The sequence below is a fragment of the Actinomadura montaniterrae genome, assembly GCF_008923365.1.
GTDB lineage: Bacteria > Actinomycetota > Actinomycetes > Streptosporangiales > Streptosporangiaceae > Spirillospora > Spirillospora montaniterrae.
The window spans coordinates 1-41,972 of the sequence record NZ_WBMR01000071.1 but is presented as its reverse complement, the minus strand read 5'-3'; the positions used below and the strand labels follow the sequence as shown (position 1 = coordinate 41,972).

Here is a 41,972-nt window from a genome sequence, read left to right as displayed (position 1 = left end):
CCACCCGCCGACCGCGGGGGTCTGCGCGACCACCGCCGCGAGGCCGGGCTCGCGCGCCGCGACGCGCAGCAGGTGGCCGCCCGACAGCGAGAACCCCCACGCGGCGACCGCGCGGGGGTCCACGCCGGGCAGCGACCGCGCGCGGGCGATCGCGGCCCGCCAGTCCGCCAGCTGCTCCCCCACCCGCGCGACCTGGCGCGGCTGCCCGCCGCTCTCGCCCAGGTGCCGGTAGTCGAAGGCCAGGACGCCGAACCCGGCCCGCGCGAACCGCTCCGCGAACCGGTCGGTGCCCGGCTCCTTGGTCACCCCGAACCCGCCGGCCATGACCACGCAGGAGCCGTTCGCGCTCGGGTAGTGCCAGGCGGCGCACCGCGCGCCGCCGCTGTCGAACCGGATCTTCTCGCGCCGCACGGACGTCTGCATGACTGCCTCCGGAGGGACGGGTTCGCTCCCCACAAGTGAACCACGTGGTTCGCAAACCCGTCCATCGCCCCCCCGGCAGGGCGTTCAGGTGACCGCGACCAGCAGTTCCTCCCCGCTGGAGGTCCGCAGGCCGTCCGCCCGGCCGGCGAAGTAGCGCTCGTTCAGCATCGCCGCCGACACGTGCCGCGCCCGCTCGAACCCGGCCTCCAGCGCCATCGCCGTGATCTCCCGTGGCGCGAAGAAGCTGATGAACGGCGTCCCCGACGAGCGGGCGCCCTCCTCGGCGGCCCGCCGCGCCGGGCGCTCGGCCGCATCGATCAGCTCCAGCGGCGGCTGGAACGTCATGACCAGCGTCGAGCCGGGGGCCAGCGACGACAGCAGCCGCAGCGTCGCCGCGTTCGCCTCCCTGGTCAGGTACATCGACACCCCCGCCGAGGCCACCACCGCCGGCGCGCCCGGGTCGAACCCGGCCGCGACCAGCCGCTCCCACCACGACTCCGCCTCGAAGTCGACCGGGACCAGGCGCAGCCTGTCCGGGACCCCGTACCCGAGCTCGGCCAGCCTGCGGCGCTTCCACTCCTGCGGGCCCGGCCGGTCCACCTCGAACACCCGCAGGCGGGCGGCCGCCTCCGGGCGGCGCTGGACGAAGGTGTCCAGCCCGGCGCCCAGGACGACGTACTGGCCGACGCCCCGGGCCGCCTCCTCGGCGACCAGGTCCTCGACGAAACGGGCCCGGGCCACGATCCCCGCCCGGTACAGGGAGGTGCCGTCCGGATCCATGTCCGGCCGCCGGCGCCAGCCGTCACCGGGCGCGACTAGCCGCAGCCCGACCTCGTCCTCGATCACGTGCGGCGGCGCATCCACCTGGACGTGCAGGGCTCGCCACAGCGCGACCCGCACCGCCGTCTGCTCCGGCTCCGCCTTCTCCTCGGCGCTCACACCGGCCCCCTCGCTCACTTGCCCGGGGCCTGCAGCGTCCACAGCCGCCCGTCGGGGTCCCGGACGGTCATCTCCCGCGTCCCGTAGTGCGTGTCCTCGAACGGCGACACCACCTCCACGCCCGCGCCGGGACGGAACGCCTCCGCGTCCGGCACCCGCAGCACCATCCGCGCCTGCGGCTCCCGGTCCTCGGGGACCTCGGCGATGAAGACGTAGGGGCCGTCGCCGTTGCGGAACTGACCCGAGCTGTGATCGGTCTCGAACTCCAGCTCGAACCCCAGCGACCGGAAGAACCCGGCCGCCTTCCCCCAGTTGTGCGTCTCCAGGAACACGGCCTCGAAGCCCTCGGTGCTCATGTCAGTCCTCCTCCTCGCCGGCCCGCCGCCCGCCGCCGTTCTCGTCGAGGTAGGCGCGCAGCGCCTCCGCGACCAGCGCCGACAGCGACAGCTCCGCCTCGATGGCGCGATGCTTGACCTGCTTGATCAGCCCGATCGGCAGGTACACGTTGAACTGCTTGACGTCCTCGTCGCCCACGGCGAGCATGCTAGCACTCTAGCTTGCTCGCCGCTCGATCGCGCCTTCCGCAGAGCCGCGGGTGCCGCGGCGTCCGTCAGGAGCTGACGGCCTTCTTGTACAGACGGGTCGCCAGCGGGACGAACACCACCAGCAGGACCGCGATCCAGAGCAGCGACGCCGCCACGGCGTGCCGGATGGGCCAGACGTCCGCGGTCTTCAGCGCGGAGCTGGTGTTGCCGAACAGCTCGCGCGCCGCCTGCGTGAAGGTCGAGACGGGGTTCCACTCGGCGACGACGCGCAGCGGCGCGGGCAGCCCGGAGCTGTCGAGGAAGGCGTTGGACACGAACACCAGCGGGAAGGAGACCATCGTGGCGATGTTGTTGAAGCTCTCCGGCGTCCGCAGGGCCAGCGCCACGGTCGCGGTGACCCACGAGAACGCGTAGGCGAACAGCATCAGCAGCCCGAACCCGAGCGCCGCCTCGGCGGGCGAGGTGTGCACCCGCCAGCCGACGGCCAGCCCGACCGCGGCCATCACGACCAGCCCGGCCAGGTTCATCAGCAGGTCGCTGACCGTCTGCCCGATCAGCACCGCCGACGGCGCCATCGGCAGCGAGCGGAACCGGTCGAAGATGCCTTTCCGCAGGTCCAGGGTGAGGGTGTACCCGGTGATCTGCGCGCTCATGATCACCGCCTGGACGAAGATGCCGGGCAGCAGGAACTCCCGGTACGGCATCCCCGGCACGTGGATGGCGCTGCCGAAGACGTAGGCGAACAGCAGCACCAGCACGACCGGGAGCATGACCACGCCGCCGAGCATGTCCGGCGACCGGCGGATCTTCAGGGCGTTGCGCTTGGCGATGGTCCAGCCGTCGGCGACGGGCATGATGACCGCGTTCATCGAAGGGCCTCCTCAGCCTGCCCGGTCCGCCCGGTCTGCCGGGCCTGCTCGCCGGCACCGGACGCCCGGTGCCCGGTCAGCGTGAGATAGACGTCGTCGAGGGTCGGGCGCCGCAGCCCGGCGTCCCGCACCCGGACGCCGTCCTCGGCGAGGCGGCCGAGGACGCGGCGCAGCGCCTCGGGGCCGTCGGTGACCGGCACGGTGATCCGCAGGGACTCCGGCGCGGTCCGCATCGCGCCGACGGCGACCCAGGCGAGCGCCTGCCGGGCCGGCTCCAGCTCGTCGGCGCCGGTCACGGTCAGCTCGATGCGGTTGCCGCCGACCCGATCCTTGAGCTCGTCGGGGGTGCCGCGGGCGATGGCGCGCCCGTGGTCGACCACCATGACCTGGTCGGCGAGCCGGTCCGCCTCCTCCATGTACTGGGTGGTCAGCAGCAGCGTGCCGCCTCCCGCGACGAGGTCGGAGACGGTGTCCCACAGCGCGGCGCGGGCACGGGGGTCAAGGCCGGTGCTCGGCTCGTCCAGGAACAGCACCGGCGGGTCGGCGACCAGCGCGCCCGCCAGGTCTATGCGGCGGCGCATGCCGCCGGAGTAGCCCTTCACCGGACGGTCCGCGGCGTCGGCCAGGCCGAACCGCTCCAGCAGCTCGCGGGCGCGGGCCTTGCTGCGCTTGGCGCCCAGGTGGTACAGGCGTCCGACCATCTCCAGGTTCTCGGCGCCGGTCAGGTGCTCGTCGACGGCGGCGTACTGGCCGGACAGCCCGATGTGGGCGCGCAGCCGCCGGGCGTCCTCGACCACGTCGTGGCCGGCGACGGTGGCGCGGCCGCCGTCGGGCCGCAGCAGCGTGGTCAGCACCCGCACCGCGGTGGTCTTGCCGGCGCCGTTCGGGCCGAGCAGGGCGAGCACCGTCCCCCGCGGGACCGTGAAGCTCAGCCCGTCCAGGGCCGTCACCCCGCCGTATCTCTTGACGAGCCCTTCGGCGGTGATCGCGTCGCTCATGAGGGGTCTCCTTGCTGGTCTTCGGGGGGTCAGGACCGGTGGACGTCGATGTCGCCCCAGTTGGTGTGCGCGTGCACCTCCACGACCGCGTCGGCGGTGTCGGGGCCGTCCGCCGCGGTCAGCGTGTTGCGCACGACGCCGTTCTTGGAGTGCAGGTCCAGCCAGGCGGCGGTGCCCTCGGCGATCCCGACGCCGACCTTGCCGTGGCCGGTCTCCAGCCGGACGGTGCCGCTCACCGCCTCGCCGATCCGGATCCGGCCGTGCGCGGTCCTGGCGGTGAGGCCGGCCAGCGTGCGGCCGACGGTGACGTCGCCGGTGCCGGTCTTCACCTGCAGGTCCCCGGCCGCCTCGCCGAGCGTGACCGCACCGGTGGAGGCCTTCACGGTGCCGGTGCCGTCGACGGCGCCGATCCGGATCGCGCCGGTCGAGGTGACCGCCTCGACCGGGCCGGTCACCCGGTCCACGGTGATGTCGCCGGTGGAGGTCTTGGCCTCCAGCGGCCCCGTCTCCTCCAGGCGCACGTCCCCGATCGAGGTACGCAGGACGGTCTCGCCGAGCGTCCCGGTGGCGACGATCTCCGCGGCGACCTTGGCCTCCAGGCGGGATCCGGCGGGCAGATCGACGGTCACCTCGATCGAGCCGCGCCAGGGCAGCACGTATGCCAGCGCCTTGGGCTTGGGCCCCTTGACCAGCAGCCGCCCGCCGGAGAACTCCACGGTCGTCCGCTCGGCGGCCTGCACGCTCGCCTCGGTGGACGGGTCGCTCGGGCGCACCTCCACCACGGTGTCGGCGCGGTCGCTCGCGTTGATCCGGATCCGGCCGCTGTAGATGTCGATGTCGGCGGTGATCGGCTCGGGGGTGTCGAAAGCAGGCATGGCGGAGCCCTCCTCATGGGTCCGGTCCGGCATCCCGGCCTGGCGCCGGGCGATGAGAGAAGAAGTCGATGGGAGAAGAGGTGGGGCCGAGGGCGCTAACGCACCCAGCCGGTGTAGCTGCGCCCGCTCTGGGGCTGCTGCGCCCGGTCGGCGGGACGGCCGCCCGCGCCGGGCTCGAACGCGGCGGACACGGCGCGGACCAGCCAGGCGTTGACCGAGATCCCCTGCCGGCCGGCCGCCTCCTCCACGCGCAGCTTGAGGTGCTCGGGCAGCCGCAGCGTCATCCGCGCCGTGCCGCCCTCCTCCCCGGACGCCGGGACGGCCTCCGGAACCCCTGCCGCCGTCGGAGCCGGCGCGCCGGCGGGGCTCTCCGGCGACGGCACCGGCGGCGGGGTCACCACGAACGCCGGGTCGCCCCCGCGCAGCCGCACGTCGACCGAGCCCGGCGCGAGATCGCGGGTGATCTCGTCCGCCGCGGCCGACAGCGCCTCCAGGAGCGCGAGCCGCGCGGCCGATTCGAGCGCGCCGGTGAGCCGCTCGGCCAGCGCCCGCGCCTCCGGCCCTCCCGCTTCGGCGGCGACGGCGAGCTGACGGCGCAGGTTCTCGACGTACGGCATCAAGTCCATGCCACAACTATGACGCCATATTGACGTCAGGTCAAGTCAAAGTGACGTCACTTCGCTCGAATTGACGCCACCGATGACATCACCTGCTGCTCAGCCCTTGCCGAAGTGCACTGCGGGGAAGGCGCCCGCCACCCGGAGAGCCGCGGCGAACCCGCCGGCCAGCTCGGTGAGACGCGCGGTCGCGACCGGACCGAGGTGCTCGTAGGGGGCGGCGTCAAGGCGGTCGGTGAGCATCTCCGCCTCCGCGCGCAGGGCCGCGCCGGACTCGGTGAGGTCTCCCGCCCCGTCCAGCAGCCCGCGCTCGCACAGCCGGTCCCGGGCGGCGGCCCACTGCTCCGCCGACCATCCGCGCGTCCGCATGAACAGCGCCGACGTCGGGGCCGTGCCGGTCGCGTTGTGCAGGACCAGCGCCTCGATCCCCGGTAGGCCGGCGACCGCCAGGGCGGCCAGGTGGCCGTCGCCCCGGTGCTCACGCAGCAGCGTCGCGGCATGCCACAGCACCAAATGCGGTTCTTCGGGCACGGGCAGGTCGGCGTTGGCGGAGTACAGAGGCCGCGCCTCCCGATGGCCCGCCTCGGCCGCGCGCAGCGCCAGCTCCGCCGCCTCGGCCATCTCCTTGGAGACGAGGGCGTCCCGGCCGAGCAGGCGCCGCAGCGTGCGGTCCGCGCCGCGCAACCGGGCCGCGAGCACCGCCCCCGGAGCGGCGACGTCCCACGCGGCGGGGATGTGGCGCCGGACATGCTCGTGGTTGAAGTTGTAGAACGTCGCGGTGACGGTGCCCGCGTCGGCCGTTCCGAGCGGGGCCGCGCGGCCCGCGTAGTACGCCATCGGCCCGCGTTCGAGCCCGAGCGCCGAGTACTCGTCCTGAGGTTCCGGCGCGAAGTACACGCAAGCGTGCAGGGGGCTGACGGCGGCGTGGCAGCGGCGGCCCGCGCCGCCCTCGAGGGAGGTCATGTCGTGGCTTTCGTGTCGATGAACAGTTGGGGGCGTGGGGTCGGCGGGTGTCAGGTTCACTTCGCGGGCCGGGCGTCGTCGTCCTCGTCCTCGTCGGCGAGCACGGCCGCGGTCAGGGTGAGGTGCAGCGTGAGGACCTCGGCCGCGGCGTCGGCGTCGCGGGCCAGCGCCGTCTCCTCCAGCCGGCGGTGCTCGGCGACGGCGTCCCGGTCGGGGTTGTGGTACGCCGACCAGCGCCGGGCCAGCTCGCTGGCGGTCCACAGCCGGTCGAAGGTGTCCATCAGGACGGGGTTGCCGCAGCCGTCCAGCAGGGTGCGGTGGAAGACCCGGTGGGCCTCGGACCACTCCTCGGTGTAGTACTCGCCCTCGTCCGGCAGGTAGGGCGGGGTGCGGGCCAGGCGGTGATGGGCGGCGCGTACCCGGGCCTCCCAGTCGACGTCGCCGCGCTCGATGGACATGCGCAGCATGACCGGTTCGACGGCCCGGCGGGCCTCGGCGATCTCCTGCCAGCGGCGGTCGGAGTACGCCGGGACGGCGAAGCCGCGGTTGGGCAGCCGGTCGGCGAGGCCCTCGCCGACCAGCCGCACCAGCGCCTCGCGCACCACGGCCAGGCTCACGCCCTGCTGCTTGGCGAGGTCGTGCGGTTTGAGGGCGTCGCCGGGGGCGTGCTCGCCCCGCATGATCGCGTTTCGGAGGCGCGCGTGGACCTGCTCGGAGAGCATCTGCTTCCCCGATCCGCTCTCCGGCGGGGACGGGGTGTGGGCTGTCTGGGGCATGCCGCTAGCATAGACGACGATCGGACAAATAATCGATTTTCCGTGTTACTGTCGATTTGTGGGTGAGACCGGGGACCGTCGGCGCCGCACGACGACGCCACGGCCGCCGTCATCCGCCACCCGCAGGCACAACCTGAAAGGGAAGACTCGATGAGCGCCAACGACCCCTTCGCCCGCCTCCCCGAGGCGGCCGCCTTCTCCGTGACCAGCAGCACCGTCGGCGACGGCGCGGCCTGGCCGGCGGAGCAGATGTCCTCCGGCGTCCCCGGCGGCCGGGACGTCTCCCCGCACCTGTCGTGGAGCGGTGCGCCGGAAGGCACCCGCAGCTACGCCGTCACCGTCTACGATCCCGACGCCCCCACCGGGTCCGGGTTCTGGCACTGGGCCGTCGCCGACATCCCCGCCGCCGTCACCGAACTGCCCGAAGGCGCCGGCGACGACACCGGTTCCGGCCTGCCCGACGGCGCGTTCCAGCTGCCCAACGACGCCCGCGCGGCCCGCTACATCGGCGCCGCCCCGCCGCCCGGGCACGGCCCGCACCGCTACTTCGTCGTGGTGCACGCCTTGGACGTCGACTCCATCGGCGTCCCGGAAGACGCGACCCCGGCCCTGCTCGGCTTCACCATGAGCGGCCACATCCTCGGCCGCGCGGTGCTGACCGCCACCGCCGAGACCGCCGCCTGACCAGCACGGATGTCCCCGGCCTTCGATCGTGGGCCGGGGACATCCGCGGCCTCAGGCGACGGTGGGTTCGTGGCGCGTGAACATGGCGATCAGGCCGTGCGGCGCACTGTCGCCGAACATGAGCTCGTGGAGACGGCCCGCGTCGGCGGCCTCCGCGGCGCTGCGCGGGAAGAGCGCCTGCTCGTACGCGGTGAGCGCGGCCTCGACGTCGCCGGGGTGCGCGGCGATCGCCTTGCCGAGCTCGGCGCCGTCGTGCATGGCCAGGTTGGCGCCCTCGCCGGACGGGACCATGAGGTGGGCCGCGTCGCCGACCAGCGTCGCTCCGGGCACGCGGTCCCACCGGTGAGCGTCGGGCAGGGCGTAGAGCGGGCGCAGCACCGGCGCGGTGTCGCCATCGGTGATCAACGCGGTGAGCTCGGGTGCCCAGCCGTCGAACTCGCGCGCGATCCGCGCGGCGGCCGCGGCGGGATCGGTGAAGTCGATGCCGGCGAACCAGTCCCGCGGCTTGCGGAGCGCCACGTAGGTGTGGAGGGTATCGCCGCTCTCCCGGTGGGCCTGGATCCCCTTCCCGGGCGCGAGCGCGAACATCGCCCCGCCGCCGACCGCTTTCGCGGCTGCGGGGTGCCGGGTGTCGGCGTCGAACAGGTACGTCTCGACGAACGACGTGCCGCTGTACTCGGGTACGGCGCCCGACAGCAGCGGCCGGACCCGCGACCACGCCCCGTCCGCGCCGACCAGCAGGTTCGTGACGACGGTGGCGCCGTCGGCGAAGGCCACCTCGTGGCGGCCGTCACCGAGGGTCCGGACGCCGGAGACCTTGCGGCCCCAGCGGACGGTCCCGGCCGGGAGCGCGTCCAGCAGGAGCTTCCGCAGTTCGCCGCGCTGGACCTCGGGTCGGCCGCCGGTGCCGTCGTCGGGTTCGTCGAGCAGGACGGTCCCGTCCGGAGCCAGGGCGCGCGACGCCTCACGGCCCTCCAGGACGAGGCCGCGGAACTCCTCGATCAGGCCCGCCGCCTGAAGCGCCGGCTGGCCGTTGTGCTCATGGATGTCGAGCAGCCCGCCCTGCGCGCGCGCCGTCGGGGACGGCTCCGCCTCATAGACCGTGGACGGTATCCCGTGGACGTGCAGGACGCGGGCGAGCGTGAGGCCGCCGAGCCCGGCGCCAATGATCGTGACATGCGTCGTCATGGTGATCTCCTTCGCTTGCGAGGCCGGTGCGGCCCCTCTGGTACGCCGTTCCAATGGAACAACGCTCCATGATGGAACGATGTTCCAGGCATGGCAGGATGGCGGTATGGCAACGCGGACAGGCCGGTCACAGCGGCGCACGGACGCGCTCTCCCGCGAGCGCATCGTCGAGGCGGCCGTCGAACTGCTCGACACCTCCGGCGAGAGCGGGCTGACGTTCCGGGCCCTGACCGAGCGCCTCGCCACCGGCCCCGGAGCGATCTACTGGCACGTGGCGAACAAGACCGAGCTCCTCGACGCCGCCACCGACGCCGTCGTCGCCGCCGCTCTGGCCGTCCGGCCCTCCGAGTCCCCGGGCTCGCCGCAGGACGAGGTCCGCGCCGTCGCGCTCGGCCTGTTCGAGGCGACCGAGGAGCACCCCTGGCTCGCCGCGCAGCTCGCCACGCAGCTCTCCCGCAACCCGTCCGGCACGGTGGCGCCGCGGATCTTCGAGAGCCTCGGCCGGCAGGTCCGCGCGCTGGGCGTGCCCGAAGGCCACTGGTTCACGGCGACCTCGGCGCTGATGCACTACGTCCTGGGCGCCGCCGGCCAGAACGCCGCGAACACCGGAAGCGCCCGTGCCCTCGGCCCCGGCACCGGCCGCGCCGAGTTCCTCGACGCCGTATCGACGGCCTGGGAAGGTCTCGACCCCGGCGACTACCCGTTCACCCGAGCCGTCGCCGGCCAAGTGCGCGACCACGACGACCGCGAGCAGTTCCTCGCCGGGATCGACCTGGTCCTCACCGGCATCACCGCCCTCAGCCCACCCCGCGAGGCCTCACCCGCCGAAAAGCCGTCGCGGCGCGGTGGTGCGGGTCGTTACCCTCCGCCGGATGAGTGAGGATCTTCTGGCCGCCTATGACGAGCATCTGCGCGGGACGGGCGTTCCCGCGCAGGGCGCGTGGATCGAGCAGGACGGGCCGCTGCTGCGGGTCGTCGGGGAGCACCGCGGATTCGTCACCGGCCCGCGCGACCTGTCCGGGCACGATGTCGACGCTCTCATCGCCGCGCAGACCGCCTTCTTCGGCGCCCGCGGCGAGGCCGTGGAATGGAAGGCCCGCGGCCACGACCTCCCCAGCGACCTTCCCGACCGGCTGCGGGCCGCCGGATTCGTCGCCGAGCCCACCGAGACGGTCGTGATCGCCCGCATCGCCGACCTGCCGGCCGCGGCGCCCGCACCCGAGGGCGTGGTGATCAGACGGGTGGGCGGCGAGGCGATCCCCGCCATCGTGGAGATGGAGTCGCAGGTGTGGGGGCGCGACTGCGGCTTCATCGGCGACCATCTGGCCGGCGGCCTGGCCACCGCCGCCGACCGGCTGGCGATCTTCACGGCCGAGGCCGCCGGCCGGGTCGTCGCGGCCGGCTGGGCGGCGCTCCGCGAGGACGGGGTGTTCGCGTCCCTGTGGGGCGGGTCCACGCTGAAGGAGTGGCGAGGCCGCGGGATCTACCGGGCGCTCGTGGCCGTCCGGGCGCGCCTGGCCGCCGAACTCGGCTACCGGTACCTGCAGGTCGACGCCTCCGACGACAGCCGCCCCATCCTGGAGCGCCTCGGCTTCACCGCCGTCACCACCACGACCCCCCACGTCTGGTCCCCACCGGCCTGATCACGCCGAAGGCATCTCGCTGACCTGCGGTGATTAGCGGCCGACGGCCTCGGGGAGGCTGCGGTACGGGAGGGGTGCCGGTGGGGAGGTCTCGCGCGCGTTCGTGGCCGCGGTCGATCCGCGGCAGGGACACGATGATCGCCGCGGTCGTGTCCGCGCTCGTCCTCACGGTGCTCGCCGTCGGCATCGACCTGCTCGTCCGGTCCAACGAGCACGACGTCGCGTTCGCGCGGACCGAGCTCGCCGCGCGGCGGATCAGCGCCGCGGTGCGGCAGCGGACGCTGCCCAGCCCGATCCCCCCGGGCGCCGGCGGCGTCCGGTACCTCCAGGTGGTCGGCGCCGACAGGCGGATCCTCAACGCCAGCCCGGCCGCCGCCGGCCGGCCGCCGCTCAGCGCCGTCGTGCCGCCCCCCGCCGACCGGGTCCGCGAGTTCTCCCGGTGCCCGGCGTCCGGCGGGGGCTGCCTGACGATCGTCGCCATCCGCGTCACCCCTACCGCGGACTCCTCGGTCGTCTATGCCGGACGCCCCCTCCCGACGATCCTGTCCAGCCCGATCCTGGAGCTGATCCTCGCCGGGTGCGTGGTCGCGCTGACCGCCCTGGCGTCCTGGACGACCTGGCAGGTCGTCGGCCGCACGCTGCGTCCCGTCGACGACATCCGCACGCAACTCGCCGAGATCACCGTCAGCGACCTGTCCCACCGCGTCCCCGAGCCGCCCGGCGACGACGAGGTCGCGCGCCTCGCCCGGACCGCCAACGCCACCCTCGACCGGCTGGAGCGGTCCGTCCGCGTCCAGCACCAGTTCGCCTCCGACGCCGCGCACGAGCTGCGGACCCCCATCGCGGGGCTGCGCGTCAACCTCGAGGACCTCGCCATGCACCCGCAGGACACCGACGTCGAAACCGCCGCCCAGGCGGCGCTCCGCTCCGCGGACCGGCTGGAGGGCATCGTCGCCGACCTGCTGCTGCTCGCGCAGATCGGCACCGGAGCCGACCTGGCCGAACCGCTCGACCTCACCGCCCTGGTCGAGAGCGGGATACGGGACCACCAGGCGCCCTCCGCGCAGAACCACGCCATCCCGATCCGGCCGCGCCTCACCCCCCGGGTCCGGGTCCAGGGCGTGCCCGCGCACCTGCAGCGCCTCCTGGACGGCCTGCTCGACAACGCCCAGCGCCACGCCACCGAGGCCGTCGAGGTCGAGCTCGTCTCCGACCACGACCACGCGGCCCTCACCGTGGCCGACGACGGCCCCGGAATCCCGCCCGAGGACCGCGAGCGCGTCTTCGAACGCTTCACCCGCGTCGACACCGCGCGCAGCCGCGACGCCGGCGGAACCGGCCTGGGCCTCGCCATCGCCCGCGAGATCGCCTCCGCGCACCGCGGCACCCTCACCATCGACGACAGCCCGTCCGGCGCGCGCTTCACCCTCCGCCTCCCCCTCCTCGCTCCCCCATCCGACGGCTCCCCCGGAACCCGCTAGGGCCGGCGGTCACGGTCGCAGCATCTGCCGCACCCGGGCGGCCTCGCGGGTGAGGTGGTCGCGTTCCGGGACGCTGGCCGCCGCGCGGGAGGCCTCGGCGTACAGCTCGGCGGCCTGCTCAAGGTCACCGGCGCGTTCGAGCAGGTACGCCCTCGCTGCGGCGTAGCGGGGCAGGCCGGGGCTCACCTCGGCCAGGGCCGCCAGGCCGGCCCGCGGCCCGTCGGCCTCCCCGACCGCCACCGCGCGGTTGAGCCGCACCACCGGGCTGCCGGTGAGGCGCAGCAGCTCGTCGTACCACTCCACGATCTGCACCCAGTCCGTCTCGCAGGCCGCCTGGGCGTCGGCGTGCAGGGCGGCGATCGCGGCCTGCGCCTGGTATTCGCCCAGCCGGTCCCGGGCCAGCGCGGCCTGCAGGATCGTCACCCCCTCGGCGATCAGGCCGGTGTCCCAGCGCGACCGGTCCTGCTCGGCGAGCGGCACCAGGCGGCCTCCCGGGCCGGTGCGGGACGCGCGGCGCGCATGATGCAGCAGCATGAGCGCGAGCAGCCCCGCGACCTCGGGCTCGTCGGTCAAGGCGGCGAGCCGGCGGGTGAGGCGGATCGCCTCGGCCGCCAGGTCGACGTCCCCGCCGTACCCCTCGTTGAACACCAGATACAGCACCCGCAGCACGGTGGCGAGGTCACCGGCCTGGTCGAACCGGACGGACGAGACGGTCCGCTTGGCCCTGCTGATGCGCTGGGCCATGGTCGCCTCGGGCACCAGGTAGGCCTGCGCGATCTGCCGCGTGGTCAGCCCGCCGACCGCGCGCAGCGTGAGCGCGACGGCCGAGGCCGGCGTCAATGACGGGTGCGCGCACAGGAAGTACAGCTGGAGCGTGTCGTCCACCGCACGGCCCGGACCGGGCGGCGGCTCCTCCTCGACGCGCATCTCGCGGTCGCGGCGGGAGGCGTCGGCGCGCGCGGCGTCGAGGAACTTGCGCCACGCCACCGTGACCAGCCAGCCCTTTGGGTCGCGCGGCGGATCGTCCGGCCACGCGCGCAGGGCCTCGACCAGGGCTTCCTGCACGGCGTCCTCAGCCGCCGCGAAGTCCGCTCCGCGGCGGCCGAGGACCCCGATCACCGCCGGGGTGAGGGTCCTCAGCAGGGCCTCGTCCACCATGCTCATTCCGTGATGGTCGGCGGCGCGGTCAGGAGCGGGCGCACCTCGAGCCACTCGTGGATCGGCTTCCCGCCCGCCCCCGGAGCCGCGGACAGCTCACCGGCCAGCTCCAGCGCCCGCTCGTAGGTGTCGACGTCGACGATCATCCACCCGGCGATCAGGTCCTTGGTCTCCGCGAACGGCCCGTCGGTGACCGGCGGCCGCCCCTCGCCGTCATAGCGGACGAACGTGCCCTCCGGGGAGAGCGCCTGGCCGTCGACGAACTCGCCGCTGGCCTCGAGCCGCGCGGCGAAGTCCTGCATGAACTGCATGTGCGCCGAGATCTCCTCCGGCGTCCACTGGTCCATCGGCACGTCGTTGACCGGTGCCGGCGCGCCCCGGTAGTGCTTGAGCAACAGGTACTTGGCCATCGTGTTCTCCTCGGTGCGGTCCGGCCATTGTGGCCGTGGTTCACTGCGGGGACGGAGCCGCACGCGCGTTCTCGACATCCCACCGAGACCTTTTCTGACGGGCTCCGGCTCGCTCGCTCCGCGTGTCCCGGGGGCGCCCGGGGGCGCCTCCATGTCGCCGGAGGCGCCCCCGGGCGAGGTGCATCTCGCGCGGAGGCCGCAGAGGGAACGCGCCTGCCGCAACTACATCCCCGCTAGTCCGCGGGCATCACGGTGAACCTGAACCCCGAACTCGTCGGACGGCGCAGTGGAGTGTCGCACTTGATCCGGCGCAGCACCTCGTTCCTGCTGAGGCCGAGCCTTTGCGCGATGAGCCGGTCCGGGCGCACCGGGACCGGATCCTCGAAGGCGACCTCCACCTGGACCGGCCACGCCTCGTCCAGCGATGCCGGCGGGGCGTCCAGGCGCCAGGCGCCCGTCCAGTCCAGGGTGAAGCGGCTGCGACGGGCGAGCAGCGGATCCAGCAGCCTGGACGCCACCAGACCCGGATCGTTGACGCGGTAGCCGCGGAGCTCGGCCGGATCGAGGGATCTCACCGGGACGCGCTCATGCACGGTGAGCTTGCTCGTCCGGCCGCAGGACACGCAGCGGACCAGCAGCCACACGTCCAGCAGCTTGCCGTTGGCGTTGACGCGGAACCTGCCGTCGCCGGTGGTGGCGGACTCCGAACGGCAGTCCGCGCACCGCAGCGACAGCAGAGGCAGCCTGGTCCGGCGGACGACCCAGGGCAGCACGGTATGAGGTTGTGAAGACATGATCTCTCTGGACCTGACACGAGGCCGATTGCGCGCGGCCTCGGACGCTGTACGGCCGGGCGCACCAGGGCAGCCCGGCAGAGCCGACGACGATGCGTCGGCTACAGGTGAGCGAAGAAGGTGTCAGGTCTAAAGAGCAGGCGGCGTCACGCGGTTCTGTCCTCTGTCCTCACTGCGATGGGGCCGCGGGCAACCTATGGGAACGCCGAAGGAAGATTCAATGGGTTTTCCGTTCGACGCTCTTTGAAGCTCACCTGGCCCCAGTCGGGCGCAGCGTCATAGCGCCGATCACAGGCCCAGGTGGATGAGCGTCACCTCGGCTCAGTGTCTCGGGGATCGGTGCTGGTCGTACCGGTGGCGGAGGAGCCGTCGGTCCGCTCCGGGACGGCCGCGTCGGTTCGGACGTGCTCGGCGCGGATGGCGCGTTCGAGATGTGCGGCGGCCGCCTTTTGGGCGGCGTCGCGTTCGGCGGTGAGGGCGTCGACCTGCGCCTGCAGCCGCGTGGTCTCGACGAGCAGGTCCTCGCGGGCGGCGTCGCGTTCACCGGCGGCGCGCTCGACGGCCTCCCGCGCACGGACGTCGGCGGCGTGGGCCGCGTCCTCGGCGGTGGTGAGCGCGGCCCGCAGCCTTGCGAGTTCGTCGTGGGCGGCGGTCAGCTCGGCGGTGGTCTCGGTGAGACGGGCTTGGACTTCGCTGAGTCGGGTCTGGGCTTCGGTGAGTCGGCCGGTCTGCTGGTCGAGCCGAGTGCGGGTGTCCTGATGCTCCTGGCGGGCCGCGTCCAGGGCCCGCTGCATCTCGTCGCGGGTCTGCTCGGCGCGGCGGCCGGCTCGCTCCGCCTCGTCACGGGCCTGCGCGAGGTCGCGTTCGGTGGCCTGCAACCGCGCGTGCGCGGTGTCGTACTGCTCCTGCAGGGTGCGCGCGGCCTCCTCGGCGGACTGGCGCGCCGCGGTCTCGGCCTGGGCGGTGGCGCGCGCGGCGGCGGCGACCTGTTCGGCGGCGAGTGCGCGTTCCTCGGCGCGCTCTTGTGCCTGTCCGGCGGCGGACGCGGCGGCGCGGGCGGCGTCATGGCCCTGTTCGGCGCGGCGCCGCGCGTCCTCCGCGGCACGCGCGCTCTCTTCGGCCTGTGCCGCCTGCTGCTCCAGGGCGGTGTTGCGGTCGACGACGGTGGCGATGATCTCCTCGATGCGGTCGGCGGCCTGGGCCTCCCGGTCCGCACGGGCGCGGGCGTCGGCCGCGGCCTGGGTGAGCACCGCGCGCAGCGCCGCGAGGGGCTCCTTGACCGCGGCCGCCGAGAGGCTGCGGCCGGCGGCGTGCGCCTCGGCCTGGCAGTCCTTGAGCGTCCGGCCGTCGGCGTCGCGCTCGACCGGGCAGTACTCCGGCCGCCGCCCCCGGGTCTTGGGCGGCCGCGGCAGCGGGGTGTCGCAGTGCTTGCACCGGCCCCACGGTGCGGACGGATCCGCCCCGGGCGGCAGCCTCCGCCCCTGCCTGTCCCCCTGCTCTTCCGGGTCCGTCGTCCGCGCCGTCTCGGTATGGCGCGCCCCGGTCGGCGGCCTGCTCGCGGGCACAGCCGGGCCGGGACGGGCGGGGATCTCACGCTCAGCCATGCCGATCATGCTTCCACAAACCTCGGAGCGAGAAATGAAAACACGCTGACGGATTTCTGTGACAAGAAATCAGTCAAGCGCATAATCCGGGTTATGCGCTATGCTGCCGAGGTGATCAACACGCACCGCTCCGCGCCGCCGCAGGCACCCTCGGAGCACCACCCCGTCCCACCGGCGGACGAGGACGAGCGACACAGGCCGGCCGGGCTCGGCCGTCGGGGCGGCTTCGGGGCCCGGTCCGGCGCGCCCAGTTCGGTCGCCTGCTCGCGGCGCAAAGAGCGGTCGTGACCTCGAACGATGCGGCGAACGACGCCGTGAACGGCAGCCCGACCAGCGCCGTTGCCGAGGAGGCTGCGGTCACCGCAGTGCAGCGGGCCGCGTCCGGGCCGACCGTGCCCGTCTCCAGCGAGCGTTCGGAGGAGACCGGGGAACCTCTGGAGGGCGTTGTGCTGGCCCCCGCCGATCCGGAGTCCACCGGCGCAGCGACGCGGGGAACACAGGGATCGCCCGGTTCAGGCGTAGCGGCGGACGCCGCTCCCCCGGTGGTGGCGGACGCCAGGAGCCTGGCACACCCCGCCGCCCCGCTGGCCGCCGACGCGCTGGCCAAACTGGACGCCGACCTCGGGCAGGTGCAGGTCGCCCGGATCGGCGGGCGGCGGATCTACCGGCGCCGGATCGAGCTGCTGGCCGAGGCGTGCACACCGCGGACGTTCGCGCTGGTGCTGGACTGGCTGAGCAGCACCCGCCGCGGCTCGGCCGCCACCAAGCGCACCTACGCCGACGACCTGCGCCGCGTCTGGGCGCCGCTGGCCCGCGAACTCGGTCACGAGGCGTTCTCCGTCGGCTGCCTCACCCGCGAGCATGTCCGGATGTGGCGGCTGCGGCAGGAGGCCGCGGGTGTCGCGTCGCGCAGCATCGGCCGCTACGTCGCGTGCCTGTCGTCGCTGCACGTCTACGCGGCCGGGCGGATGGACCCGCCTCCGGTCAATCCGGTCACGCAGGACGATCGGCCGCGCGTCACCGCCGAGCGCACCGCGGGCTCCACCCCGGTGCTGGAGGTGGACCAGGTCCGCGCGGTGGCCGCGTGCGCGTCCGGCGAGCTGGATCTGCTGGTGGTGCTCCTGCTGTACAGCCTGGCCGGCCGTGTCACCGAGTTGTGCGCGGCCGATGTGACCGACCTCGTCCGGGACGGCGACCGCGCCGCCCTCATCGTCACCCGCAAGGGCGGCAAGCGCCGGACGATGCCGTTGCCGCACCGCTGCGCGGACCTGCTGCGCCGGCACGTCGGCACCCGCACGCGCGGGCCGCTGCTGTTGGACGCCAAGGGCGATCGCCTGGACCGGCATGACGTCGACCGCATCACCACCCGGCTCGGCCGGGCCGCCGGCGTGCTGCCCGGCCGGGACCTCACCCCGCATGTCTGGCGCGCGTCCCGCATCACGCACATGCTCGACGCCGGGGTCCCGCTCGCCGAAGTGCAGGAGTTCGCCGACCACGTCGACCCCGCCACCACCGTCGGCTACTGGGAACGCCGCACCAAGCACCAGCGCGCCACCGCTCACGCCGACCAGGCCGCCGGAATCTTCGACGACCTGTTCCCGCCGGACGCCCCTCCGGGCCGGTAGCCCGAAACGCCCCGCCCGCTACCGCCTGCGGGCGTGGCCGAGGTAGGTGACGATCGGCTTGCCGTCCGGCTCGAGGACGAAGCGGGTCATCCCCGGGATCGCCTCGTCGTCGATCCTTCCCTTGCGGCGTGCGACGGTGGCCCGGACCAGGTCGAGGACGTTGGCGGGCTTGAAGGAGCAGACGTCCTCGTTCCGCAGGCCGTGTGCGGCGAGCGTGGCCGCGACCTCCTCCGGTGGGCGCAGCCGCGCGGCGCTGTAGCGGCCGCGCGGCGCTGTAGCGGCCGCGCGGCATGATGCGGGTCTGCGGCAGCGCCTGGAAGGCGCCCAGGTAGATCAGCCGGGACACCGGCGTCCGGTTGACGGTGTCGTAGAACAGGACGCCATCGGGCCGCAGGAGCCTGGCCGCATGCGCGACGACCCGGTCGAGGTCGCCGGTGATCTCGAAGGTGTCGGTGTGGAAGACGACGTCGAAGGACGCGCCGGCCAGCCCGGGATCCTCGGCGGGCGCGGTCGCGTACTCGACGGCCTCTCCGCCGTCCGCCTCCTGCGCCATCGCGGTCGCTTCGGGGGACGGGTCCAGCGCGACGACGTTCAGGCCGAGTCCCGCCAGCCCTCGGGCGAGCAGGCCTCGCCCGCTGCCGACGACCAGTGCGGACCGTCCGGCCGGCTCGATCCCGAGCCGGCGGAGCGTGAAGCTCACGTACTCCAGCCGCACGCCTTGGAACGTGAGGGCCCGGATGTGGCGTCCGTCGATCGCGCCGGGCGCCCGCGAGTCTAGTTCGATGGTCGGTCCCATGCCACCCCTCCTGAGTTCCCTTAGGAGACCCACATTAGTCTCCTAAGGGAACTCGAGTAGGCTCGGGGGGTGACCAGGACCCCGCTCGCCGACGTCGCGTGCTCGATCGCACGCGCCACCGACCTGTTCGCGGACGCGTGGACGGCGCTCATCATGCGGGACGTCCTGGTCGGCGTCACCCGCTTCGACGACCTGGCCCGCGACCTGGGCGTCTCGCGCAAGGTCCTTTCCGCCCGGCTCGCCCGGCTGGTGGAGGAGGGCGTGCTGGTCCGCGAGCGCTACCAGGACCGTCCGCCTCGGGAGCACTACCTGGCAACGGAGAAGGGCAAGGAGCTGTATCCCGTCCTGCTCGCCCTGATGCGATGGGGCGACCGCTGGTACGGGGAGTCCGGTCCGCCCGTGCGCATCCACCACCTGGAGTGCGGCCACGACACCGAAGCCGTCACCACGTGCGTCCATTGCGGACACGAGCTCACCGCCGACAACACCACCCAACTCCCCGGCCCCGGTGGCTGCATCGGCCCCGGAACCCAGGTCATCGGCCCGCTGATCGCTCGCCGCGCCCCCTCGCCCTGACGCATCCGCATCGACGTCAAGGTGTCCGGAGCGCCACGGCGGCGCGGGACGCCTGCGCGACCACGCCGGCGATGCTCGAGGTGATGAACGAGCCGCCGCCGGCCAGGTCGCCGACCACGTTCACGCGCGGGTCGGTGGGAACCACGCCGCCGGACCGGTGGAGGGTGGCCAGACCGGCGCCCTCCAGCGATCGGACCAGAGGCCAAGCCGCGCCCGGGACCGCGTGCGCGGGCGCGTTCACGGCGTTGACGACGGCGTGCGCAGTGTGTTGGCCCCCGGCGTCCCGCACCCGGAACCGCCCGTTCACCGGCTCGACCGCAGTGACGCCGGAGGAGACGGTGAGCTGGCCGGAGTCCAGGAGCCGCATCAGGATGGACGCGTTCACCGGAACCATGGGCGAGGCGACGCTCGTGGCCGTGCGGTGATGGCGCCGCAGCCATGCGCGGTCGGGCTCGCGCAGCAGGCGCCAGGCGTACGGGCCGACGGTGTGCGCCGTCTCCTGCAACACGCGGCGGCCGATCCGGCGGTCGTCGACCGCGGCGATCTGCTGCCGGAGGCGCCGGACCGGGTCGTCCGTCCGAGTGCTGCGGAGCAACGCGGCGAGTTCGTCGAAGTCCTCTCCCGCGTCGGCCAGTTCCTTGCGCAGCAGGCCGACGAGGTCGTCGAGCGCGAGGGATCCCTGGGCGTCGTGGAGCCTCGCCACCTGCTCGACGGTCACGTGCACGGGACGCCGACCGTCCGGGCGCTGCCAGACGTACGGGAGCACCCCGCTGCGCGACAGCAGCGTGATCCGTCCCGGGTACCGGCGCGCGGCGAGCGCCACGACGACATCGACGGCCGTCAGGCCGCTGCCGATGACCGCCACATCGTCGCCGGCGGCGATGTGGTCGAGCGTGTCGGCGAGCGGATAGGGATCGGCGGTGAAGCCCGCTTCGCCGGCAAGCCCGTACGCGTCCGGGGGCGCTCCCCCGCCCAGGCACAGCGCCACGCGGTCGGCTTCGTGCTCCTGCCCGTCGTCGGTACGCAGGACCAGACGCGTACCGGACCGGGCGGTGGCCTCGGTCACCCGCGCGGCCACGACGCGCACCGGCCAACCCTGTTCTCCCAGAGCCGCCACGGCCTTCTCCGCCGAGTGGACCAGGTACTCGCCGTAGACGGCGCGCGGGACCAGCGGTTGGCCGAGGAGCGGGTCGATGTGGTCGGCACCGCGCTTACCGAGCCAGGTTGCGAAATGGCCGAAGTCGCCACCCCGGACCGACATGAGCGCGGGTGGCGTGTTGACCAGAACCGCTTCCAGGTCCGGGACGTACGGTCGTCCCCGCCACAGGTGCGGCGACGGCTCGAAGACCGTGATGGTGCCGGTCCCGCCCAGTGCGGCGGTGCCCTCGGTGGCGGCGAGCGCGTCCAGCAGGCCGACGGCCGCCGCGCCTCCCCCGACGATCGCGATGTCCATGTTCTCCCTCTCCGGTGGTCGTGTGCCACCGACCCTGCCGGTCCTCGCCGGCGCGCCCCATCCCCGCTTCCCGGGGGATCGGCGACGCACGGCCCCCTCAAACGAGGGGGTCCATGCCGTGGCGCCGCAGGGCAGGCTGGGCTGTGGAACCTGCGAAGACCCGGGCAGGCGGCGGGCGGGCCGATCACTTGAGGAGACGTGCATGACCGATCGACATCGACCGGTGCTGGCAGCCGCCGGACAGGCCGCCGACGCTCTGGACCTGTTCGGCCGCGTCTCCGCCCGGCTGCGGCGGTTGGTGCCGTTCCACTCGGCCGTGTGGACCGCCGCCGACCCGGAGACCGGCCTGATCACCGCACCGATGCTGGTGGAGAACATGGGCTCCGGCGAGGGCTGCGCCGCCTACTGGCGGAGCGAGCTGCTGGAGGAGAACGTCCTGCCGTTCCGCGACCTTGCCCGCGCCTCCGTACCGGCGGCGGGGCTGCGCGCGGCCACAGGCGATCTGCCCGCCCGCAGCGCCCGGTTCCGGCGCCTGCTGCTCGGCCAGGGCGTACACGACGAGCTGCGCGCCGTGCTCCGAATCGGCGACCGGCCGTGGGGCCTGGTGAGCCTGTTCCGCACCACCGATGCCTTCCGTCCGCACGAGACCGAACTCGTCGCCGGCCTGTCCCGTCCGCTGGCCGAGCGGCTGCGGACGTTCGCCCGTCCGCCCGCGCCCGCGCGCGGCACCGATTCCCCGGCGTCCGGCCTGATCCTCTTCGACGGGGCCGGTGAAGCCATATCGGCCAACGACGAGGCGCGACACCACCTCGCGCGGCTGCCGGAAGGGCCGTCGTTCCCGACACCGCTGGGGCTGGAGCTGCCGATCTGGGTGATCGGCACGGTGCTCCAGGCACGCGCCGTCGCCGACGGCTGGGACCGAGGCAGCGCCCGCACGCGCATCCGGACCACCGACGGCCGCTGGCTGACCTGCCACGCCTCGGGCCTCACCAGACCCGGCGGCCGGCCCGGCCCGGTGGCCCTCGTCATCGAGCCCGCCACACCCGCCGACCTGGCGGTCCTGGTCGCCGAGGCGTACGGCCTGACCTCGCGGGAGCTCCAGATCACCCAGCTCACCGCGCGCGGGATGAGCACCGCCGAGATCGCCGCGGCGCTGTTCATCTCGCCGCACACCGTCCGCGACCACCTCAAGACGATCTTCACCAAGGCCGGTGTCTCGAGCCGGGGCGCGCTGGTCGCCCGCCTGTTCACCGACCACTACTGGCCCGCGCTGTCAGAACCGGCGTCCTCCCTCCGAACCTGATCCTGCCGCAGCGTCCCCGGCGCCGGGCCAGTCAGCCGTCCTGCTCTCCAGCCCTTTCACGGCCCGCGGCTCCCGTGTTCCTCGTTGCGCATGGACAGGTAGTGGCTCAGCTGGACGGACGCGTCGAGCATGGCGAGGCCTTGCGCGGTGAGCTTGCGCTGCCAGCCGTCCAGGGCGGCGGCCAGGGCGCTCGTGCCGCCGGCTTGCCGGACCTGCTGGACAACGGTGCGGATGTGGCTCAGCGGGTAGCCCCCGCGTCTGAGGAGATGGGTGAGCTCGGCGTCGCGGATGTCGCCGGCGTGGAAGACGCGGTAGCCGGTGGCCCGGTCCCGGGCGGGTGTGAGGATGCCGGCCGCCTCCCAGTTGCGCAGGGTCGCGGGCGTGATGTCGAGCCGGTGCGCGAGCTCGCCGATGGTGCGGCTCTCCGCGCGGCCTGCCGGGCCCGGGCCGGCGCCGGAGTCCGCGATCAGGTGGTCGACCGCGTCGCGCACCGCGCCGAGGGTGTCCCGGTCGCGGAGCAGCCGGGTGTGGCCGCGGTCGATGGTCTGGAGGGCGCCGTCGAGGTCGTCGCCGTGGACGGCGTTCATGATCCGGCCCGCGGCCGCGTGCCCGTAGGCGGGGACGAGCGCGAGGTAGGCGCGCAGCGCCGCCGCGTGCGCCTCGGTGTAGATCCGGTATCCGGTCGGCGTGCGCTCGGCGGGCGGGAGGAACCCGTCCTGCTCGTAGTTGCGGACCGCCTGGGTCGAGAGGCCGTGCTCGCGGGCGAGGTCAGCTGGTCGCAGGGTCATCACCGATTTGAGACTTTACAGAGCCTGCCGGGCGCTAATGCGGCCTAAGTTTCAACCGACTTTTCAAAGTTACGATTGTGGCACATGACCCAGGACATCTGCGGGTTCGTACCCGCGTCATGCGAACTGCTCGGGCTCGGTGAGCCGACGCATCTGGAACCGGCCTTCGGACGGGTCCGCAACGAACTGTTCTCCCGGCTGGTCGAGCGCGGCTTCCGGTCGATCGCCCTCGAGACCGACCGGGTGGCCGCGCTCGCCGTGGACGACTTCGTCCAGCACGGCACCGGAAGCCTCGACGCCGCGATGCGCGAGGGCTTCTCGCACGGCTTCGGGGACCTGGACGCCAACAGGCGGCTGGTCGCCTGGATGCGCGAGTACAACCGGGACCGTCCCGCGGCGGAGCGTGTCGCCTTCCATGGCTTCGACGCGGCGACGGAGACGACCAGCGCGCCCAGCCCGCGGTCCTACCTCGAGCACGCCCGCGACTACCTGGCGCTCGATCTCGACATCGCGGGCCTGGCCGGCGAGGACGGGCGGTGGAGCCGCATGGAGGCGGTCATGGACCCGGCCATGTCGGTCGGGGAGACGCCTGAGGCGGTGCGGCTGCGGTCGATCGCCGACGACATGCTCACCGCGCTGTACGCCCGCGCACCGGAGCTGATCGCGGCGACGTCACGCGCCGAGTGGTACCAGGCGAAGACGCACCTCACCGCCGGCCTCGGCCTGCTGCGGTATCACAAGCAGGCGGCCCAGCGCCTCGAACAGGCGGCACGCGTTTCCCTCCTGGGAGGCACCCGGGACGCGCTGATGGCGCAGAACCTGCTCGACATCCGCGGCATCGAGGCCAGGCGAGGACCGACGCTCGTCTTCTCTCATAACCGCCATCTGCAGCGGAACATCTGCGTCATTCCCATGGGGAACCTGGATCTCGCCTGGATCGGCGTGGGCGCCATTCTCGCGTCCTTGGTGGACGAGCAGTACGCCTTCATCGCCGGCAGCCTGGGCCGCAGCGAGATCATCGGCCTCCGGGAACCGGACCCGGACACCTACGAGGGCTCCCTGCAGAGCCGCGTCGGCACGTGGGGCCTGGTGGAGGCCGCCTCCATCGCCGCCGCCGGCACCCGCGCCGACGCCGCCCGGCAGCAGGCGTACTTCCCCCTCGACCAGGAGACCGTCGACGGAGCGGACGCCGTCCTGCACATCACCGACGCCTCGGCGGCCGCCCGGAACCCGTAGAAGGGCCGGCACGGGGAACGGCGATAGGTTCTTGGGTGTGAACGACACCCCGGACGGCGCCCCGGACGCCTCGGACGACGCCTTGGACGTGGACGCCTTCACCACCGCGATCGAGAGCTTCAACCGGTTCTACATCCGGATTCCGATGCTGGAGAAGCTGCCGTTCACGACGCTGTCGGTGCTGGACACGCTCGCGGCCGGCGGGCCGATGCGGATGACCGACCTGACGAGGACCGAGCAGGTGAGCCAGCCCGGCATCACCCAGCTGGTGTCCCGGCTGGAGCGCGACGGGCTGGTGGCGCGCCGTCCCGACCCGGACGACGGGCGCGCCGTCCTGGTCCACATCACCGAGGCGGGCCTCCGGATCATGCGGTCGCGCCGCGAGGACCGGACGCGGCATCTGGCGCCGCTGGTCGACCGGCTGACCGGCGAGCAGCGGCGGGCGCTCGCGGACGCGCTGCCCGTGCTGGCCCGCCTCGCCGAGCTCGGCCGCGCCGAGACCGGGAGCGGCGCGGGCAGGCCCGGGGTGGGCGGACGCTAGCCGGAAGACTTCGCCTTGGGGCGGGCGCGCAGGTGGGCGCGCTCGCCCTGGCTGCCGAACAGGACGAGGAACTCGACCGGGTCTGCGTCGACGGCGCCGAACCAGTGCGGCAGCCGCGTGTCGAACTCGGCGGCCTCGCCGGGCGACAGGACGAGGTCGTGCTCGCCGAGGAGGATCCGCAGCCGTCCGTTGAGGACGTAGAGCCATTCGTAGCCCTCGTGGGTCTGCGGCGTGGGCTCCCTGCGCTCGCTGCCCGCGGGGATGACGAGCTTGTAGGCCTGGATGCCGCCGGCGCGGCGGGTCAGCGGCAGCATCGTCATGCCGTTGCGGACGACGGGCCGCAGGTGGATGCGCGGGTCGCCGGTGGGCGGCGCGTCGACGAGTTCGTCGAGCGTGACGCCGTAGGCCTTGGCCAGCGGGAACAGCAGTTCGAGGGTGGGGCGGCGGGCGCCGGACTCCAGCCGCGACAGCGTGCTCACGGACACGCCGGTCGCCGCGGACAGGTCGCTCAGCGTGATCTCGCGCTCGGTGCGCAGGGCGCGCAGGCGGGGGCCGACCGCGTCGAGCGCCTGGCCGAGTTCGTCGTCGTCCATCCGGCCAGTTTGCCATATCAGCAACGATGTTTGCGGTTCTCGGCCCCCGGTTCGCATAGTGGCCGCGGAGGTGGTCGAGATGACCGAACGGCTGAGGGACGCCTATGACGTGGTGGTGGCCGGCGGCGGCGCCGCGGGCCTGAACGGGGCGATGATGCTCGCGCGGTCGCGGCGGTCGGTCGTGGTGCTCGACGCGGGCGCCCCGCGCAACGCGCCCGCCCAGGGCGTGCACGGGCTGCTGGCCCGCGACGGGATGCCGCCGGCCGAGCTGCTGGAGCGCGGCCGGGCCGAGGTCCGCCGCTACGGCGGGCAGGTGGTGGCCGGGACGGTCACCGAGGCTGCGCGCGACGGCGGCGGTTTCACCGTCGGCCTCGCGGACGGGCGGACCGTCCGGGCGCGGCGGCTGCTGGTGACCACCGGCCTGGCCGACGAGCTGCCGGACGTGCCGGGCCTGCGCGAACGCTGGGGCCGGGACGTGCTGCACTGCCCGTACTGCCACGGCTGGGAGGTCCGCGACCAGGCGATCGGCGTGCTGGCGACCGGTCCGATGTCGATGCACCAGGCGTTGCTGTTCCGCCAGCTCAGCGACGACGTCGTGCTCTTCGCGCACACCGCGCCGCGTCCGGCGGGCGAGCAGGCCGAGCAGCTGGCCGCCCGCGGCGTCCGCGTGGTCGACGGAGAGGTGGCCGGCCTGGAAATCGCCGACGACCGGCTCGCGGGCGTCCGGCTGGCCGGCGGCACGGTGGTCGCCCGCGACGCGCTGGTGGTAGCGACCCGGATGACCGCACGCGCCGGATTTCTCGCGGGTCTCGGGTTGCGTCCGGTGGAGCATCCGTCCGGCATGGGCGAGCACGTCCCCGCGGACGCCGTGGGCCGCACCGACGTGCCCGGGGTGTGGGTCGCGGGGAACGTGACGGACCTGTCCGCGCAGGTCGGTGCCGCCGCGGCGGCGGGCGCGATGGCTGGGGCGCAGATCAACGCCGACCTGGTCGCCGAGGAGGCCCGGGACGCGGTCGCGGCGCGCCGGACGCCGTTCTCGGCCGAGTCCGAGGCGCGCGCCGCCGAGGCGGTGATGAGCGACAGCCGCCACGGCCTGTAAGCGGGGCCGAAGCGAGACGGTTGCACGGAAGGCCGCCTCCGTGTCATCTTGGAATGGTTGTTCCAAGATGACACGGAGGCGGGAGCGGATGCCCGACGTCAAGCACTTCGACCCGGACGCGGTGCTGGAGCAGGTGGTGCGGCTGTTCTGGCGGCGCGGCGCCGCGTCCACCGGCATCGCCGAGGTGGTGGCGGAGACGGGGATCAGCCGGTCCAGCCTGTACGCGACGTTCGGCGGCAAGCGCGAGCTGTACCTGGCGGCGCTGCGCGGCTACGTGGAGCGCCATTCGCGGCCGGTGTTCGACCGCCTCGCGGCCGACGGCCGGGGCCTGCCCGCGATCGCCGGCTTCTTCGCGGGGCTGATCACCGCCCGCTGCTCGGGCGAGCACGCCCGCTGGGGATGCATGGTGTCCAACGCGCACGCGAGCCTGGACGGCGCCGAGGACGACGACGTCCGGCGGATCCTGGACGCCCACCACGACGGGTTGTACGCGGCGATGCGCGCCGCCTTGCAGGCCGCCGGCCGGCAGGGCCAGTTGCGTCCCGGCCTGGACGTCGACGGCACCGCGCAGACCCTGGCGCTGCTGGCCTACGGCGTGAACCTGCGCTCGCGGGCGGGCGCGCCGGCCGCCGCCCTGACCGCGTCCGTCGACGCCGCGCTCGCCTCCCTGACCCCCGATGAGGAGAACCGATGACCGAGTTCACCGTGTACGACGAGACCGACGCCCCCGAAGCCGCCCGCCCGCACCTGGAGGCGGCGAAGAGGCGGATGGGGTTCGTCACCACCCTCAACGGGGTGATGGCCGAATCGCCCGAACTGCTGGCCGGATACAACGCGCTGTCGGAGCTGTTCGGCAAGTCGTCGCTGCCCAGGAACGCCAAGCACGTCGTGTGGATCACCGCGAGCGTGCTGAACGGCTGCGCGTACTGCGTGGCGGCCCATTCCACGCTTGCGCTGCGGTCGCGCGTCCCGGCCGAGGTCGTCGAGGCGCTGCGCGGCGGGCGCGCGCTGGACGACCCGGCGCTGGAGGCGGTCCGCGTGTTCACCGGCGCGATGGTCGAGCAGCGCGGATGGGTGGACGACGCGCAGGTCGAGGCGTTCCTGGCCGCCGGGTACACCCGCCGCCACGTCCTGGACATCGTCCTCGGGATCGGGATGAAGACGCTGTCGAACTACACCAACCACATCGCGCACACCCCGCTCGACCCCGCCTGGCAGGACCAGGAATGGACGGCGCCCGCGCCCGCGTGACGCGGCGCCGCACCGGCGGGTGACGCGGCGCCCCGCCGGGTACGCCCGACATCGTCGCGGCCCTGTGCCGAAATGCCGCCGGGGTGTCGAAGCGCCGCCGCCGGCTCCGACGTCCCCGGTGAGAGGCGCCCGGAGCGGGGCGCCGGGCACGAGGGAGAGCGGACATGAAGTACATGATCATGCTGTACGCGTCGCAGCGGGACTACGACGCGATGGCCGGGAACGTCCCGGAAGGCGGCACGGCGTGGACGCCGGAGGACTTCGCCGCGATGGGCGCGTTCATGGAGGCGTTCAACGAGGACCTGGTCGAGTCCGGCGAGTTCGTCGACGCGCAGGCCCTCGCGGCGCCGGTGCACACCCGCCGCTTCCACACCGAGAACGGGGTCCCGGTCGTGACCGACGGCCCGTACCCCGAGACGGCGGAGGTGCTCGCCGGGTACACGATCGTGGAGTGCGCGAGCTTCGACCGGGCGAGCGAGATCGCGGCGCGGCTGGCGGACTGCCCGGGCCCGGCGGACGTGCGGGCCCGCGCGTTCGCCGACCTGCGGCCGCTGGTGGACGGCCGCGCCGACCTGGAGCCGTGACCGACCCCGGATTCGAGGGCCTGCTGCGCCGGCTGGCGCCGCAGGCCCTCGGCGCGGTCGTCCGCCGGTACGGGCATTTCGGCACCGCGGAGGACGCCGTGCAGGAGGCGCTGATCGCGGCGGCGGCGCAGTGGCCGCGCGACGGCGTCCCTGATGATCCGCGCGCCTGGCTGATCCGGGTGGCGTCGCGGAAGCTGACGGACCTGCTGCGCGCCGAGCAGGCGCGGCGCCGCCGCGAGGACGCCGTCGCCGCGTGGGCGCTGCCGGAGGAGTGGCTGTCGCCCGCGGCCGACAGCGTCGCGCCGGACGCCGACGACACGCTCGTGCTGCTGTTCCTGTGCTGCCATCCGGCGCTGCCGCCGGAGGGGCAGATCGCGCTGACGCTCCGGTCGGCCGGCGGGCTGACCACCGCGGAGATCGCCCGCGCGTTCTTCGTGCCGGAGCCGACGATGGCGCAGCGGATCAGCCGCGCCAAGCGCCGGATCCGCGACGGCCGCGTCCCGTTCCGGCTCCCGGACGCGGCCGAGCGGCCCGCGCGGCTCGCCGCCGTCCTGCACGTGCTGTACCTGGTGTTCACCGAGGGGTACGCGAGCACGTCCGGGCCGGGCCTGTACCGCGGGGAGCTGTCGGCGGAGGCGATCCGGCTGGCGCGGATCGTGCACCGGCTGCTGCCGGGCGATCCGGAGGTCGCTGGGCTGCTGGCGCTGATGCTGCTCACCGACGCGCGCCGGCCCGCCCGGACGGCGCCGGACGGGAGCCTGGTCCCGCTCGCCGAGCAGGACCGCGGGCGGTGGGACGCCGCGCGCATCGCCGAGGGCACCGCGCTGATCGACGCGGCGCTCCCCCGCGGCCCGGCGGGCCCGTACCAGCTGCAGGCCGCGATCGCGGCGCTGCACGACGCGGCCGGGTCGGCGGAGGAGACCGACTGGCCGCAGATCGCCGCGCTCTACGACGTGCTGGTGGAGATCTCGGCGAACCCGATGGCGGCGCTCAACCGCGCCGTCGCGGTGGCGATGGCGCGGGGCCCGCGCGCCGGCCTCGCCCTGCTGGACGGCTTGGAAGGGGACGAGCGGATCGGCGGCCACCACCGGCTGCACGCGGTCCGCGCGCACCTGCTGGAGATGTCCGGCGACACCGCCGCCGCGCGCGCGTCCTACCTGGACGCCGCGCGCCGCACGCACAGCCTTCCCGAGCAGCGCTACCTCAACGGCCGGGCCGCGCGTCTCGCGTGAGGTTCACCGCACCGGCATGCTCGGCCGCGTGGCGGCCAGCAGCCGCAGCGCGGTCTGGGACGGGGAGTCCTGCTCGACGGTGTGCGCGATCAGCGCCTGGTCGGGGTCGTCGGGCAGCCGGAGGGTCTCGAAGCCCAGGTCGAGGGTGCCGACGACGGGGTGCCGGTAGAGGTAGCGGCCGTGCGTCTTCTCCTTGAGGCCGTGCTCGGCCCAGATCTCGCGGAACTCGGGGCTGGCCGCCGACAGCTCCTCCACCAGCGCGGCGGCGGCCGGGTCGCCGGGGTGGCGCCCGATGTCCAGCCGCAGGTAGCCGACGGTGTCGGCGGCCTTGCCGCGCCAGTCGGCGTACAGGCTGCGCATGCCCTCGTCGAGGAACACCAGGCGGGCGAAGTTGCGCTCCTCGGGCGGCAGGGCCCCGAAGTCGGTGATCAGCGCGGCGGCCAGGTCGTTCCAGGCCAGCACGTTGGTGTAGCGGCCGACGATGTACACGGGCACGTCGGTGGTCGAGTCCAGCAGGCGCTGCAGCCCGGGCCGGACCCGCTGGGGCTGGAGCTCGGGCGCGCCGGCGGGCTCGGTGTAGGGGCGGGCCAGGCGGTACAGGTGGCCGCGCTCGACGTCGTCGAGCTGCAGGGCGCGGGCGACCGCGTCCAGGACGGCCTCGGAGAAGTGCAGGGTGCGGCCCTGCTCCAGCCGGACGTAGTGGTCGACGCTGACGCCCGCGAGCCGGGCCAGCTCCTCGCGGCGCAGGCCGGGGACGCGGCGCCGGCCGCCGTAGTCGGGCAGTCCCAGTTCCTCGGGCTTCAGCCGGGCCCGGCGTGAGCGCAGGAACTCCCCGAGTTCCGCTCGCCTGTCGAGTGCCATGCACCGATTATCCCGTGCCGTCCCGCCGTGCCGGGCCCGCGGACCCTGGTCACGCGGTGCCTAGGCAACGGCCGCCACTGGGTACGGCCGCGCCCGCTGGCGACAGTGATCACCACGAACTCCCGCAACCGGAGGAGCAAGGGAAATGATCACTACGCGTCCGCTCGGCGGCACCGGCATGGACATCAGCACGGTCGGGTTCGGCTCCTGGGCGGTGTCGGGCCCAGGGTGGCGGTTCACCTGGGGCGACACCGACGACGCCGAGTCCGTCGCGGCGATCCGGCACGCGATCGGCTCGGGCGTCAACTGGATCGACACCGCCGCGGTGTACGGGCTCGGCCACTCCGAGGAACTGGTCGGCAAGGCCATCGCCGGGCTGCCGGAGGGCGAGCGGCCGTTCGTCTTCACCAAGGCGGGCCTGGTCTGGGATCCCGCCGACCCGCAGGCGGCGCCGCGGCGGATCATGAAGCCGGCGAGCGTCCGCCGCGAGGTGGAGGACTCGCTGCGCCGCCTCGGGGTGGAGCGCATCGACCTGTACCAGGTGCACTACCCCGACACCGGCGAGTCGCTGGAGTACGCCGGCGACGGCCACGGGGCGGTGTCGCCGAACGCGACGCCGCTGGAGGAGTACTGGCAGGTGATGGCCGATCTGAAGGCCGAGGGGAAGGTCCGGGCGATCGGGCTGTCCAACCACTCCCCCGACCTGCTGGACCGGGCCGAGAAGGTCGCGCACGTGGACGCGGTCCAGCCGCCGTTCTCGGCGATCAACCGGTCCGCGGCCGCCGAGGTCGCGTGGGCGCGCGAGCACGGCGCCGGCGTGATCGCGTACTCGCCGCTCCAGTCGGGGCTGCTGACCGGCGCGTTCTCGGCCGAGCGGGTCGCGTCGCTGCCCGCCGACGACTGGCGCACCGCGCACCGCGATTTCACCACCGGGCTGGCGGCGAACCTGCGGCTGGCGGGCGCGCTGCGGCCGGTCGCGGAGCGGCACGGCACGACGGTCGCCGAGGTGGCGATCGCGTGGGTGCTGGCCTGGCCCGGCGTCACCGGAGCGATCGTCGGAGCCCGCCGGCCGGAGCAGGTGGACGGCTGGATCGGCGCAGGGTCCGTCCAGCTGACGGCCGCCGACCTGGACGAGATCGCCGCGGCGATCACCGCGTCCGGCGCGGGAAGCGGCCCCGCCCGTCCCTGACCTCACCACACCCACACCTTCAAGAAGGAGAAACGCCATGTCGCTGACCGTCGTCGCCGAATGCCTCGCCTCGCCCGGCCAGGAGGACCGGCTCCGCACCGCCCTGGAGGCGATGATCGAACCGTCGCTGGACGAACCGGGGTGCCTGGCCTACCGCCCCTACGCCGACCCGAACCGCCCGGCCCGGATGGTGGTCGTCGAGGAGTGGACGAGCCCCGCCGCGCTGGACGAGCACTTCGCCACGCCGCACTTCCGGCACGTCGAGCAGGTGCTCGGGGAGATCCTCGCCGAGCCGATGACGATCCGGCGGCTCGTCCCGGCCCCCTGACGGCCCCGCGGCGCCCGCGCCGGTCAGGTCACCAGCGGGCCGGCGCGGGCGGCGGCGCGAACGCGCGCGGTGCGGCCGCCGTTAGTCTCGCCGTCGGGCGGAAAGAAGTGGGACGAGGGGGGACTATTCATGCCGCAGGGTTCGCATGCCACGATCAGGGAGTTCACCGTCACCGATCCCCAAGCGGGGCCATACGGAATAACCACCGGTCCGGACGGGGCCCTGTGGTTCACGCTGGTACATCAAGGACGGATCGGGCGCATCACCCCGGGCGGCACGGCGGAGTTCCATCCCGCCGACCCCGTCGAAGCGGGCCCGATGAACATCACCGCGGGCCCCGACGGCGCGCTGTGGTTCACCGGCTTGCGCGGCGACCGCGTCGGCCGGATCGACACCGGCGGACGGGTCACGCTGTTCGACGTCCCCGCCGGCGGCCCCTGCGGCATCGCCGCCGGACCGGACGGCGCGCTCTGGTTCACCCTCATGCGCACCGACCGGATCGGCCGCATCACCCCCGCCGGGGAGGTCACCGAGTTCCCGCTGCCGGTGCCGGGCGGCATGCCGTCCATGATCACCGCGGGACCGGACGGCGCGCTGTGGTTCACCCTCAACCAGGGCAACGCGGTCGGGCGGATCGCGCCCGGCGGCGACGTCGCCGTGCACGCCCTGCCGACCGAGGGCGCCGCGCCGGTCGGGATCACCGCCGGGCCGGACGGCGCGCTGTGGTTCGCCGCGATCGGCACCGGGCACATCGGCCGGATCACCACCGACGGGAAGGTCACCGAGTTCCCGCTGCCCGACCGGGCGGCGCGCCCGCACGCGATCGTCACCGGCCCCGACGAGGCGCTGTGGTTCACGGAGTGGGGCACCGCGCACGTCGGCCGCATCACCCCCGAGGGCCGCATCGACGAGCATCCGCTGCCGAGCCCCGGCTGCGAGCCGCACGGCATCGCGCTCGGCCCGGACGGCGCCCTGTGGGTCGCCCTGGAGACCGGCGCGCTCGCCCAGGTCGTGCCCGGCTGACGCACCACCGCCCGATGGTTCCAGCGCGGGCGAAACGTCCGCGGGTCACCGTGGACGCATGAGATCGCCGACCGACACCACCGCCCACGACGGCACCACGAGCACCGAGCCCGTACCGCACCCGCGCCGCGGCGCGATGCTCGCGATCCTGTGCGCCGGGATGTTCCTGGTGCTGCTGGACGTGACGATCGTCAACGTCGCGCTCCCCGGCATCGGCCGCGCGCTCGGCACCGGGCTGCCCGGCCTGCAGGGCGTCGTCGACGGGTACGCCGTCGCGATCGCCGGGCTGCTGCTCGGCGGCGGCGCGCTCGGCGACCGGATCGGGCACCGCCGGATGCTGCTGGTCGGCCTCGGGCTGTTCGGGCTGGCGTCGCTGGCCTGCGGCACCGCGTCCGGCCCGGGGCCGCTGATCGCGGCGCGGGTCGTCCAGGGCGCGGGGGCGGCGCTGCTGCTGCCCGGCAGCCTCGCGGTCATCACCGCGGCCTATCCGGGCCGCGCCGAGCAGGCCCGCGCGCTCGGGGTGTGGGCGGGCATCTCCTCCACGGCGCTGCCCGCCGGGCCGCTGCTGGGCGGCGCGCTGGTCGACTCCGCCGGCTGGCGGTGGATCTTCCTGCTGAACGTGCCGATCGTCGCCGCCGCGATCGCGGGGATCCTCGCCGTCGTCCGCGAGCCGCACCGGGACCGTCCGGAGGGCGGGCGGCCGCCGCTGGACCGGGCCGGGATGGCGCTGGCGCCGCTGACCCTCGGCGGGCTGGTGTGGACGGTCATCGCCGCCGGCCACGGCCACGGCGAGGAGGCGGCCGTGACGGCGGCCCTCACGATCGCCGCGGCGGCCGCGTTCGTGCTGGCCGAGCGCCGCGCGGCGGCGCCGATGGTGCCGGGCGGGCTGCTGCGCGCCCCCGCGTTCCTCGGCGCCAACGGCATCGCGCTGGCGATGAACCTGGTCACCAACGGCGTCCTGTTCGTCGCGACGCTGAAGCTGCAGCAGGGCGAGCACCACTCGGCGTTCACCGCCGGGGTACTGCTGCTGCCGATGGCGGTGCCGCTGGCGCTGCTCGCGCCGGTCAGCGGCCGGCTCACCGCCCGGTTCGGCACCCGCCTCCCGCTCGGCGCGGGCACCGCGCTGGCCGCCGCCGGATGCCTCAGCCTGCTGCGGGTCGGCGCCGGCGGGTCCTACCGGGTGCTCCTGCCGACGCTGCTGGCCATCGGGATCGGCGACGGCCTGATCGTGACGGCGGTGGTCGCGGCGGCGATGCGCGCCGTCCCGCCCGCGCACGCCGGGCTGGCCGGCGGGTTCAACAACACGGCCCGGCAGGTCGGCACAGCCCTCGGTGTCGCGGTGTACGGGGCGGTCGCCGGCCCGGCGCTCGACGCGGCGCACTTCACCGCGGGGGTCCACGCGCTGGCGTGGGTCAGCGCCGGGCTGTGGCTCGCCGCGTTCGCGCTCACCCGGATCGTCCCGAACCGCTGAAATTCGGTTGGCACGGCCGGGCCGGTTCGTTAGAACGGTCGGCATGCTCCGCAAATACCCCCGCACCCGGCACATCGAGGGCTCCCGGCTGCAGCCGGGAGACCACGACCTGGCCGCGCGGCCGTTCTCGGCGATCGCCGGACGGTACCTGGTGGTGGAGGAGAAGCTGGACGGCGCCAACTGCGGCATCAGCTTCTCCTCCGACGGGGACCTGCGGTTGCAGAGCCGCGGCCACTACCTGACCGGCGGGCCCCGCGAGCGGCAGTTCGGGCCGCTGAAGGCGTGGGCCGCGTCCGTCCAGCACGTCCTGCGGGAACGCCTCGGCGACCGGTACGTGATGTACGGGGAATGGCTGTACGCCAAGCACACCGTCTTCTACGACGCGCTCCCCCACTACTTCTGCGAGTTCGACGTCCTCGACCAGCGCGACGGGACGTTCCTGTCGACCGCGCGGCGCCGCGAGCTGCTGGCCGGGACGCCGGTGGTGTCGGTGCCCGTCCTGCACGAGGGGACGCTCCCGGACCTGGCGGCGCTGACGGCGTTCGTCGGCCCGTCCACCTGCCGGACCCCCGCCTGGCGGGACGCGCTGCGCGCGGCGGCGCGGGCGGGCGGCGCCGACCCGGACCGGGTCGCCGCCGAGACCGACAAGTCCGACGAGATGGAAGGCCTCTACATCAAGGTGGAGGAGGACGGGGAGACGGTCGACCGCTACAAGTGGGTCCGGCCGAGCTTCCTGACCGCGATCCTGGATTCGGGGACGCACTGGCAGGAGCGTCCGATCGTCGCCAACGGCCTGGCCGACCCGGAGGTGCTGTATGCGGGTGTTCGCTGACCTGTGCCCGGCACCGCCGCACTGGGACCTGCGCTGGGACGACATCCGCGAGGCGTTCGGGTGGGTGCGTGAGATGGCGGGCGTCCCGCAGGACGCGGTGTTCCACGGCGAGGGCGACGTCGAGGTCCACACCCGGATGGCGTGCGAGGCGCTCGCGGCGCTGCCGCAGTGGCGGGCCCGTCCGGCCGACGAGCGGGTGCGGCTGTTCGCGACGGTGCTGATGCACGACATCGCCAAGCCGCACTGCACCCGCGTCGAGGACGACGGCCGCATCACCGCGCGCGGCCATTCGCGCCGCGGCGACCTGATGGTGCGGCGCATCCTGTGGGAGATGGGCGCGCCGGTCGCCTGGCGCGAGCACGTCGCCGCGCTGATCCGCCACCACCAGGTGCCGTTCTGGGCGCTGGAGCGCCCCGACCTGCAGAAGATCGCCTTCCGGGTGAGCCTGCTGGCCCGCAACGACGACCTGGTGCTGCTGGCGTCGGCCGACATCCTCGGCCGGATCTGCCCCGACACCGACGAACTGCTCGACAACGTCTCCCTGTACGGGGAGTACTGCGCCGAGCAGCGGTGCCTGGACGTGCCGCGCGCGTTCCCGTCCGACCACGCGCGGTTCTGGTACTTCCGCAAGGACGACCGCGATCCCGACTACGCCGCCTACGACGACACGCGCTGCACGGTGACGGTGGTGTCGGGACTGCCGGGGGTCGGCAAGGACCACTGGATCGCCGCGAACCGCCCGGACCTGCCGGTGGTGAGCCTGGACCGGCTGCGCGCGGAGATGGGCGTGTCCCCCGCCGGGGACCAGCACGCGGTCGCCGCCGCGGCGCACGACCTGGCCCGCGAGCACCTGCGCGCCGGACGGTCGTTCGTGTGGAACGCCACGAACGTGTCGCGGACGCAGCGCGAGCAGTGCACCGGCCTCATCGCCGGCTACCGCGGACGGGTGGAGCTGGTCGCGCTGGAGGCGCCGCCGGCGGTGCTGCGCGACCGCAACCGCGGCCGGGCCGCTCCCGTGCCGGACGCGGTGATCGACCGGCTCGTCCGCCGCTGGGAGACGCCCGACCCGACCGAGGGCCACCGCGTCGACTGGGTCAGCACCGCCTGACGCCATTCGGCACGGCCTGACCAATAGAGTCCTCGGGTGCGCTTGTATCTGTCGTCCTTCCGGATGGGCGGGCATGCCGACCGGCTGCTCGCCCTGCTGCGGGCACCGGCCGGGGCCGAGGCCGCGGTGATCGCCAACGCTCTGGACGCGGAGTCCGAGGACGACCGGCGGGCCGGGGTCAACAGCGAGGCCGCCGCGCTGACCGCGCTGGGGCTGCGCCCGACGGAGGTCGACCTGCGGCGGTACTTCGGCCGTCCCGCCCGCGACGTCGCCGCGGAGCTGGCGCGCTTCCCGCTGGTGTGGGCGCGGGGCGGCAACGCGTTCGTGCTGCGCCACGCGCTGGCCCGCAGCGGCGCCGACGCCGCGCTCACCGGCCTGCTCGGCCGCGACGCGCTCGTCTACGCCGGGTACAGCGCGGGCGGCTGCGTGCTGGCGCCGAGCCTGCGCGGCCTGGAGGCGTGCGACGACCCGGACGCGGTGACCCGCGTCCACGGGGAGCCGCCGGTCTGGGACGGCCTGGGCGTCCTCGACCACGCGCTCGTCCCCCACGTCGACTCCCCCGGGCATCCGGAGTCGGAGGTCTTGACTGGCGTCGCCGCCCGCTACCGCGGCGAGGGCGTCCCTCATCGGGCGCTGCGCGACGGCCAGGTCCTGGTGGTCGACGGCCCGCAGACCGCGATCCTCTGAAGCCTGCGACAGGGGCCGCCGGGCGTTGCCGGCGGCCCCTTCGCTCAGTGCCGGGTGCGGTGGGCGTGCAGATGGCGGGCGGTCGTGGCGTGCGGTGCGGGGCTCGCCGTCGCCACACCGGCCGCCGCAGGACCGGCGCCGAAGATCCCGGTGAACAGGTCGGTGCTGTTGACGGCGGGTCCGGTGTCGTTGGTCTCGATCACCGCGGGCTGGAACCGGTGCCCGGCTGCCGCGACGCTCTCGTAGTCGCCGAGGAAGTGGCCCCATCCGGCGTACGGCGCCTTCAGCCAGTCGAAGACGCGGGAGATGCGGCGTTCGGACGGGCGGTTCTCACCACCGCGCGGGAAGGTGAGGTACCACATGGCGGTCGGCAGCGTGGCGGTGTTGCCCGGTTGCAGATAGCGCAGGTCGACGTAGGTGATGGCGACCGTCCCGCGGTCGTTCACCGCGATGGACGGGGTGAACGCGGGCGCCGCCGGCGCCTGGTTGACGCGCACCGGAGCCGACCAGGTGCGGCCCCCGTCGGTGGAGTGGACGAGCTGGATCTGGTCGTAGGAGCCGGTGGGGTCGGCGCCCTCGAACGTCGCGTACAGCTCGCCCGTCTGCGGGTCGACGGCGGCGCTGATCAGGTTGGCGCCGCCGCGCAGCGCCTTGGACGGGTCGTCGGGCGCGTTGGGGTCGACCTCCGGCACGGAGGTGTCGGGCGCGACCGTGACGGGCTTGCTCCACGTCCGGCCCTGGTCCTTGGAGGTGACGACGGCGAAGTGCAGGTCGACCGGCTGGGTGGCGTCGACGTCGCTGTAGGTCTGCCACTCGAAGAAGTCGTACAGCACGTCGCGGCGGGCGTCGGCGACGATGACGTTGCCGATGGTCTGGGAGTTGGGGACGACGCTCGTGTCCACGAACGGGTGCGCGGGCGTCCAGGTGCGGCCGTGGTCGCGGGTGATGGCGATGTAGGAGGGCCCTGTGAAGTGGGCGCCGGGTCCCGTGGTGACCTGGTCGAGGCGGTCCCACACCTGGTAGGCGGTGCCGGGGTGGCGCGGGTCGGCGGTGACGGAGTTCTTGTCGTCGACGATGGACGGGTCGGTGTCGTCGATGAGCTGGGTGGTGCGGGTCCAGGTGCGCCCGCCGTCGAAGGAGGTGGCGGCGCCGACGCCGTTGCGGGCCGTGGACACGTCGAAGTCCAGGCCGCTGGCGTAGGCGACGCCGTCGGGGCCGAAGTCCACCCAGGCGTCGGAGGCGCGTTCGTAGTTCAGGCCGCCGGGCGCGCACTTGCTGAACGGCAGCGTGGTCTTGGTGAAGTGCCGCCCGTCGCCGCTGTAGGAGGCGGCGATGCCCTTGGCGCCGCCGTCGGACCAGCGGTCCTGCTGGTAGACGGCGATGACGCGGCCGGGGCGGTGCCGGTCGGCGGCGATCCAGGGTTCCACCTCGGAGCCCGGATAGACCGTCCCGTCCGGGCTGGCGCCGACCGTGCAGGCCGCATAGGGGTCGCCGGGCGAGATCGGGTGGACGGGCTGCGCGGCCGGGCCGGGCGCCGCGTGGGCGGCGGGTGCGGTGGCGAGCGCGGAGCCGAGCAGCAACGCGGCCGCGGCCGCGATCGTCGTGCGGGTCCTCATCGGAGAGAGCTCCTCGGGGGGTCAGTGGAGCCGGACGGCGGTGGTGAAGATCTGCTCGTCGTTGGCGACCGAGGCGTTGGACGCCGCGGCGGTGCACAGCGCCGGCGGGTGGCCGGGCGTGCCGGTGCCCGGGCACAGGAACAGCGCCGCGGCGCGGGTGTCGGACCAGGCCGGGTAGGCGGTCGTGGCGGTCGCGTCGAGCATGATGTAGTCGCCGTAGAACTGGCCGTTGAACTGCGACGGCGGCGGCATGCTGGAGGAGGTGGCGCGCGTGGTGGTGAAGTGCGTCAGGTCCTTGGTGGCGGCCACGGTGATGTCGGAGAAGCCGGTCGCCTCGTCCGAGCCGTACTGCCGGTCGTTGTAGGCGGTGACCAGTTCCCCGCGCGGGTTGAACACCGTCCCCTGCCAGTACTGGTCGGTGCGGGCCTGCGCGGCGCCGGAGCCGACGAGCGGCAACTTGCGGACGTCGGTGGTGGTGCCGGTGAAGGTGGCCGCGCCGTCGGTGGACGACGACAGCACGACGCCGTTGTTGCAGCCGCCGGTCTTCACGCCGGTGTAGAGGGCGCCGAGTCCCTCGTCAGCGGGGGTGAGCCCGGCGGGGGTGCAGCCGCTGCCCTCGTTGGAGTCGCGGTTGAGGTAGGAGCCGGTGGTCACCACGACCCGCTTGGGGTCGGCGGGGTCGACGGCGATGTTCGGGTAGTTGGTCGCCCGGAAGATCGAGTTCGTGCTCGTGCCCTTCTCCGGCACGCAGGCGCGCCCGGGGTCCTTGCCCTCGCCCTGGTAGGTGTCGCAGTCGGGCAGCTCGTAGTAGTCGGCGGCCTTCACCGGCGCCGAGAACGTCGCCCCGCCGTCCTTGGACGCGGCGACCAGGACCTGGAAGCGGTTGTCGGAGCCGGTCTCGGCGACGTTGTAGTTCGCCCACGCGACGTACAGGGTGCCGTCGGGCGCGGTGACGGGCTGGGAGAACTGGTTGTTGTTGCACCGGCCGTGCGGGGTCGGGATCCCGTCGGGCTGCGCGCACAGCGCCGAGTCGGAGCTGATCAGCACGGGGGCGCTGAAGTGCTCGCCGTAGTCGGCGGAGTAGGCGCCGTAGATGTAGCCGGTGCCGTCGGCGGCGAACGTCGTCCAGGTGACGTAGACGCGGTCGCGGTAGGGGCTGCGAGCGTGCGCGTCCACCGTCATGAGCTGCTTGTCGAGCAGGAAGTTCCCGGCGCCGGCGGTGTCGTCGTGCTCGGCGACGGGCCGTCCGGGGAAGTTGAACGACGCGCCGGCGTTGCCGGTCGAGCGGTACACGTAGAAGCCGCTGGACTGGTCGGCGTCGGGCGAGACGGCGTTGCCGCGCTTGAACTCCTGGCAGGACAGGTAGGCGTTGCCGCGGCTGTCCCAGGCGACGGAGGTGTCGCCGCCGCTCTGGAAGTACTCGCGGGGCTTGCCGCCGAACGCGGCGCCGGACACGAATCCGTTGGGCGCGGTGGTGTCGGACCAGGTGCGGCCGCCGTCCGCCGACCGCGTCACCCCGCAGGTCCCGTCGCCGCGGCGGTAGTCGTTGTAGCTGGCCAGCAGGTGGCGGGGGTCGTTCGGGTCGGCGGCGATCCACGTCTCGTTCTGGGCCTGCCCGCGTCCGGCGAGGGGCTGGTCGGTGACGGTGAGGCAGTCCTGGTCGACCTTGACGTTCGCGCCGTGCCGGCCGCCGCAGGGCGGGGCGGACGCGGGCCGGGCGCCGGTGACCGCGCGCGCCGCGGCCCTCGGGCCGAGCGCCTCGGCCAGCGCGCCGGAGACGTGCCGTTTCTGGATCGCGGTGAGCCGGTCGTAGCCGAACCCCTCGGCGTGCGCTCCGGGCGCCGTCGCGCTCAGCGCGGTGAGCAGGAGCGTCCCTGCCGCCGCCGAGCCCAGTGTTCTGCGCATCCGCATTGGAACCTCCCTGCAGGCGTCGTCGCCTGGGACAGGGCGCTGGGAGCAACGCCCCGGCGGAACGTAGATCCGCCTCAGCGGGCCCACAAGACCCGGTGGCCGACCCTGGACACGCGCGCCGGGTCCGGATCCGGCCAGCCGGGAACAATGAGGCGAGGTCGATCGTCGTTCGCGCCCGCCCGGTGCCGGTGTGCCGGTCCGGCCGAGGCCATCCGTATCGTGAGCACCGGTCTTGTCATGTGGGACGCCGGAGAGGGAGGCTCGACCCGTGTCCGACCAGGAAACCGGCTCCGGCCCGCAGGACGGCGGGGAACGGGTCGCGCTCGTCACCGGGGCGGGCTCGGGCATCGGCGCCGCCGTCGCGACCGCGCTGCTGGACGCCGGCTGGCGGGTGGCCCTGGCCGGACGCCGCGCCGGAAAGCTCCAGGAGACCGCCGCCCACGCCGGGGGCGCCGCGGACCGGGCGCTGCCCGTCCCCGCCGACGTCACCGACCCCGCGTCCGTCGAGGCGCTGTTCGGCGCCGTCGCCCAGCGGTGGGGCCGGCTGGACCTGCTGGTCAACAACGCCGGGGTGTTCGGGGCGCCGCAGCCGGTCGAGGAGTTCTCCCTCCGGGAATGGCGGGCCGTCCTGGACACCAACCTCACCGGCGCGCTGCTGTGCGCCCAGCAGGCGTTCCGCATGATGAAGGAGCAGGACCCGCAGGGCGGCCGGATCATCAACAACGGGTCGCTGTCCGCGCACACCCCGCGCCCCCTGTCGGCCGCCTACACCGCCAGCAAGCACGCGATCACTGGGCTCACCAAGACGCTGTCGCTGGAGGGCCGCCCGCACCGCATCGCCTGCGGGCAGATCGACGTCGGCAACGCCGCGACGGAGATGACCGGCCGGTTCGGGTCCGGCACCCTGCAGGCCGACGGGTCGGTGAAGCCCGAACCGGTGATGGACGTCCGGCACGTCGCCGACGCCGTGCTGTACATGGCGGGGCTGCCGCTGGAGGCCAACGTCCAGTTCATGACGGTGCTGGCCACCGCGATGCCCTCGTTCGTCGGCCGCGGCTGAGACTCCCCGGCCGCACCCCACGTTTAGGTCCCGAGCAGGGGGAACGGGTCTGCCAGGCTTCGCAAACGACGGCACGCGGAGGGGGCCTGAGGCCATGAGCACCCTGCGGACACACGACGGCCAGAGCGCCGCCGAGATCACCGGGGCGTCCCGGCAGGAGACCGGACGCGCCCCCGAGTTCCTCGACGGGACCAGGCGCGACGCCGGGACGGGCGAGCTCGTCCGGCAGGCGACGCAGCAGGTCTCGGAGCTGATGCGCGCGGAACTGCGGCTCGCCGTGGCGGAACTGAAGGACAAGGGCCGGCACGCCGGCACCGGCGCCGGCATGTTCGGCGGCGCGGCGCTGGTCGGCCTGTTCGGGGCGGCGGTGCTGCTCGCGGCCGCGGTCGCCGCGATCGCGCTGGTGCTGCCGGTGTGGGCGGCCGCCCTCATCATCGGCGGCTTCCTGGTGCTGGTCGCGGGCGTGCTGGGGCTGCTCGGCATGGCGCAGACCAAGCGGGCGACGCCCGCCAAACCCGAACGGGCGATGGACGAGGCGCGCCTGACCGTCCACGACCTGAAGGAGAGGGCGACGCACCGATGACCACCCAGGGCAGGCACGGCGCCGACGCCGGCACCGAGGAGCTGCGCCAGGAGGTCGACCGGGCCCGCCAGGAGCTCGGGGAGACCGTCGAGGCGCTGGCGGCCAAGGCCGACGTCAAGGCGATGGCCCGCGACAAGGCCGACCAGGCCAGGGAGATGGCCCGCGAGCGCGCGCAGCGCGCCCGGCAGGTCGTCGCGTCCCGGCAGGCCCGCACCAGGGCCGCGCAGGGCGGCGCCGCCGTCGCCGCGGCGGGCGCCGT

Annotated in this window: 45 protein-coding genes and 1 pseudogene; 24 read left to right on the top strand and 22 right to left on the bottom strand. The window is 74.1% G+C overall.

Annotated elements, in window-relative coordinates:
* The 10 genes from F9B16_RS23570 to F9B16_RS23525 form a co-directional block, all read right to left on the bottom strand.
* Nucleotides 1-423, bottom strand: a 423-nt coding sequence (locus F9B16_RS23570; RefSeq protein WP_192808956.1) for an alpha/beta hydrolase, incomplete at its 3' end; no start/stop codon positions are given.
* A gap of 84 nt (nt 424-507) precedes the next feature.
* Complete coding sequence (locus F9B16_RS23565) at nt 508-1,362, bottom strand: class I SAM-dependent methyltransferase (RefSeq protein WP_151542284.1); 855 nt, start codon at nt 1,360-1,362, stop codon at nt 508-510.
* A gap of 14 nt (nt 1,363-1,376) precedes the next feature.
* Nucleotides 1,377-1,718, bottom strand: a complete 342-nt coding sequence (locus F9B16_RS23560) for a VOC family protein (RefSeq protein WP_151542283.1) — start codon at nt 1,716-1,718, stop codon at nt 1,377-1,379.
* 1 nt (nt 1,719) lies between these two features.
* The gene (locus F9B16_RS23555) at nt 1,720-1,905 is read right to left on the bottom strand and encodes a hypothetical protein (RefSeq protein WP_225991887.1); all 186 of its coding nucleotides are present in this window, start codon (nt 1,903-1,905) and stop codon (nt 1,720-1,722) included.
* 67 nt (nt 1,906-1,972) lie between these two features.
* Nucleotides 1,973-2,776: an ABC transporter permease gene (locus F9B16_RS23550; RefSeq protein ID WP_151542282.1), complete on the bottom strand. Its 804-nt coding sequence runs from the start codon at nt 2,774-2,776 to the stop codon at nt 1,973-1,975.
* Complete coding sequence (locus tag F9B16_RS23545; protein WP_151542281.1) at nt 2,773-3,774, bottom strand: ATP-binding cassette domain-containing protein; 1,002 nt, start codon at nt 3,772-3,774, stop codon at nt 2,773-2,775. The genes F9B16_RS23550 and F9B16_RS23545 overlap by 4 nt, the downstream gene beginning before the upstream one ends.
* A 29-nt stretch (nt 3,775-3,803) precedes the next feature.
* The gene (locus F9B16_RS23540) at nt 3,804-4,649 is read right to left on the bottom strand and encodes a DUF4097 family beta strand repeat-containing protein (protein ID WP_151542280.1); all 846 of its coding nucleotides are present in this window, start codon (nt 4,647-4,649) and stop codon (nt 3,804-3,806) included.
* A gap of 95 nt (nt 4,650-4,744) precedes the next feature.
* Nucleotides 4,745-5,275, bottom strand: coding sequence for a toxin-antitoxin system HicB family antitoxin (locus F9B16_RS23535; RefSeq protein ID WP_151542279.1), 531 nt, complete (start codon nt 5,273-5,275; stop codon nt 4,745-4,747).
* Between the two features lie 90 nt (nt 5,276-5,365).
* On the bottom strand, nt 5,366-6,229 hold the full coding sequence (locus F9B16_RS23530) for an SCO6745 family protein (RefSeq protein WP_151542278.1): 864 nt from the start codon (nt 6,227-6,229) through the stop codon (nt 5,366-5,368).
* A gap of 56 nt (nt 6,230-6,285) precedes the next feature.
* A complete protein-coding gene (locus tag F9B16_RS23525; protein ID WP_151542277.1) occupies nt 6,286-7,005 on the bottom strand; it encodes a GntR family transcriptional regulator in 720 nt (239 codons plus the stop codon).
* 150 nt (nt 7,006-7,155) lie between these two features.
* Here F9B16_RS23525 and F9B16_RS23520 point away from each other — a divergent pair, with 150 nt between their 5' ends.
* On the top strand, nt 7,156-7,689 hold the full coding sequence (locus tag F9B16_RS23520; protein WP_151542276.1) for a YbhB/YbcL family Raf kinase inhibitor-like protein: 534 nt from the start codon (nt 7,156-7,158) through the stop codon (nt 7,687-7,689).
* Nucleotides 7,690-7,740: 51 nt separating this feature from the next.
* Here F9B16_RS23520 and F9B16_RS23515 read toward each other — a convergent pair whose 3' ends face one another.
* A complete protein-coding gene (locus F9B16_RS23515) occupies nt 7,741-8,877 on the bottom strand; it encodes an FAD-dependent oxidoreductase (protein WP_151542275.1) in 1,137 nt (378 codons plus the stop codon).
* 106 nt (nt 8,878-8,983) lie between these two features.
* On the opposite strand from F9B16_RS23515, the gene F9B16_RS23510 reads away from it, so the two are divergent.
* The 3 genes from F9B16_RS23510 to F9B16_RS23500 all read left to right on the top strand — a co-directional run bounded on the left by F9B16_RS23510 (nt 8,984) and on the right by F9B16_RS23500 (nt 12,001).
* Entirely contained in the window at nt 8,984-9,757 is a 774-nt protein-coding gene (locus F9B16_RS23510) for a TetR/AcrR family transcriptional regulator (RefSeq protein WP_151542274.1), read from the top strand.
* Nucleotides 9,750-10,520, top strand: coding sequence for a GNAT family N-acetyltransferase (locus F9B16_RS23505; protein WP_151542273.1), 771 nt, complete (start codon nt 9,750-9,752; stop codon nt 10,518-10,520). The genes F9B16_RS23510 and F9B16_RS23505 overlap by 8 nt, the downstream gene beginning before the upstream one ends.
* Before the next feature lie 134 nt (nt 10,521-10,654).
* On the top strand, nt 10,655-12,001 hold the full coding sequence (locus tag F9B16_RS23500) for a HAMP domain-containing sensor histidine kinase (RefSeq protein ID WP_151542272.1): 1,347 nt from the start codon (nt 10,655-10,657) through the stop codon (nt 11,999-12,001).
* Nucleotides 12,002-12,010: 9 nt separating this feature from the next.
* Here F9B16_RS23500 and F9B16_RS23495 read toward each other — a convergent pair whose 3' ends face one another.
* The 4 genes from F9B16_RS23495 to F9B16_RS23480 form a co-directional block, all read right to left on the bottom strand.
* Nucleotides 12,011-13,156 carry an RNA polymerase sigma factor gene (locus F9B16_RS23495; RefSeq protein ID WP_151542289.1) on the bottom strand — a complete coding sequence of 382 codons (1,146 nt, stop codon included), beginning with the start codon at nt 13,154-13,156 and terminating at the stop codon, nt 12,011-12,013.
* 5 nt (nt 13,157-13,161) lie between these two features.
* Nucleotides 13,162-13,569, bottom strand: a complete 408-nt coding sequence (locus tag F9B16_RS23490; protein ID WP_151542271.1) for a YciI family protein — start codon at nt 13,567-13,569, stop codon at nt 13,162-13,164.
* Nucleotides 13,570-13,802: 233 nt separating this feature from the next.
* Nucleotides 13,803-14,342, bottom strand: a complete 540-nt coding sequence (locus tag F9B16_RS23485; RefSeq protein WP_225991886.1) for a DUF1062 domain-containing protein — start codon at nt 14,340-14,342, stop codon at nt 13,803-13,805.
* Between the two features lie 332 nt (nt 14,343-14,674).
* Nucleotides 14,675-15,967, bottom strand: a complete 1,293-nt coding sequence (locus F9B16_RS23480; protein WP_151542269.1) for a coiled-coil domain-containing protein — start codon at nt 15,965-15,967, stop codon at nt 14,675-14,677.
* A 284-nt stretch (nt 15,968-16,251) separates the two neighbouring features.
* On the opposite strand from F9B16_RS23480, the gene F9B16_RS23475 reads away from it, so the two are divergent.
* A complete protein-coding gene (locus F9B16_RS23475; RefSeq protein ID WP_151542268.1) occupies nt 16,252-17,592 on the top strand; it encodes a tyrosine-type recombinase/integrase in 1,341 nt (446 codons plus the stop codon).
* 406 nt (nt 17,593-17,998) lie between these two features.
* Here F9B16_RS23475 and F9B16_RS54175 read toward each other — a convergent pair.
* A pseudogene (locus tag F9B16_RS54175) lies at nt 17,999-18,388 on the bottom strand (class I SAM-dependent methyltransferase); the annotation flags it as partial.
* Nucleotides 18,389-18,457: 69 nt separating this feature from the next.
* On the opposite strand from F9B16_RS54175, the gene F9B16_RS23465 reads away from it, so the two are divergent.
* Nucleotides 18,458-18,964, top strand: a complete 507-nt coding sequence (locus F9B16_RS23465; protein WP_151542267.1) for a winged helix-turn-helix transcriptional regulator — start codon at nt 18,458-18,460, stop codon at nt 18,962-18,964.
* A gap of 16 nt (nt 18,965-18,980) precedes the next feature.
* Here F9B16_RS23465 and F9B16_RS23460 read toward each other — a convergent pair whose 3' ends face one another.
* Complete coding sequence (locus F9B16_RS23460) at nt 18,981-20,417, bottom strand: FAD/NAD(P)-binding protein (RefSeq protein ID WP_151542266.1); 1,437 nt, start codon at nt 20,415-20,417, stop codon at nt 18,981-18,983.
* A 202-nt stretch (nt 20,418-20,619) separates the two neighbouring features.
* Between F9B16_RS23460 and F9B16_RS23455 the strand changes: the two genes are divergently transcribed.
* Nucleotides 20,620-21,720, top strand: coding sequence for a helix-turn-helix domain-containing protein (locus F9B16_RS23455; RefSeq protein ID WP_151542265.1), 1,101 nt, complete (start codon nt 20,620-20,622; stop codon nt 21,718-21,720).
* Between the two features lie 56 nt (nt 21,721-21,776).
* On the opposite strand, the gene F9B16_RS23450 is transcribed toward F9B16_RS23455, so the two are convergent.
* Nucleotides 21,777-22,508 carry a TioE family transcriptional regulator gene (locus F9B16_RS23450; RefSeq protein ID WP_225991885.1) on the bottom strand — a complete coding sequence of 244 codons (732 nt, stop codon included), beginning with the start codon at nt 22,506-22,508 and terminating at the stop codon, nt 21,777-21,779.
* An 84-nt stretch (nt 22,509-22,592) separates the two neighbouring features.
* Here F9B16_RS23450 and F9B16_RS23445 point away from each other — a divergent pair, with 84 nt between their 5' ends.
* A complete protein-coding gene (locus F9B16_RS23445; RefSeq protein WP_151542263.1) occupies nt 22,593-23,744 on the top strand; it encodes an erythromycin esterase family protein in 1,152 nt (383 codons plus the stop codon).
* 37 nt (nt 23,745-23,781) lie between these two features.
* Nucleotides 23,782-24,285 carry a MarR family winged helix-turn-helix transcriptional regulator gene (locus F9B16_RS23440; RefSeq protein WP_192808954.1) on the top strand — a complete coding sequence of 168 codons (504 nt, stop codon included), beginning with the start codon at nt 23,782-23,784 and terminating at the stop codon, nt 24,283-24,285.
* Here the strand turns inward: F9B16_RS23440 and F9B16_RS23435 are convergent.
* Nucleotides 24,282-24,878, bottom strand: a complete 597-nt coding sequence (locus F9B16_RS23435) for a helix-turn-helix domain-containing protein (protein WP_151542262.1) — start codon at nt 24,876-24,878, stop codon at nt 24,282-24,284. The genes F9B16_RS23440 and F9B16_RS23435 overlap by 4 nt on opposite strands.
* Nucleotides 24,879-24,957: 79 nt before the next feature.
* On the opposite strand from F9B16_RS23435, the gene F9B16_RS23430 reads away from it, so the two are divergent.
* The 5 genes from F9B16_RS23430 to F9B16_RS23410 all read left to right on the top strand — a co-directional run bounded on the left by F9B16_RS23430 (nt 24,958) and on the right by F9B16_RS23410 (nt 29,044).
* Nucleotides 24,958-25,977: an NAD(P)/FAD-dependent oxidoreductase gene (locus F9B16_RS23430; protein WP_151542261.1), complete on the top strand. Its 1,020-nt coding sequence runs from the start codon at nt 24,958-24,960 to the stop codon at nt 25,975-25,977.
* A 67-nt stretch (nt 25,978-26,044) separates the two neighbouring features.
* Complete coding sequence (locus F9B16_RS23425; protein ID WP_225991884.1) at nt 26,045-26,671, top strand: TetR/AcrR family transcriptional regulator; 627 nt, start codon at nt 26,045-26,047, stop codon at nt 26,669-26,671.
* A complete protein-coding gene (locus F9B16_RS23420; RefSeq protein WP_151542260.1) occupies nt 26,668-27,228 on the top strand; it encodes a carboxymuconolactone decarboxylase family protein in 561 nt (186 codons plus the stop codon). Before F9B16_RS23425 ends, F9B16_RS23420 begins: the two co-directional genes overlap by 4 nt.
* Nucleotides 27,229-27,392: 164 nt before the next feature.
* Nucleotides 27,393-27,812, top strand: a complete 420-nt coding sequence (locus F9B16_RS23415; protein WP_151542259.1) for a YciI family protein — start codon at nt 27,393-27,395, stop codon at nt 27,810-27,812.
* Nucleotides 27,809-29,044 carry an RNA polymerase sigma factor gene (locus tag F9B16_RS23410; protein WP_151542258.1) on the top strand — a complete coding sequence of 412 codons (1,236 nt, stop codon included), beginning with the start codon at nt 27,809-27,811 and terminating at the stop codon, nt 29,042-29,044. Before F9B16_RS23415 ends, F9B16_RS23410 begins: the two co-directional genes overlap by 4 nt.
* 3 nt (nt 29,045-29,047) lie before the next feature.
* On the opposite strand, the gene F9B16_RS23405 is transcribed toward F9B16_RS23410, so the two are convergent.
* Entirely contained in the window at nt 29,048-29,905 is an 858-nt protein-coding gene (locus F9B16_RS23405) for a helix-turn-helix transcriptional regulator (RefSeq protein ID WP_151542257.1), read from the bottom strand.
* Between the two features lie 145 nt (nt 29,906-30,050).
* Between F9B16_RS23405 and F9B16_RS23400 the strand changes: the two genes are divergently transcribed.
* The 7 genes from F9B16_RS23400 (at nt 30,051) to F9B16_RS23370 (ending at nt 36,543) form a co-directional block, all read left to right on the top strand.
* A complete protein-coding gene (locus tag F9B16_RS23400) occupies nt 30,051-31,094 on the top strand; it encodes an aldo/keto reductase (protein WP_225991883.1) in 1,044 nt (347 codons plus the stop codon).
* 37 nt (nt 31,095-31,131) lie between these two features.
* Nucleotides 31,132-31,422, top strand: a complete 291-nt coding sequence (locus F9B16_RS23395) for a putative quinol monooxygenase (RefSeq protein WP_151542256.1) — start codon at nt 31,132-31,134, stop codon at nt 31,420-31,422.
* 129 nt (nt 31,423-31,551) lie between these two features.
* A complete protein-coding gene (locus tag F9B16_RS23390; protein ID WP_151542255.1) occupies nt 31,552-32,445 on the top strand; it encodes a Vgb family protein in 894 nt (297 codons plus the stop codon).
* Between the two features lie 58 nt (nt 32,446-32,503).
* Entirely contained in the window at nt 32,504-33,916 is a 1,413-nt protein-coding gene (locus tag F9B16_RS23385; RefSeq protein WP_225991882.1) for an MFS transporter, read from the top strand.
* A 43-nt stretch (nt 33,917-33,959) separates the two neighbouring features.
* On the top strand, nt 33,960-34,748 hold the full coding sequence (locus F9B16_RS23380) for an RNA ligase family protein (protein WP_151542254.1): 789 nt from the start codon (nt 33,960-33,962) through the stop codon (nt 34,746-34,748).
* Entirely contained in the window at nt 34,732-35,856 is a 1,125-nt protein-coding gene (locus F9B16_RS23375; RefSeq protein WP_151542253.1) for an AAA family ATPase, read from the top strand. The genes F9B16_RS23380 and F9B16_RS23375 overlap by 17 nt, the downstream gene beginning before the upstream one ends.
* 36 nt (nt 35,857-35,892) lie before the next feature.
* Entirely contained in the window at nt 35,893-36,543 is a 651-nt protein-coding gene (locus F9B16_RS23370) for a Type 1 glutamine amidotransferase-like domain-containing protein (RefSeq protein WP_151542252.1), read from the top strand.
* A gap of 44 nt (nt 36,544-36,587) precedes the next feature.
* Here F9B16_RS23370 and F9B16_RS23365 read toward each other — a convergent pair whose 3' ends face one another.
* Together F9B16_RS23365 and F9B16_RS23360 are read right to left on the bottom strand one after the other, a co-directional pair.
* Nucleotides 36,588-38,159: a sialidase family protein gene (locus F9B16_RS23365; protein WP_192808953.1), complete on the bottom strand. Its 1,572-nt coding sequence runs from the start codon at nt 38,157-38,159 to the stop codon at nt 36,588-36,590.
* Nucleotides 38,160-38,180: 21 nt separating this feature from the next.
* Complete coding sequence (locus F9B16_RS23360; protein WP_225991881.1) at nt 38,181-40,064, bottom strand: sialidase family protein; 1,884 nt, start codon at nt 40,062-40,064, stop codon at nt 38,181-38,183.
* Between the two features lie 274 nt (nt 40,065-40,338).
* Between F9B16_RS23360 and F9B16_RS23355 the strand changes: the two genes are divergently transcribed.
* From F9B16_RS23355 to F9B16_RS23345, 3 genes are all read left to right on the top strand, one after another.
* A complete protein-coding gene (locus F9B16_RS23355) occupies nt 40,339-41,130 on the top strand; it encodes an SDR family oxidoreductase (RefSeq protein WP_151542250.1) in 792 nt (263 codons plus the stop codon).
* A 94-nt stretch (nt 41,131-41,224) separates the two neighbouring features.
* Entirely contained in the window at nt 41,225-41,713 is a 489-nt protein-coding gene (locus F9B16_RS23350; protein WP_151542249.1) for a phage holin family protein, read from the top strand.
* Nucleotides 41,710-41,972, top strand: a 263-nt coding sequence (locus F9B16_RS23345) for a DUF3618 domain-containing protein (RefSeq protein ID WP_151542248.1), incomplete at its 3' end; no start/stop codon positions are given. The genes F9B16_RS23350 and F9B16_RS23345, both read left to right, overlap by 4 nt.

Bases quoted from the DNA above. Each gene is read 5' to 3' on its own strand.
- F9B16_RS23560 (WP_151542283.1), bottom strand. From the start codon at position 1,718: ATGAGCACCGAGGGCTTCGAGGCCGTGTTCCTGGAGACGCACAACTGG.
- F9B16_RS23555 (WP_225991887.1), bottom strand. From the start codon at position 1,905: ATGCTCGCCGTGGGCGACGAGGACGTCAAGCAGTTCAACGTGTACCTG.
- F9B16_RS23550 (WP_151542282.1), bottom strand. From the start codon at position 2,776: ATGAACGCGGTCATCATGCCCGTCGCCGACGGCTGGACCATCGCCAAG.
- F9B16_RS23545 (WP_151542281.1), bottom strand. From the start codon at position 3,774: ATGAGCGACGCGATCACCGCCGAAGGGCTCGTCAAGAGATACGGCGGG.
- F9B16_RS23540 (WP_151542280.1), bottom strand. From the start codon at position 4,649: ATGCCTGCTTTCGACACCCCCGAGCCGATCACCGCCGACATCGACATC.
- F9B16_RS23535 (WP_151542279.1), bottom strand. From the start codon at position 5,275: ATGGACTTGATGCCGTACGTCGAGAACCTGCGCCGTCAGCTCGCCGTC.
- F9B16_RS23530 (WP_151542278.1), bottom strand. From the start codon at position 6,229: ATGACCTCCCTCGAGGGCGGCGCGGGCCGCCGCTGCCACGCCGCCGTC.
- F9B16_RS23525 (WP_151542277.1), bottom strand. From the start codon at position 7,005: ATGCCCCAGACAGCCCACACCCCGTCCCCGCCGGAGAGCGGATCGGGG.
- F9B16_RS23520 (WP_151542276.1), top strand. From the start codon at position 7,156: ATGAGCGCCAACGACCCCTTCGCCCGCCTCCCCGAGGCGGCCGCCTTC.
- F9B16_RS23515 (WP_151542275.1), bottom strand. From the start codon at position 8,877: ATGACGACGCATGTCACGATCATTGGCGCCGGGCTCGGCGGCCTCACG.
- F9B16_RS23510 (WP_151542274.1), top strand. From the start codon at position 8,984: ATGGCAACGCGGACAGGCCGGTCACAGCGGCGCACGGACGCGCTCTCC.
- F9B16_RS23505 (WP_151542273.1), top strand. From the start codon at position 9,750: ATGAGTGAGGATCTTCTGGCCGCCTATGACGAGCATCTGCGCGGGACG.
- F9B16_RS23500 (WP_151542272.1), top strand. From the start codon at position 10,655: ATGATCGCCGCGGTCGTGTCCGCGCTCGTCCTCACGGTGCTCGCCGTC.
- F9B16_RS23490 (WP_151542271.1), bottom strand. From the start codon at position 13,569: ATGGCCAAGTACCTGTTGCTCAAGCACTACCGGGGCGCGCCGGCACCG.
- F9B16_RS23480 (WP_151542269.1), bottom strand. From the start codon at position 15,967: ATGGCTGAGCGTGAGATCCCCGCCCGTCCCGGCCCGGCTGTGCCCGCG.
- F9B16_RS23460 (WP_151542266.1), bottom strand. From the start codon at position 20,417: ATGGACATCGCGATCGTCGGGGGAGGCGCGGCGGCCGTCGGCCTGCTG.
- F9B16_RS23455 (WP_151542265.1), top strand. From the start codon at position 20,620: ATGACCGATCGACATCGACCGGTGCTGGCAGCCGCCGGACAGGCCGCC.
- F9B16_RS23450 (WP_225991885.1), bottom strand. From the start codon at position 22,508: ATGACCCTGCGACCAGCTGACCTCGCCCGCGAGCACGGCCTCTCGACC.
- F9B16_RS23445 (WP_151542263.1), top strand. From the start codon at position 22,593: ATGACCCAGGACATCTGCGGGTTCGTACCCGCGTCATGCGAACTGCTC.
- F9B16_RS23435 (WP_151542262.1), bottom strand. From the start codon at position 24,878: ATGGACGACGACGAACTCGGCCAGGCGCTCGACGCGGTCGGCCCCCGC.
- F9B16_RS23430 (WP_151542261.1), top strand. From the start codon at position 24,958: ATGACCGAACGGCTGAGGGACGCCTATGACGTGGTGGTGGCCGGCGGC.
- F9B16_RS23425 (WP_225991884.1), top strand. From the start codon at position 26,045: ATGACACGGAGGCGGGAGCGGATGCCCGACGTCAAGCACTTCGACCCG.
- F9B16_RS23420 (WP_151542260.1), top strand. From the start codon at position 26,668: ATGACCGAGTTCACCGTGTACGACGAGACCGACGCCCCCGAAGCCGCC.
- F9B16_RS23415 (WP_151542259.1), top strand. From the start codon at position 27,393: ATGAAGTACATGATCATGCTGTACGCGTCGCAGCGGGACTACGACGCG.
- F9B16_RS23405 (WP_151542257.1), bottom strand. From the start codon at position 29,905: ATGGCACTCGACAGGCGAGCGGAACTCGGGGAGTTCCTGCGCTCACGC.
- F9B16_RS23400 (WP_225991883.1), top strand. From the start codon at position 30,051: ATGATCACTACGCGTCCGCTCGGCGGCACCGGCATGGACATCAGCACG.
- F9B16_RS23395 (WP_151542256.1), top strand. From the start codon at position 31,132: ATGTCGCTGACCGTCGTCGCCGAATGCCTCGCCTCGCCCGGCCAGGAG.
- F9B16_RS23390 (WP_151542255.1), top strand. From the start codon at position 31,552: ATGCCGCAGGGTTCGCATGCCACGATCAGGGAGTTCACCGTCACCGAT.
- F9B16_RS23385 (WP_225991882.1), top strand. From the start codon at position 32,504: ATGAGATCGCCGACCGACACCACCGCCCACGACGGCACCACGAGCACC.
- F9B16_RS23380 (WP_151542254.1), top strand. From the start codon at position 33,960: ATGCTCCGCAAATACCCCCGCACCCGGCACATCGAGGGCTCCCGGCTG.
- F9B16_RS23375 (WP_151542253.1), top strand. From the start codon at position 34,732: ATGCGGGTGTTCGCTGACCTGTGCCCGGCACCGCCGCACTGGGACCTG.
- F9B16_RS23365 (WP_192808953.1), bottom strand. From the start codon at position 38,159: ATGAGGACCCGCACGACGATCGCGGCCGCGGCCGCGTTGCTGCTCGGC.
- F9B16_RS23360 (WP_225991881.1), bottom strand. From the start codon at position 40,064: ATGCGCAGAACACTGGGCTCGGCGGCGGCAGGGACGCTCCTGCTCACC.
- F9B16_RS23350 (WP_151542249.1), top strand. From the start codon at position 41,225: ATGAGCACCCTGCGGACACACGACGGCCAGAGCGCCGCCGAGATCACC.